This window comes from Gymnodinialimonas ulvae (genome assembly GCF_037543845.1).
GTDB lineage: Bacteria > Pseudomonadota > Alphaproteobacteria > Rhodobacterales > Rhodobacteraceae > Gymnodinialimonas > Gymnodinialimonas ulvae.
In genome coordinates, this window is sequence record NZ_JBBIFX010000001.1 from 284,128 (window position 1) to 338,766 (window position 54,639).

The 54,639-nt window shown below is 64.1% G+C and carries 57 protein-coding genes (2 of these 57 cut by a window edge); 24 read left to right on the forward strand and 33 right to left on the reverse strand.

The window, feature by feature from the left end; all coding sequences use genetic code 11:
- A protein-coding gene (locus V8J83_RS01335; RefSeq protein ID WP_339982656.1) for a CHASE2 domain-containing protein crosses the window boundary here: on the forward strand, positions 1–2,084 show its 3' portion. 112 nt of this gene lie to the left of the window's left edge; only the last 2,084 of its 2,196 coding nucleotides appear in the window; the start codon falls outside the window, past its left edge; its stop codon occupies positions 2,082–2,084.
- Here the strand turns inward: V8J83_RS01335 and V8J83_RS01340 are convergent.
- From V8J83_RS01340 to V8J83_RS01355, 4 genes are all read right to left on the reverse strand, one after another.
- Positions 2,081–2,368 carry a hypothetical protein gene (locus V8J83_RS01340; protein WP_339982658.1) on the reverse strand — a complete coding sequence of 96 codons (288 nt, stop codon included), beginning with the start codon at positions 2,366–2,368 and terminating at the stop codon, positions 2,081–2,083. The two genes, V8J83_RS01335 and V8J83_RS01340, sit on opposite strands and share 4 nt — an antisense overlap.
- Positions 2,369–2,404: 36 nt before the next feature.
- Positions 2,405–3,514 carry a FecR family protein gene (locus tag V8J83_RS01345; RefSeq protein WP_339982659.1) on the reverse strand — a complete coding sequence of 370 codons (1,110 nt, stop codon included), beginning with the start codon at positions 3,512–3,514 and terminating at the stop codon, positions 2,405–2,407.
- Positions 3,515–3,516: 2 nt separating this feature from the next.
- The gene (locus V8J83_RS01350; RefSeq protein WP_339982661.1) at positions 3,517–4,746 is read right to left on the reverse strand and encodes a tetratricopeptide repeat protein; all 1,230 of its coding nucleotides are present in this window, start codon (positions 4,744–4,746) and stop codon (positions 3,517–3,519) included.
- A gap of 203 nt (positions 4,747–4,949) precedes the next feature.
- Positions 4,950–5,768: a sulfotransferase family protein gene (locus V8J83_RS01355; RefSeq protein WP_339982662.1), complete on the reverse strand. Its 819-nt coding sequence runs from the start codon at positions 5,766–5,768 to the stop codon at positions 4,950–4,952.
- 139 nt (positions 5,769–5,907) lie between these two features.
- Between V8J83_RS01355 and V8J83_RS01360 the strand changes: the two genes are divergently transcribed.
- From V8J83_RS01360 to V8J83_RS01375, 4 genes are all read left to right on the forward strand, one after another.
- Positions 5,908–7,485, forward strand: a complete 1,578-nt coding sequence (locus V8J83_RS01360) for a DUF5928 domain-containing protein (RefSeq protein ID WP_339982664.1) — start codon at positions 5,908–5,910, stop codon at positions 7,483–7,485.
- An 11-nt stretch (positions 7,486–7,496) separates the two neighbouring features.
- On the forward strand, positions 7,497–7,880 hold the full coding sequence (locus V8J83_RS01365) for a histidine triad nucleotide-binding protein (protein ID WP_339982667.1): 384 nt from the start codon (positions 7,497–7,499) through the stop codon (positions 7,878–7,880).
- 206 nt (positions 7,881–8,086) lie between these two features.
- Positions 8,087–8,269 carry a zinc-finger domain-containing protein gene (locus tag V8J83_RS01370; RefSeq protein ID WP_339982669.1) on the forward strand — a complete coding sequence of 61 codons (183 nt, stop codon included), beginning with the start codon at positions 8,087–8,089 and terminating at the stop codon, positions 8,267–8,269.
- Positions 8,269–8,940: a DUF2459 domain-containing protein gene (locus V8J83_RS01375; protein ID WP_339982670.1), complete on the forward strand. Its 672-nt coding sequence runs from the start codon at positions 8,269–8,271 to the stop codon at positions 8,938–8,940. Before V8J83_RS01370 ends, V8J83_RS01375 begins: the two co-directional genes overlap by 1 nt.
- On the opposite strand, the gene V8J83_RS01380 is transcribed toward V8J83_RS01375, so the two are convergent.
- On the reverse strand, positions 8,933–9,388 hold the full coding sequence (locus V8J83_RS01380) for a hypothetical protein (protein WP_339982672.1): 456 nt from the start codon (positions 9,386–9,388) through the stop codon (positions 8,933–8,935). The genes V8J83_RS01375 and V8J83_RS01380 overlap by 8 nt on opposite strands.
- A gap of 151 nt (positions 9,389–9,539) precedes the next feature.
- On the opposite strand from V8J83_RS01380, the gene polA reads away from it, so the two are divergent.
- The 4 genes from polA (at position 9,540) to V8J83_RS01400 (ending at position 13,853) form a co-directional block, all read left to right on the forward strand.
- Positions 9,540–12,323: a DNA polymerase I gene (gene polA / locus V8J83_RS01385; RefSeq protein WP_339982674.1), complete on the forward strand. Its 2,784-nt coding sequence runs from the start codon at positions 9,540–9,542 to the stop codon at positions 12,321–12,323.
- A complete protein-coding gene (locus V8J83_RS01390) occupies positions 12,323–12,835 on the forward strand; it encodes a DUF6985 domain-containing protein (protein ID WP_339982676.1) in 513 nt (170 codons plus the stop codon). The genes polA and V8J83_RS01390 overlap by 1 nt, the downstream gene beginning before the upstream one ends.
- A complete protein-coding gene (locus V8J83_RS01395; protein ID WP_339982678.1) occupies positions 12,828–13,205 on the forward strand; it encodes an MmcQ/YjbR family DNA-binding protein in 378 nt (125 codons plus the stop codon). Before V8J83_RS01390 ends, V8J83_RS01395 begins: the two co-directional genes overlap by 8 nt.
- Before the next feature lie 66 nt (positions 13,206–13,271).
- Positions 13,272–13,853: a pseudouridine synthase gene (locus tag V8J83_RS01400; protein ID WP_339982680.1), complete on the forward strand. Its 582-nt coding sequence runs from the start codon at positions 13,272–13,274 to the stop codon at positions 13,851–13,853.
- A 14-nt stretch (positions 13,854–13,867) separates the two neighbouring features.
- On the opposite strand, the gene V8J83_RS01405 is transcribed toward V8J83_RS01400, so the two are convergent.
- From V8J83_RS01405 to V8J83_RS01455, 11 genes are all read right to left on the reverse strand, one after another.
- Positions 13,868–14,152, reverse strand: a complete 285-nt coding sequence (locus V8J83_RS01405) for a CBU_0592 family membrane protein (RefSeq protein ID WP_339982682.1) — start codon at positions 14,150–14,152, stop codon at positions 13,868–13,870.
- 198 nt (positions 14,153–14,350) lie between these two features.
- Entirely contained in the window at positions 14,351–15,661 is a 1,311-nt protein-coding gene (locus V8J83_RS01410; protein ID WP_339982684.1) for a pyruvate dehydrogenase complex dihydrolipoamide acetyltransferase, read from the reverse strand.
- A gap of 2 nt (positions 15,662–15,663) precedes the next feature.
- Complete coding sequence (locus V8J83_RS01415) at positions 15,664–15,987, reverse strand: hypothetical protein (RefSeq protein WP_339982686.1); 324 nt, start codon at positions 15,985–15,987, stop codon at positions 15,664–15,666.
- Positions 15,987–17,369 (reverse strand): pyruvate dehydrogenase complex E1 component subunit beta, encoded by a 1,383-nt coding sequence (locus V8J83_RS01420; RefSeq protein WP_339982688.1) that lies wholly within the window; start codon positions 17,367–17,369, stop codon positions 15,987–15,989. Before V8J83_RS01420 ends, V8J83_RS01415 begins: the two co-directional genes overlap by 1 nt.
- Positions 17,370–18,398 carry a pyruvate dehydrogenase (acetyl-transferring) E1 component subunit alpha gene (gene pdhA / locus V8J83_RS01425; protein ID WP_339982690.1) on the reverse strand — a complete coding sequence of 343 codons (1,029 nt, stop codon included), beginning with the start codon at positions 18,396–18,398 and terminating at the stop codon, positions 17,370–17,372. It abuts the gene before it with no gap.
- A 199-nt stretch (positions 18,399–18,597) separates the two neighbouring features.
- The gene (locus tag V8J83_RS01430; RefSeq protein ID WP_339982691.1) at positions 18,598–18,891 is read right to left on the reverse strand and encodes an FtsB family cell division protein; all 294 of its coding nucleotides are present in this window, start codon (positions 18,889–18,891) and stop codon (positions 18,598–18,600) included.
- 366 nt (positions 18,892–19,257) lie between these two features.
- Positions 19,258–20,148 (reverse strand): fructose bisphosphate aldolase, encoded by an 891-nt coding sequence (locus V8J83_RS01435; protein ID WP_339982693.1) that lies wholly within the window; start codon positions 20,146–20,148, stop codon positions 19,258–19,260.
- A 142-nt stretch (positions 20,149–20,290) separates the two neighbouring features.
- Positions 20,291–21,469, reverse strand: a complete 1,179-nt coding sequence (locus V8J83_RS01440; protein WP_339982695.1) for a phosphoglycerate kinase — start codon at positions 21,467–21,469, stop codon at positions 20,291–20,293.
- Between the two features lie 206 nt (positions 21,470–21,675).
- Positions 21,676–22,677, reverse strand: a complete 1,002-nt coding sequence (gene gap / locus V8J83_RS01445; protein WP_339982697.1) for a type I glyceraldehyde-3-phosphate dehydrogenase — start codon at positions 22,675–22,677, stop codon at positions 21,676–21,678.
- Between the two features lie 160 nt (positions 22,678–22,837).
- Positions 22,838–22,981 carry a hypothetical protein gene (locus tag V8J83_RS01450; protein ID WP_339982699.1) on the reverse strand — a complete coding sequence of 48 codons (144 nt, stop codon included), beginning with the start codon at positions 22,979–22,981 and terminating at the stop codon, positions 22,838–22,840.
- Between the two features lie 39 nt (positions 22,982–23,020).
- Complete coding sequence (locus V8J83_RS01455; RefSeq protein WP_339982701.1) at positions 23,021–23,506, reverse strand: cupin domain-containing protein; 486 nt, start codon at positions 23,504–23,506, stop codon at positions 23,021–23,023.
- A 187-nt stretch (positions 23,507–23,693) separates the two neighbouring features.
- Here V8J83_RS01455 and V8J83_RS01460 point away from each other — a divergent pair, with 187 nt between their 5' ends.
- The 3 genes from V8J83_RS01460 to V8J83_RS01470 all read left to right on the forward strand — a co-directional run bounded on the left by V8J83_RS01460 (position 23,694) and on the right by V8J83_RS01470 (position 25,501).
- A complete protein-coding gene (locus V8J83_RS01460) occupies positions 23,694–24,473 on the forward strand; it encodes a HalD/BesD family halogenase (RefSeq protein ID WP_339982703.1) in 780 nt (259 codons plus the stop codon).
- A 79-nt stretch (positions 24,474–24,552) separates the two neighbouring features.
- Entirely contained in the window at positions 24,553–24,966 is a 414-nt protein-coding gene (locus V8J83_RS01465; RefSeq protein ID WP_339982705.1) for a DUF6841 family protein, read from the forward strand.
- Between the two features lie 124 nt (positions 24,967–25,090).
- On the forward strand, positions 25,091–25,501 hold the full coding sequence (locus V8J83_RS01470) for a DUF6841 family protein (RefSeq protein ID WP_339982707.1): 411 nt from the start codon (positions 25,091–25,093) through the stop codon (positions 25,499–25,501).
- 5 nt (positions 25,502–25,506) lie between these two features.
- On the opposite strand, the gene gap (V8J83_RS01475) is transcribed toward V8J83_RS01470, so the two are convergent.
- Entirely contained in the window at positions 25,507–26,511 is a 1,005-nt protein-coding gene (gene gap, locus V8J83_RS01475) for a type I glyceraldehyde-3-phosphate dehydrogenase (protein ID WP_339982709.1), read from the reverse strand.
- Positions 26,512–26,926: 415 nt separating this feature from the next.
- On the opposite strand from gap (V8J83_RS01475), the gene V8J83_RS01480 reads away from it, so the two are divergent.
- Positions 26,927–27,901: a DUF808 domain-containing protein gene (locus V8J83_RS01480; protein ID WP_339982711.1), complete on the forward strand. Its 975-nt coding sequence runs from the start codon at positions 26,927–26,929 to the stop codon at positions 27,899–27,901.
- Between the two features lie 214 nt (positions 27,902–28,115).
- Here the strand turns inward: V8J83_RS01480 and tkt are convergent, their stop codons facing one another.
- Positions 28,116–30,134 (reverse strand): transketolase, encoded by a 2,019-nt coding sequence (tkt, locus tag V8J83_RS01485; protein WP_339982713.1) that lies wholly within the window; start codon positions 30,132–30,134, stop codon positions 28,116–28,118.
- A gap of 311 nt (positions 30,135–30,445) precedes the next feature.
- Here tkt and V8J83_RS01490 point away from each other — a divergent pair, with 311 nt between their 5' ends.
- Positions 30,446–31,339, forward strand: coding sequence for a coiled-coil domain-containing protein (locus V8J83_RS01490; protein ID WP_339982715.1), 894 nt, complete (start codon positions 30,446–30,448; stop codon positions 31,337–31,339).
- Positions 31,332–31,760: a cell division protein ZapA gene (locus V8J83_RS01495; RefSeq protein ID WP_339982717.1), complete on the forward strand. Its 429-nt coding sequence runs from the start codon at positions 31,332–31,334 to the stop codon at positions 31,758–31,760. The genes V8J83_RS01490 and V8J83_RS01495 overlap by 8 nt, the downstream gene beginning before the upstream one ends.
- A 1-nt stretch (position 31,761) precedes the next feature.
- Here V8J83_RS01495 and V8J83_RS01500 read toward each other — a convergent pair whose 3' ends face one another.
- Positions 31,762–32,427, reverse strand: coding sequence for an SDR family NAD(P)-dependent oxidoreductase (locus V8J83_RS01500; protein WP_339982719.1), 666 nt, complete (start codon positions 32,425–32,427; stop codon positions 31,762–31,764).
- Between the two features lie 142 nt (positions 32,428–32,569).
- Here V8J83_RS01500 and V8J83_RS01505 point away from each other — a divergent pair, with 142 nt between their 5' ends.
- A complete protein-coding gene (locus tag V8J83_RS01505) occupies positions 32,570–33,160 on the forward strand; it encodes a biotin transporter BioY (protein WP_339982721.1) in 591 nt (196 codons plus the stop codon).
- Between the two features lie 109 nt (positions 33,161–33,269).
- On the opposite strand, the gene V8J83_RS01510 is transcribed toward V8J83_RS01505, so the two are convergent.
- Together V8J83_RS01510 and purF are read right to left on the reverse strand one after the other, a co-directional pair.
- Complete coding sequence (locus V8J83_RS01510) at positions 33,270–33,887, reverse strand: DUF2199 domain-containing protein (protein ID WP_339982724.1); 618 nt, start codon at positions 33,885–33,887, stop codon at positions 33,270–33,272.
- Positions 33,884–35,362 (reverse strand): amidophosphoribosyltransferase, encoded by a 1,479-nt coding sequence (gene purF, locus V8J83_RS01515; RefSeq protein WP_339982726.1) that lies wholly within the window; start codon positions 35,360–35,362, stop codon positions 33,884–33,886. Before purF ends, V8J83_RS01510 begins: the two co-directional genes overlap by 4 nt.
- A gap of 170 nt (positions 35,363–35,532) precedes the next feature.
- Between purF and V8J83_RS01520 the strand changes: the two genes are divergently transcribed.
- On the forward strand, positions 35,533–35,988 hold the full coding sequence (locus V8J83_RS01520; RefSeq protein WP_339982728.1) for a hypothetical protein: 456 nt from the start codon (positions 35,533–35,535) through the stop codon (positions 35,986–35,988).
- A 23-nt stretch (positions 35,989–36,011) separates the two neighbouring features.
- On the opposite strand, the gene V8J83_RS01525 is transcribed toward V8J83_RS01520, so the two are convergent.
- A complete protein-coding gene (locus V8J83_RS01525; protein ID WP_339985935.1) occupies positions 36,012–36,575 on the reverse strand; it encodes a CvpA family protein in 564 nt (187 codons plus the stop codon).
- Between the two features lie 30 nt (positions 36,576–36,605).
- Positions 36,606–37,973, reverse strand: coding sequence for a DNA repair protein RadA (gene radA / locus V8J83_RS01530; RefSeq protein ID WP_339982730.1), 1,368 nt, complete (start codon positions 37,971–37,973; stop codon positions 36,606–36,608).
- 657 nt (positions 37,974–38,630) lie between these two features.
- On the opposite strand from radA, the gene V8J83_RS01535 reads away from it, so the two are divergent.
- The gene (locus tag V8J83_RS01535; RefSeq protein ID WP_339982732.1) at positions 38,631–39,533 is read left to right on the forward strand and encodes an autotransporter outer membrane beta-barrel domain-containing protein; all 903 of its coding nucleotides are present in this window, start codon (positions 38,631–38,633) and stop codon (positions 39,531–39,533) included.
- 114 nt (positions 39,534–39,647) lie between these two features.
- Here the strand turns inward: V8J83_RS01535 and V8J83_RS01540 are convergent, their stop codons facing one another.
- The 6 genes from V8J83_RS01540 to alr all read right to left on the reverse strand — a co-directional run bounded on the left by V8J83_RS01540 (position 39,648) and on the right by alr (position 43,737).
- Positions 39,648–40,106, reverse strand: a complete 459-nt coding sequence (locus V8J83_RS01540) for a paraquat-inducible protein A (protein WP_339982735.1) — start codon at positions 40,104–40,106, stop codon at positions 39,648–39,650.
- Positions 40,107–40,280: 174 nt separating this feature from the next.
- Positions 40,281–40,652 (reverse strand): hypothetical protein, encoded by a 372-nt coding sequence (locus V8J83_RS01545; RefSeq protein WP_339982737.1) that lies wholly within the window; start codon positions 40,650–40,652, stop codon positions 40,281–40,283.
- Positions 40,649–41,080 (reverse strand): hypothetical protein, encoded by a 432-nt coding sequence (locus V8J83_RS01550; protein ID WP_339982739.1) that lies wholly within the window; start codon positions 41,078–41,080, stop codon positions 40,649–40,651. The genes V8J83_RS01545 and V8J83_RS01550 overlap by 4 nt, the downstream gene beginning before the upstream one ends.
- Before the next feature lie 6 nt (positions 41,081–41,086).
- Positions 41,087–41,830: an ABC transporter ATP-binding protein gene (locus V8J83_RS01555; RefSeq protein ID WP_339982741.1), complete on the reverse strand. Its 744-nt coding sequence runs from the start codon at positions 41,828–41,830 to the stop codon at positions 41,087–41,089.
- Positions 41,831–41,929: 99 nt separating this feature from the next.
- Positions 41,930–42,712, reverse strand: coding sequence for an MlaE family ABC transporter permease (locus V8J83_RS01560; protein WP_339982743.1), 783 nt, complete (start codon positions 42,710–42,712; stop codon positions 41,930–41,932).
- Positions 42,709–43,737, reverse strand: coding sequence for an alanine racemase (alr, locus tag V8J83_RS01565; protein WP_339982745.1), 1,029 nt, complete (start codon positions 43,735–43,737; stop codon positions 42,709–42,711). The genes V8J83_RS01560 and alr overlap by 4 nt, the downstream gene beginning before the upstream one ends.
- Positions 43,738–44,001: 264 nt before the next feature.
- Between alr and V8J83_RS01570 the strand changes: the two genes are divergently transcribed.
- A complete protein-coding gene (locus tag V8J83_RS01570; protein WP_339982747.1) occupies positions 44,002–44,997 on the forward strand; it encodes a hypothetical protein in 996 nt (331 codons plus the stop codon).
- Positions 44,998–45,163: 166 nt separating this feature from the next.
- Here the strand turns inward: V8J83_RS01570 and V8J83_RS01575 are convergent, their stop codons facing one another.
- Positions 45,164–47,101: a phosphatase PAP2 family protein gene (locus V8J83_RS01575; RefSeq protein WP_339982749.1), complete on the reverse strand. Its 1,938-nt coding sequence runs from the start codon at positions 47,099–47,101 to the stop codon at positions 45,164–45,166.
- 377 nt (positions 47,102–47,478) lie between these two features.
- Between V8J83_RS01575 and V8J83_RS01580 the strand changes: the two genes are divergently transcribed.
- The 3 genes from V8J83_RS01580 (at position 47,479) to V8J83_RS01590 (ending at position 49,914) form a co-directional block, all read left to right on the forward strand.
- The gene (locus V8J83_RS01580) at positions 47,479–48,555 is read left to right on the forward strand and encodes a tartrate dehydrogenase (RefSeq protein ID WP_339982751.1); all 1,077 of its coding nucleotides are present in this window, start codon (positions 47,479–47,481) and stop codon (positions 48,553–48,555) included.
- Between the two features lie 3 nt (positions 48,556–48,558).
- Positions 48,559–49,446, forward strand: a complete 888-nt coding sequence (locus tag V8J83_RS01585; RefSeq protein WP_339982754.1) for an alpha/beta fold hydrolase — start codon at positions 48,559–48,561, stop codon at positions 49,444–49,446.
- 81 nt (positions 49,447–49,527) lie between these two features.
- Positions 49,528–49,914 (forward strand): hypothetical protein, encoded by a 387-nt coding sequence (locus V8J83_RS01590; RefSeq protein WP_339982757.1) that lies wholly within the window; start codon positions 49,528–49,530, stop codon positions 49,912–49,914.
- A gap of 19 nt (positions 49,915–49,933) precedes the next feature.
- On the opposite strand, the gene V8J83_RS01595 is transcribed toward V8J83_RS01590, so the two are convergent.
- The 3 genes from V8J83_RS01595 to pyrC all read right to left on the reverse strand — a co-directional run bounded on the left by V8J83_RS01595 (position 49,934) and on the right by pyrC (position 53,585).
- The gene (locus V8J83_RS01595) at positions 49,934–51,445 is read right to left on the reverse strand and encodes a replicative DNA helicase (RefSeq protein ID WP_339982759.1); all 1,512 of its coding nucleotides are present in this window, start codon (positions 51,443–51,445) and stop codon (positions 49,934–49,936) included.
- Between the two features lie 280 nt (positions 51,446–51,725).
- A complete protein-coding gene (locus V8J83_RS01600; protein WP_339982761.1) occupies positions 51,726–52,406 on the reverse strand; it encodes an orotate phosphoribosyltransferase in 681 nt (226 codons plus the stop codon).
- A 135-nt stretch (positions 52,407–52,541) separates the two neighbouring features.
- Positions 52,542–53,585, reverse strand: coding sequence for a dihydroorotase (gene pyrC, locus V8J83_RS01605; protein ID WP_339982763.1), 1,044 nt, complete (start codon positions 53,583–53,585; stop codon positions 52,542–52,544).
- Positions 53,586–53,667: 82 nt separating this feature from the next.
- Between pyrC and V8J83_RS01610 the strand changes: the two genes are divergently transcribed.
- Entirely contained in the window at positions 53,668–54,342 is a 675-nt protein-coding gene (locus V8J83_RS01610; RefSeq protein ID WP_339982764.1) for a hypothetical protein, read from the forward strand.
- A gap of 139 nt (positions 54,343–54,481) precedes the next feature.
- Positions 54,482–54,639: the 5' end (the start) of an urease accessory protein UreD gene (locus tag V8J83_RS01615; RefSeq protein WP_339982767.1), read on the forward strand. The gene runs 646 nt beyond the window's last position; only the first 158 of its 804 coding nucleotides appear in the window; it begins with the start codon at positions 54,482–54,484; its stop codon lies off the right edge, out of view.

Below are 54,639 nucleotides of genomic sequence, written 5' to 3' on the forward strand. Positions count from 1 at the left end.
ATCAACGCATCCAACCGCGCCCCTATGATGCCGACGCGCCGGTCCATATTGTCGATATCGACGAGGCCGCACTTGAGGCCTATGGGCAATGGCCCTGGCCGCGTTCCTATCTGGCTGAACTGACGGACAGGCTCTTTGAACATGGGGCGGCGGCGGTGGGGTATGACGTGTTGTTCCCCGAGCCCGATCGCACCTCCCCCGATCTGATCGTCAATTCCTGGGTGCGGTTCTCCGATCAGGTTCCGCCCGCCTTGCCCGATCTGGGGCTCGAGCCCCACGACGCGCGCTTTGCCGCCGCCATGCAGCGCGGCGCGGTTGTCCTGTCGCTTGCAGGCGGGCTTGAGGGCGACCCGGCCGAACCGCTTGTGGGCTTTGCCGTCACCGGCGAGGTGCCCACCACGCTGACCCGCTATCCCGCCGCCATCGGCAACCTGCCGGAACTCACCGCCGCCGCCACCGGTCTTGGCACGATCAGCCTGGGGCGCAATGCCGATGGCATCACCCGGTCGGTGCCGATGGTGTCGGATTTCGGCGGCGTTCTGGTGCCGTCGTTGTCGGCGGAATTGTTGCGCGTGGCGCAGGGCGCGGGCGGCCATGTCCTCAAGACCAGCCAGGGCTCGGGCGAGATATCCGGCGGCACCATTGCCGCGACCGCGATGCAGACCGGCGTGCTCAGCTTCCCGTTGGAGGCCGATGGGCGTTTCCGGATCTATTTCTCCGGCTACCAGCCCGAGCGCGTCACCCCCGTCGCGGCCCTGCTGGAGGCCGATGGCATCGACCCGGCGCTGCAGGCGCGGCTTTCGGGGCGCATCGTCCTGGTCGGCTCTTCGGCGCAGGGGCTGTTCGACATCCGCGCCACGCCGCTTGACGGGCAGATCGCGGGCGTCACGCTCCATGCCGAGATCATCGAGCAGGTCATTGCGCAGCAATTCCTCACCCGGCCCGACTGGATGCGCGGGCTGGAAATCCTTCTGGTGGCGCTTTCGGGGATGGCGCTGACCGTGTTCAACCGCCTCGAACGCCCGGTCCTCGGGCTTGCGGCGGCGTTTGGCTTTGGCGGCGGGTCGGTGGCGGGCGGGCTTCTGGCCTTCATGCAGGCGGGCGTGCTGTTCAACCCGCTGATGGTGGTGCTGACGAGCGTGCTTGTGTACCTGCCCGGCACGACCATCGGCTATCTTGCCAAGGAACGCGCGCGGCGCTCGATCCGCGAACGCTTCGCCCGCTTCCTGCCGCCGCCGCTCATCGCCGAGATCGAAAAGAACCCCAACGCCGCCCTGACTCCCGAGGGCGCGGAGCGCGATCTGACCGTGATGTTCGTCGACATGCGCGGCTTTTCCACTGTCTCCGAAGGCATGCCGCCCGACCGCGTTGTGACGCTGGTCAACACATTCCTGAGCGCCGTGGCCGAGGCCCTCGTCGATCATGGCGCGACCATCGACAAGTTCATGGGGGACGCCGTGATGGCCTTCTGGAACGCCCCGATTTCGCGCGACGATCACGCGGCGGCGGCACTGGGCGCGCTCAGCGCCGTGAACGACGCCGCCGAGCAGGCGAATTTCCACCTCACCGCTCAGAACCTGCCACGCATCAACCTCGGCGTCGGGCTCAACACCGGGCCCGCGTCGGTGGGGCTGATGGGCTCGCGCGACCGGCTCTCCTACACCTGCATCGGCGACAGCGTGACGCTGGCCGCGCGGCTCGAAGGTCTGACGCGCATCTATGGCACGCGCAATTGCGTGGGGCCTGCGACCGTCGCGGCCTGCCCCGATCACCTCATTGCGGTGGGGCTCGACCTGATCGCGGTGAAGGGCTTTGCCAATGCCGTGGAGGTCTCGACCGTGCTGCCGCGGATGAGTGACGGGGCGGAGGCCTTTGCCGGAGCGATGCAGACCGCCCGCGCGGCCTATGTCGCGCGCGATTGGGCAGGGGCGGAGGCCGGGTTTGCCCGTGTCGCCAAGCTCAACGCGCCGTTCTGCAACACCGCGCTTTTGGCGCAGCTGTTCCTGGACCGCATCGCGGAGCATCGCAAAACGCCCCCGCCAGCGGACTGGACGGGGGCGTTTTTCGCAACCTCGAAACGCTAGAGCGTTCTGCCTTTGACCTGAGCCATCAGCGATTGGCCGGGCGCGACGCGCATATGCCGCACGGCGCTCGGCCAGAAGCTGTTGGTCAGGATTTCTGCCGAATGCTTTGGGCTTTTTTTTGAGTATTTTTGAAACAAGGAAGGCCCGTGCGCGCGCCGGGCCTGACGCGAAAGCATTTCGAGGCAGCCCCCAGACATCGAGGTGTCTCGGAACGCGCGCACCATCGAACCGTCGCGAACCAGCCGTCGCGGGCGGAGCGGTTTGATATGCTGACGCAGATTCAAACCGAAACGCCTTAGGGGCGGCGGCTCATATCATCCTCAGAAACACCCGGGCGCCGGGTCGAGCGAATTGCACACCAGCGTCGTTATGCTGCCGTCCGAGAAGGTCGTGGTGGTGGTCGTGATCGTGGCGCCCCCGGTCGAAATCGACGTAACGTCAACCGACGTAACGGTGATACCGCCGCCGCCGCCGCCACCCGTGCCGCCGCCACCTGTGCCGCCGCCGCCCGTGCCGCCGCCGCCCGTGCCGCCGCCGCCCGTACCGCCGCCGCCCGTACCGCCGCCGCCCGTGCCGCCGCCACCCGTGCCGCCGCCGCCCGTGCCGCCACCGCCCGTGCCGCCACCGGGCGCGGTGCTCGTGGTGCCGTCGCCGTTCGGGTCGCGTCCGGGCAGGAACTCAATCAAATCCTCGGCGGTGAAATCATCCTGGAAAATCTGCGGGTCGAATTCCTCGCCCGTGGTCGACACCGGGCCACGGTCCGACGGGTTGGGCGCGTTCACGCCCGATCCAAGCCCCGCGCCGCCGCCGCCGCCGCCGCCGGTGCGCGGGACGCCGTCGATCAATTGCAATGTCGCGGCCATGAAATTCGGCGCAACCCGGCCGAGATAGCCCTCCTCGGTCAGAACCCCGCCCCGCCGGCTGGTGCAGACCTGCCGCCCCGCCCGGTTGGTCAGGCACAGCCGCTCACCGGCCAGAAAGATCGCGATGGTCTGCCCGGCTTCGTGAATGATAAGCGCCGAGGATCCCCGGATGCCGATGGTCGCGGTCGGCGTGGCCACCGTGGCCTCCTGATCGCGGCTCAATGTGCCACCGATGAAGCGCAGCGCGCCTTCGGTCATCTGCAACCCGATCTGGCCGGTGCCGCCGGGGTTGAACACAAATTCATCGAGCACAATCGTCGTGTTCGGCGCCAGCGACAGCGTCGTCTGATCCACGAACATCAACTGCCCGCGCCCCGAGGCGGAGGACACGATCCGCTCGTCCTGCACCACGCCGCTGCCAAGCGCGAGCGCGCGGGTCGCACCGCCCGGCGGGGTGCCGCGCAAGGTCGGCTCCTGGCTGGCGACGGTGCCGATGTTCTGTGCGGCGGCGGGCAGGGCAATGGCCAGGCTTGCGGCGGCACATAAAAGCAGGGATTTCAACGCCATGATCAGAACTCCCATCCCAATTGGACCGACAGGATGCTTTCCTCGGTTTCGGTGGTCAGCCCGCCCGTGACGCTGTCTTGCATGACCTGTGCGACGGCGGTTTCCACATAGATATCCTCGAACACGAACGCGCGCAGATAGGCCCCGAACGAGGTCTCGTCGGTTTCCGTCAGGCTTCCGGCGATGTCGCGGTCGATCTGCTGCAATCCGGCCCATCCGCCCGCGACCCAACTGTTGGGCAGGCTGCTGAAGGCGGGGTTGAACGCATGCTCCGCGCTCAGGCGCAGGCCGGTTGTGTTGGTCGTCGCGGGGCTCGTGATGTCGACCTCGCGCTGCTCCTCCAGCCACGTTGTGACCCGGAACCGCGTATCGCGCGAGGGGCGGTAGGTCAGGCCAAGGGCGGCTTCATGGAATTCGAAATCCACGCCTGTCGTCTCGGTTGCCGAGGCCCGCCCGACATGCGCATCGGCATAGGCGGTGAAGCGTTCGTTGATCGGGTTCTGGTACGACGCGCCCAACGCCACGGAGGTGTAGCCGATGGACAGCGTCGGGTCGCGGTCAAGCCATTCGACCTGCAGATACGGCTGCACGCGGGGGCCATAGGCATCGCCCGAGATGCGCAGTTCCGGCCCGGTGCGCAGGCGCGCGCTCTGGCGTGCGTTGCGGCTGTTATCGTCGGGCTGGTAATTGGTGTAGGCAAACTCCGTGGCCCACATCGTGACATTCGCATCGCCCAGATCGAAGCGGAAGTTCACCGCCGCATTCAGCAGCGCGCCGGTCTCCTCGCTGTCGCGCGCATAGGCAAGGCCCGCCTGCACCCGACCGCCAAGCTCCGTCCCATCGTTGCGCGACGCGCTTTCCTGCTGGTAGCGGGTCACGCGCGCGATCTGCTGCGGGGTCAGCGCGCCCGAGGAGAGCGCCACCGACAGGTGATAATCGGCCACCTCGTAGGACCCGAGGGCGAAATACGCAATCGCCAGCTCGACCCGTGCCGCGGTGTTTTCCGGCTCAAGATCAACCAGCCGCTCCAGCGTCGCCGCCGCAGCCTCGAAATCGCGCAATTGCACCGATAGCTGCGCATAGCGCTGCATCAGCAGTCGGTTGGAGGGATCTGCCAGCATCTCCTGGAAGGCCGCATCGCGCTCGGCGGCGACGTCTCCGTCCTGAGCGGTCAGCGGCGTGGTCAGAAGGGCAAACGCGGCCACGGAGGCCAGGATAGGGGCGCGAAACATGACGACGGCCTCAAAATAAGAAAGTCTTACGAACGTATTAACGGTACGTGGCACACCGCTTTCGTTCAACAAACCTTGGCCGATAGGGTTAATGCGGTAATTTTATTGCGTCTTTGCGGCAACGGTCGCCATTGCGCGCTTGCGACACCTGTTCCGCCGTCAACCGTCGGGCGCGTCCGTTAATTGCCGCGCATTTACGCGCATCAATCGCCCAGTTTTGCGTGCACCTCATCGAGGTCGATCTCGCCGATGGGCATCTTGTTGGACGGGTCGGCAAAATCGTATTTGAACAGCTCAAAATCGCGTTTGTAGATTTCATAGACCAAGTGCATCGACAGATCATCGAAATAATCCTCCACCGGATGCGCGCGTTTTGGTCCGTGACCTTCGCTTTCATTGAAGCGCGGCACGTCATCCAGCGCGATTGGGTTGGCATTTTCTGTCGCATTCAGAACGTCTTGCATGCCGTTGTTAAAGTCTTCGGTCCAGAAAATCCGGTCATACCGCCCGCCGTTCACGATGAAGGTGGAGACATGGCCCGACATCGCCGACCAGTGAATGTCGGGGTCCATTGGGCGCCGCCAGCGGATCGTGTCGCGCGCAAACAGAAGAAACCGCCGGAAACTGGCGATCTGGTCGAACTCGGCCTTGCCGTCCTCGCCGCCAACCTCGATGCCGTATTTCTGCATCACCAGCGGCACAAGGTTCCCGCGATAGCGCCGCCCATTGCGTTGAATGCCGCAGATCTTATCGAAAAACGACGACAGGATCCGGGTGTACGGGTTGCGCACACAGGTAAACGCATAGCTTTTCTGCGCCGTCACATTGTCGGTGATCAACGGTTGGCTATCCTCGAACGCCCATTTGTGCATGCCGCCCTTGGCATCATGGATGTCGCCGTCGAAAAACGCACCGTTGTCGGTGTAATACATGATCTGCCCGATGGTCGAACAGGCGCATTTGGGCACCACGCGGTACACCATGCTTTCGCTTGTCGTCATCCAGGTGCCTGGGAACCCCATCTGCGCCCCACCTTCCGCCTGCCGGTCCGCTTAACCAGACCTTATCCATCTTAAATTACAAAGAATTGGTGTCGCATCAACGCACATAATTTATTAAAGATAGGATAATAAGCCTCAGAAAAGGGCAAATGTTTCGAGCATGGCAAAAATCGCCTTCATCCTTCTGTGCCACAAAGATCCGGCCAGCGTCATTCAGCAGGCGGAACGGCTGACGGCGACGGGCGACTATGTGTCGATCCATTTCGACGCGCGCGCCAAGGCGGCGGATTTCACGGCCATCACCGACGCGCTCAAGGACAACGCGGGCGTGACCTTCGCGACCCGGCGGATCAAATGCGGCTGGGGGCAATGGTCGCTGGTGCAGGCCACGATCCACGCGCTCGAAGCCGCCGTCGACGCCTTTCCCAAGGCCAGCCATTTTTACATGCTCTCGGGCGATTGCGCCTCGGTCAAATCGGCCGCCTATGCGCATCGCTTTCTGGATGCGCGCGACGTCGACTACGTCGAAAGCTTCGATTTCTTCAACTCCGACTGGATCAAGACCGGCTTCAAGGGCGAGCGGCTGATCTACCGGCATTTCTTCAACGAACGCGTTCACAAGCGGCTGTTCTACAACGCGTTCAAACTGCAGCGAAAACTGGGGATGGAGCGCAAGGTACCCGACGACATTCAGGTGATGATCGGCTCGCAATGGTGGTGCCTACGCCGCACGACGATCGAGGCGATCCTGGCGTTTTGCAAGGCGCGGCCCGACCTGATCCGCTTCTTCCGCACCACCTGGATCCCCGACGAGACCTTCTTTCAAACCCTGGTGCGCCATCTGGTGCCCACGCGCGAGATCGAAAGCCGCACGCTGACCTTCAAATTGTTCAGCGATTACGGCATGCCGGTGACCTTCTATAACGACCAATATGACCTGCTGATCAGTCAGGATTACCTGTTCGCCCGCAAGATCAGCTCGGAGGCGACCCAGCTCAAGAAACGCCTCGGCGCGTTGTGGAGCTCGGAGCGCAAGGATTTCGCCACTTCGCAGGAGGGTCCGAAGCTGCACGCCTTCCTGACCGGGCGGGGCCGCGTCGGCAAACGCTTCGGGACGCGCTTTTGGGAACGCGAAAGCACGCTTGGGTCGGACCGCGACCTCTATATGGTGGTGTGCAAGAAATGGCACGTTGCCAAGCGCTTGCTGAAGGCGTCGGCCGACAAGTTGGACGTGACGGGGATCGAATACCTCTTTGATGAGGCCGGCTGCCGGGTGCCGCATCTGGGCGGGATCGAACGCACGCTCGACAAGCGCAACCGGCACCGCCGCGCGCTGGTGCGGATGCTGTTCGATTATTACGGCACCGAACGGCTGATGATTTGCCTCGATCCGGCCAATCTCGACCTGATGCGTGATTTCATGTCGGACCGGGCGAATGCACGGATTCTGGAAGTGCAATGCACCTTCGACGACCAATATCTCGTGGGCCATGCGCACCGTGTGGGCCTCGCGACCCAGGATACACCCGGCGAGGTGATCGAACGGCTTCTGCCCACCCTGCGGCACGAATTCCTCGATGAGCAGGTCGCGATCCGCGAAGAGGAATTTAAGCAGCACTGGCGCCTGAAAGAGGGGCGCGGCGCGCAGGACAACGGCGCGGTGCTTGCGGAATTCTTCGGGATCGATCACGACACGGGGCGAGAGCTGGCCGAAACCCAGCATTTGTTTGCCGATTGAAGGGGGCGGATATGGCCTACGATTACGACGATCAGAACATTTTCGCCAAGATCCTGCGCGGCGAGATCCCGAACCAGACGGTGGAGGAAACCGCGCATACGCTGGCATTCAACGACATCTATCCGCAGGCGCCGGTGCATGTTCTGGTGATCCCGAAGGGCGCTTACGTGTGTTTCGATCACTTCGCGGCCGAAGCGAGCGACGCGGAGATTGCCGATTTCCACCGCGTGGCTGCCAAGATCTGCGCCGATCTGGGCGTGGCCCCCGACGGCGGCGGGGCCGGGTATCGCACGATCTCCAACGCAGGCGAGGATGCGGTGCAGGAGGTGCCGCATTATCACATGCACATTCTTGGCGGGCGTCCGCTTGGGCGGATGCTGCAAAAGGCGGACTGACCGCGCGGCCCTTTCGGAAATTGCGCACTTGCAGTGCAATCCTTTTGTATGAGGGGGCGCTGCCCCCTGCGCGCCCTTTCCTGTGGGAAAGGACGCTGGCCCCCGAGGTTTTTCGGGCAAGATGAAAGGGGCGCGGCATCGGGCCTCTTGCCCGGATATCGGGGAGGTGCGATAGAGCGGGCGGATTTGTTGCAAGGACGCGCCAAATGAGCATGCAGGCCCCCGAGACCGAAGTAGTGGACCAATGGCGTGTGGCCTGTGACGGGGGCGAGGGCGCGTTGGGGCATCCGCGCGTCTGGCTGTCGCTCAGCCGGGTGACCGGTGAGGTCGAATGCGGTTATTGCGACAAGAAATACATCCATCGGGATTTTGCCGAACCGGCAACGTGATGCGCCGCGTTTTGCGCTTAACGGGCCGCCTTGTTGGGGCGGCTCTTGGCGTTTTGGCGGCCTATCTGGTGGCGGCGGCCTTGGGCGGGCTGGTGCCGGGGCCGGTAGGAGAGATGCCGGAGGCGCCCGAAGAGGTTGAGATCGGCCTGTTGTTCGGACCGATCCATGTCGATTTCCTGCTGCCGGCCAGCGCCGAGACGCGCGCGGCCCTCGCGCCCGTGGCGGCGGCGGGTGTGCCGCTCGACGATCCCGGTGTGGCGCATCTCATCGTCGGCTGGGGCGCGCAGGATTTCTACACCACCGCAGGGACTTACGCCGATATCACGCTCTCCGCGGCGGCGCGCGCGGTCGCGGGCGACGCCTCGGTTCTGCGTGTCGATGTGCTGGGGCCGATTGCGCCCGGTGCGGCGTACCCAAGGCTCCGGCTCAGCGCCGTGCAATATCAGGCCCTGCTGGCCGAGATCGCCGCAACCATCGACGGCCCGCCACTGCCCGGGGTCGGCTTCACCGCAACCGATGGATTTGTCGTGGCGGCGGGCCGGTTCCACGTCTTTCGCACCTGCAACACCTGGGTCGGGCGCAGCCTGCGCGCCGCCGGTGTCGACATCGGCGCCTGGACGCCCACACCCTACAGCCTGCGCCTGTCGCTCTGGCGGGCCGGTCTTAGCTGAGCGGGACCTCCGTGATGCCGCATTTCAGGGTCACCTCTCCGGTCTCGCGCATCACGTAATCGGCGATGTTGTTGCCGCTCCACGCTTCGATCGGGCGCCCCGCGAGCGTCTCTCCGGTGCCGAGCGCCGTGCCGGTTTCCGGATCCTGGCTCCAATAGATGACCTGACCGCTTTGTCCGTCATCACATTCAAATCGAACAGTATTTTCTGCACTGTTCCATGTGCCGCCGCAATGCGCCCCGGTCGACAAGGTGCCCGAGAGCGTACCGCTGTCCCAGCCCGTCGCACCGCCCACAAACAACGTGTCGCCGCCGATGCAGGCAATCGCATGGGTGCACGAGGTCTGCTGCCCGGTATCCAGGATGCAGCTTTGGTCCAGCATCATCTGCGCCTGTGCGGGAAGCGCAAGAAGCGCACCAAACGCCGCCACATTGCAAAGCCGTTTCATTCGTAACCCTCCATCAAATGCTCCGCTCATCCCGAAAACCTGGGGCCGCGCAGCCTCCGTTCAACCGCACTCCGGGGCGATGTGTGAAAATCCGCCTCGCAGCCGCGCGCCCGGCGCGATAGAACACTTCCAAAGCAGAGAGGGCGCGCAAATGGCATTTGGAAAAGGGCATCATCTTCACCTCGTCGATGGCTCGGCGTTCATCTTCCGCGCCTACCATGCCCTGCCGCCGCTCACGCGCAAATCCGATGGCCTGCCGATTGGCGCGGTCAGTGGATTTTGCAACCTGTTGTGGAAGATGATCAACGACACCCGCGACGCGCCGACCCATGTCGCGGTGGTGTTCGACAAGGGCAGCCACACCTTCCGCAACGACCTCTACGATCAATACAAGGCCAACCGCGAGGCCATGCCCGAAGACCTGCGCCCGCAGATCCCGCTGACCCGCGATGCGACGCGCGCCTTCAACCTGGCCTGCATCGAGTTGGAGGGGTTCGAGGCCGACGACATCATCGCCACGCTCAGTCGGCAGGCGCGCGAGGCGGGGGGCCGGTGCACCATCATCTCGTCAGACAAGGATCTGATGCAACTTGTCGGCGGGGGGGTCGACATGCTCGACCCGATGAAGAACGTCGTCATCGACACTGAAGGAGTTGAGGCGAAGTTCGGCGTCGGTCCCGACCGCGTCGTCGATGTGCAGGCGCTGGCCGGTGACAGTGTCGACAACGTGCCCGGTGCGCCGGGGATTGGCATCAAGACCGCCGCCCTTCTTATAAATGAATACGGTGATCTCGACACGCTTCTCGCCCGTGCCGACGAGATCAAGCAGCCCAAACGCCGTCAGACCCTGATTGACCACGCCGATCAGATCCGCCTCTCGCGCCAACTCGTCCTGCTGGACGATCAGGTGACGCTGGACGAGACGCTCGATGAACTCGACGTGCGCGCACCCGAAGCCGATAAGCTTCTGGAATTCCTCGCGGATATGGAATTCCGCACGCTTACCAAACGGGTCGCGGATCACCTCGGTACAGAGGCCCCCACCATCGCCGAACCCGCGCCCGAGGCCGCCCCCGACGCCCCCGAAATGCCAGACCTCAAGGACGCGAAATACGACACGATCCGCGACCTCGCCACGCTGCAAAGCTGGGTCGATCATGCCGTTGCGCGCGGCGAGGTGGCCTTCGACACGGAAACCACGTCGCTCAATGAAATGGCCGCCGAATTGGTCGGCGTCTCGCTCTGTGTCGCGCCCGGTCACGCCTGCTACATCCCGCTGCAACATCGCGGCGGCGGCGATGATCTCTTCGCCGATACCTCCCTCGCGGACGGCCAGATCCCCCTCGACGACGCGCTCAAGGCCCTCAAACCGCTCCTCGAAAACCCAAGCGTCATCAAGATCGCCCAGAACGCGAAATACGACGTCAAAGTCCTCGCCCGCTACGGCATCGACGTGGCCCCCATCGACGACACGATGCTTCTCTCCTACGCCCTCCATGGCGGCCTGCATGGCCACGGGATGGATGCGCTCTCCGACCGCTACCTGGGCCATTCTCCCATTCCAATCAAGGAGTTGATCGGGTCTGGCAAATCCGCCATCACCTTCGATCAGGTCGATATCGACAAGGCCGCGCCCTATGCCGCCGAAGACGCCGACATCACGCTCCGCTTCCACAAACTCTTCAAACCACGCCTCCACCGCGAACATGTCACCCGCGTTTACGAGCGGCTTGAACGCCCCATGGTCCCGGTCCTCGCGCGCATGGAACGCTCTGGCATCAAGGTGGATCGCGACGTGCTTTCCCGTATGTCCAACGCCTTCGCCCAGAAGATGGCGGGGCTTGAGGCCGAGATCCACGAACTGGCCGGGGAAAGCTTCAACGTCGGCTCACCCGCGCAGCTTGGCGAAATCCTGTTCGACAAGATGGGCCTTGAGGGCGGCAAAAAGGGCAAGACCGGCAAATATTCCACTGGCGCAGATGTTCTAGAAGATCTTGCCACCGAACATGACCTCCCCGCCCGCGTCCTCGATTGGCGGCAGCTTTCGAAACTCAAATCCACCTACACCGACGCGCTGCAGGAACATATCAACCCCGACACGGGCCGCGTCCACACCTCCTATTCCATCGCGGGCGCCAATACGGGCCGTCTCGCCTCCACTGACCCGAACCTGCAGAACATTCCCGTCCGCACCGAGGAAGGCCGCCGCATCCGAGAAGCCTTCGTTGCCGAACCCGGCAAGGTATTGGTCTCGCTCGACTATTCCCAGATCGAGCTGCGTATCCTCGCCCATATCGCGGGCATCGACGCCCTCAAGGAAGCCTTCCGCGACGGTCAGGATATCCACGCCGCCACCGCCTCCGAGATGTTCAATGTTCCCCTGGAAGACATGACGCCCGACGTCCGCAGGCAGGCCAAAGCAATCAATTTCGGCGTCATTTACGGCATCTCCGGCTTCGGCCTTGCGCGCAACTTGCGCATTCCACGGGCCGAGGCGCAGGGCTTCATCGACCGCTACTTCGAGCGCTTCCCCGGTATCCGAATCTACATGGATGACACCAAGAAATTCGCCAAGGATCACCTCTACGTCGAAACGCTTTTCGGTCGTAAAATCCACACCCCCGAGATCAACGCCAAAGGCCCCGGTGCCGGTTTCGCCGGTCGCGCCGCGATCAACGCGCCCATTCAGGGGACGGCCGCCGACATCATCCGCCGCGCCATGATCCGCATGGACGCCGCCATCGCCGATCTGCCCGCCACGATGCTTTTGCAGGTCCACGACGAACTCATCTTCGAGGTCGACGAAGACGCCACGGACTGCCTCATCGACACCGCCCGCGACGTGATGCAGGGCGCCTGCGATCCGGCGATCAAACTCGACGTGCCCCTTGTGGTGGATGCGGGGCAGGGGGCGAACTGGGCCGAGGCGCATTGATGAATCTTCCAGATGTCGAGACTGATCACATCGCAATGTTCGACGGGGCCGAGATCAAACGCTGGCCCGATCCCGAGCCACTTCCGGCAACAGGTCAGGCGCTTCTGTCGCGTTTCCTTGTTCTCCCGCCCGAAACCCTCGCCCCCGTGGCGCGCCACGTCTACGCGTATTACCGCGACACGATGGAATTGCTTGATGGCGACGGATGGCCCGACCATCCCTTGCCGCAGATCGAAAAAGCTGAGGCCATTTGGCCCCATGTCACTCCGCTCGCGATCAGCCTCCAAGAGGGAAGCCACACCGACGAGGCCTGGTATGTCAGCGTCGAGGCGAATGTCCCATGGGAGGCGGAACACGGCCTGCAAATGGTCTGGCGCGACGGCACCGAAATCGTGAAGGTTGGTCGCGTTGATGGCCATGTCACAAATGCGGACGCTTATGATGACGACAATCTGGCAAACGTCGTCCACAAGGCAATGATCGAGAAATGGACAACGCTAAGGGATGTCTGACCCCATCGCCACCTGGCCCGACTTGCGTGCCTTCGCCCTGTCCCTCGACCTTCCACGCGTCGAAGACGCCGTCTCCTGGGGCAACCCCACCCTCAAAGCCCATGGCAAACTCTGGTGCTGGTGGTCCCCATACGTGGACGCCGCCATCTTCAAAGGCTCCATCGAGGAACGCGAGATGCTCCGCGCCGCCGACCCCGACACCTTCCTCCATCACGACCACTACGCCAAACACGGCCTGATCCTCGTCGCCGCTGGCCGCATCGACCGCGATTGGGCCGAGGCACGGCTTCGGCGCACTTGGCGGGAAGCCGCGCCGCCGCGTTGGCTGGAGAAATTCGACGCCGGAAAGGCCCCCGATGCGTCCAGTTGAACGCATCGCGAAAGCGCCGGAAAACCGCGCTCACGTCAACGAAGGTTCCGGAAAGGACGCGTTCAGATGCGCGCAAACCCCTTCGCCGGAACGTATTTCGGGGGCTCCATGCTGATCGCTTTCAACAAGCCGATGAACGTGCTTTCGCAATTCACCTCCGAAGGCGGCTGGCCCGCGCTTGACGGCTTCAATCTGCCCAAGGGCGTCTATGCGGCGGGCCGTCTCGACCGCGACTCGGAAGGCCTGCTTCTGCTCACGGATGATGGCCGTTTGCAGGCCCGCATCTCATCGCCCAAGTTCAAGAAACCCAAAGTATACTACGCGTTGGTCGAAGGCGTGCCCGATGATGACATGTTGAAAAAATTGGAAAATGGCGTTCGGTTGAAAGACGGTCAAACCGCCCCCTGCAAAGCCGAAAACGTGCCAACGCCGGACTGGCTCTGGCCGCGCGAGCCGCCCGTGCGCATCCGCAAATCCATCACCGACACCTGGGTGAAACTGACCCTGTCGGAGGGCAAGAACCGCCAGGTCCGCCGCATGTGCGCCGCCGTGGGCTTCCCGGTGATCCGACTTGTCCGCCACTCCATCGGCCCCCATGACCTGACCGATCTGGCCCCCGGTCAATGGTGCGAAGTGACGGGTATCTAATGAATTTTTTGCGCTCAAGCCGCCTGCGTCAGGCGTTGACGGCGCATCACGATCCCGCCCGCCGACATCAGGATGTAGAACCCCTGGATCAGCGCCGCGGGCAGGTTGAAATCCGCCCAGAGCGAGATCATCACACACGTTGCCGCCACCAGAACCAGACCAAAATACAACGGCCGCGAACTGTCCAGTTTGCCAACGGATAAACAAAAGAAACCAGTGACATAGAGGAAAAATCCGATCAACCCGATCGCTCGGCAGACGGTCAGAAAATCAATCTCGGAAAAATAATAATGGTGCATAAGAGGCCCCGACCCAACGAAAGAATGCCATGCCCGAATGTGGCATGAATGTGGCGCGCGGGTCAGGTACGGGAAACCCGCCACCGCAGATGCAGCATGCCCCAAGGGAAGGGCGCCACCGTTGCCGGGGCGCCCTATCTTCCATTGGTCCGAAATACCTCGGGGAGCGCGAGGGGCTGGCCCCTCGCATGGCGCGCCTCACGCGAGCATAACCATCGGATTTTCAAGGTTGTCCTTGATCGCGGCCAGAAGCTCCGCCCCCAACGCGCCGTCGATGACGCGGTGATCGACCGACAAGGTGGTCGACATGACCGTTGCCACGGTCAATTCGCCATCCGCACCCACAACCGGCTTTTTCACACCGGCCCCGACCGCAAGGATGGCCCCGTGCGGCGGGTTGATGACGGCGTCGAAGTTCTCGATCCCCATCATCCCGAGGTTCGAGATCGCAAACGACCCGCCGACATATTCATGGGGTGCCAGCTTGCCATCGCGTGCGCGCGACGCGAGGTCCTTCATCTCCGCCGAGAGGGCCGAAAGGCTCTTGGTGTCGCTGTCCTGCAGAACCGGCGTGAACAATCCGCCATCGACGGCCACGGCCACCGCAACATCCGACGGCGTGAGCTTGATCATCCGGTCGCCCGCCCAAACGGCATTGGCATCGGGCACCTGTTGCAGGGCCAGCGCGCAGGCCTTGATCACGAAGTCATTCACGCTGAGCTTCACGCCCCGTGGCTCGAGCTGTTTGTTGAGCTGCGACCGGAATTTCAACAACGCATCCAGATGGATATCCCGGCGCAGGTAGAAATGCGGGATCGTCTGTTTTGCCTCGGTCAGGCGCGCGGCCACGGTCCGGCGCATCCCGTTCAACTTGACCTCTTCGAACGCGCGGCCCTCGTACATCTTGAGGACCTGTTCGGCGCTCGGCCCGGTCGGCATCGCACCGCTTACGGGGGCTGCGGCTTTCGGCGCGGCCTCGGCGGAAGGTGCCGCGGCGGGCTTTGCGCTGACCCCTTCGACATCCGCCTTCACGATGCGGCCATGTGGGCCCGAGCCTTTGATCTGGCTCAGGTCGAGGCCCTTGTCCTTGGCGATCCGTCGCGCCAGTGGAGAGGCGAAAATGCGTGTCCCATCCGCCGTGGCCGGAGCCGCGGGGGCGGGCGACGGGGCAGGGGCGCTTGCATTGGCGGCAGGTGCCGCGGCTTCAGCCGGTGCCGCCTCAGCCGTGGGGGCCGCCGCCGGTTCGGGCGCTGCCGAGAAATCCTCGCCCTCTTCCCCGATCAGCGCGATGGCCGTGTTGACCTTCACCCCTTCGGTGCCCTCGGCCACCAGGATCTTGCCGATGACGCCTTCGTCGACGGCCTCGAATTCCATCGTCGCCTTGTCGGTCTCGATCTCGGCCAAAAGGTCGCCGGAGCTCACGGTGTCGCCTTCTTTCACCAGCCATTTGGCCAGCGTGCCCTCTTCCATCGTGGGGGAGAGGGCGGGCATGAGGATTTCAGTGGGCATGACTACAGTTTTTCCTCTTCTTTAAGCCGTTCGTGAAGCGCCAGCATTTTTTGCTGCGCGACCTCGCTCAAGGTTTCCCCCAATTCGGCAAATTCTGATGAATGGGCGTAGCCCAAGAACCAGCCTTGTTCTTCGCATATTTGGTTAATTCGGTTGTTCAAACATACTTGGTCGATACCGACGAATTGCTCTCGATCACGGTCTTCGGGATCGAGCATGGCGCAAAAAATTACGACACGTTCAAACCAAAAGCTTTTGCCGTTGTAGTATGTCGCCCACCAATCCCCTCCCGGGACTGCGGCTTTGTAGTTCGTCGGGGTTTCCATCACCGGTAGGTCACCTGTTTGACGGCCCCGATCACCTCATCGGTGGTGATCAGCGCGTGGCGTTCCAGGTTGGCCGCATAGGGCATGGGCACGTCCTTGCCGGTGCAATTGATCACCGGCGCGTCGAGGTAATCGAACGCGTTCTGCATCAGGTACGCCGACAGGTGGTTGCCGATCGAGCAGACCGGGAAACCTTCTTCCACGGTCACGCAGCGGTTGGTCTTCATGACCGAGGCCAGCAGCGTGTCGTAATCAAGCGGACGCAGCGTGCGCAGGTCGATCACCTCGGCCGAAATCCCATCCTCGGCCAGCTTGTCAGCCGCCTCCAACGCGTAGGTCATGCCGATCCCGAAGGACACCAGCGTCACATCCGTGCCCTCGCGCCAGATCTTCGCCTTGCCGAACGGCACGGTGAAATCGTCCAGATCCGGCACCTCGAACGAGCGCCCGTAGAGGATCTCGTTTTCCAGGAAGATCACCGGGTTGGGGTCCCGGATCGCGGTCTTCAGCAGACCTTTCGCATCCGAGGCCGCATAGGGAATCACCACCTTCAGGCCGGGGATCTGGCTGTACCAGGCTGCGTAATCCTGAGAATGCTGCGCACCCACACGCGCCGCCGCCCCATTGGGGCCACGGAACACCATCGGCGCCCCCATCTGACCGCCCGACATATACAGCGTCTTGGCCGCCGAATTGATAATATGGTCAATGGCTTGCATGGCAAAGTTGAACGTCATGAATTCGACAATCGGCTTCAGGCCCCCGAACGCGGCCCCGACCCCGATCCCGGCAAATCCATGCTCGGTGATCGGCGTGTCGATCACGCGCCGCGCACCGAATTCATCAAGCAGTCCCTGGGTCACCTTGTAGGCGCCCTGATACTCGGCCACTTCCTCGCCCATGACGAAGACACCCTCGTCAGAGCGCATTTCCTCGGCCATCGCATCGCGCAGCGCCTCGCGCACGGTCTGGGTCTTCATCGCCGTGCCCTCGGGGTAATCGGGGCTCTGGTCCGGGGTCGGTGCCGCCGGGGCCGATGGCGTCGCGGCGGTGGCTGGGGCCGGATCGGCCTTCCCTTCGGAGGTCTCAAGCGCCGCCGGGGCAGGGGCGCTTTGCGCGCTGGCCGCGGACATGTCTTCGCCCTCTTCGCCGATCACGGCGATGGGGGTGTTCACCTTCACGCCTTCGGTGCCTTCCGCAACCAGGATCTTGCCGATCACGCCTTCATCGACGGCCTCGAATTCCATCGTGGCCTTGTCGGTCTCGATCTCGGCCAGGATGTCACCGGACGCGACCGTATCGCCTTCCTTGACCAGCCATTTCGACAGCGTGCCTTCTTCCATGGTGGGCGACAGGGCGGGCATCAGAATTTCAGTTGCCATTTACACAGCCTCCCCTTGCGGAAGTTCGTCGGCATAGATGTCGGTCCAAAGCTCCTCAAGCGCGGGCTCGGGGCTTTCCTTGGCGAACTCGGCGCTTGCGTTGACGATCTCCTTGATCTCCTTGTCGATCGCCTTGAGGTCGTCCTCCGACGCATGCCCGCCGGTCAGCAACATCTGCCGCACGTTCTCGATCGCGTCGCGCTTTTCGCGCATCTCCTGCACCTCTTCGCGGGTGCGGTACTTGGCGGGGTCCGACATCGAATGCCCGCGATAGCGATAGGTCTTGATCTCAAGAATATACGGGCCTTCGCCCGCCCGGCAGACCGCCACGGCCTTCTCTCCTGCGGCCTTCACGGCCAGCACGTCCATCCCGTCGACCTCTTCGCCCTTGATCCCGTAGGCCGCGCCGCGTTCCCAATAGGATGGCGAATGGGTCGAGCGCTGTGTCGAGGTGCCCATGGCGTATTGGTTGTTTTCAATGACAAAAATGCACGGCAGGTTCCACAACTCGGCCATGTTATAGGCCTCGTAGACCTGGCCCTGGTTGGCCGCGCCATCGCCGAAATAGGTAAAGGTCACGCGATCATTGCCGAGGTATTTGTCGGCAAAGGCAAGGCCCGCGCCAATCGGCACCTGGGCCGCGACGATGCCATGGCCGCCGTAGAAATGCTTCTCTTTCGAGAACATGTGCATCGAGCCGCCCTTGCCCTTCGAATAGCCGCCCTCGCGACCGGTCAACTCGGCCATCACGCCCTTGGGATCCATCCCGCAGGCCAGCATATGGCCGTGGTCGCGATACGATGTGATGCGCTTGTCGCCCTCTTCCGCAGCGGCCTCAAGGCCCACAACAACGGCTTCCTGCCCGATATAGAGGTGGCAGAACCCCCCGATCAGGCCCATGCCGTAAAGCTGTCCGGCCTTCTCCTCGAAGCGGCGGATCAGCAGCATTTCACGGTAATATTTCTTCAACTCGTCGGCTGAAACATTCGGCTTGGCTTTTGCCTTCGCCGTGGCTTTGCGTGCGGCCATTCTGCGCCTCTCCTCCCCCGAAACGGGAATAGTTTAACGTTGAACCATCTCCTAGCAGCATTGCAGCGCAGAGTCTTCCCGTCAACCTGACGCAGGGGAACAGACCCGCTATGCAGCGCGGGAAACGCTCCGGGCCGGGGATGAAATGGGGTGGATCACCGCGTGGCGTGCCGCAAGAGGGCCGCGAGGCTGCGCAAAATCACGGCAGGATCAACTCATCAGGCCGCGCGTATCCCAGCACATCGCGCACGCGCTCGTCGAGCAGATCCAGATCAAGGTACTCGTCCGACAGGCGCAACGTCAGGATTTCCATCCGATCCACCTGGCGCTCCAGCCGCGCCAGCTCGATCTCCAGCCGATCGCGCTCGGCCTCCACCTGAATGCGCTGAAACAGGCCGTTGTTGCCCTGCACCGCGGTGAAGGTGAAATAGATGCCGACAAGGAAAAGCGCGCCCGGCACAAGGGCCCGGCTCAGCGATAGGGTTCGCAACATGGTTCTGCCTCATTGGACCCGGCGTCGGGCCTCGCGTGTCGGCCTCTGACGGGCCTGTTTCAGACAGATTCGCATATTCCGACGCGCTTGGGAATCCCCCGCGTCACATGCCCCCATTCCCGGCCCTGCCAACCCGCGCCCGGCCCCTGCTTCCTTGTTTCAAAAATACTCCGGGGGAGGCGCCGAAGGCGCCGGGGGCAGGGCCCCCCAAACAAAGAATAACGGCAGCGCCCCGCAAACAAAGAACAATGGACAACGCCCTCAAGCCCCCTCAAACATCCCACACACCCAAAGCCCAAAAGCAGAAGGCCCCGGCGCATCGCCGGGACCCCAAGTCTGTGCATCCTCAACGCCCGAGGGCGCGGCTCAGGTCACAGAGGCTTTGTAAATATCGTCGATGGTCCGGCCGATCGCGCTGTTGAACGCGGCGTCATCCTGCTCGGCGCTCAACCCCTCGGTTAGGGCGCGGCTGAAGCTGGCGATGACGCCATGGTTCTGCGCCAATCGCCCGTTGGCCTCGTCGCGCGAATAGCCGCCCGACAGCGCGACCACCCGCATCACGCGCGGATGCGCCACCAGCGGCGCGTAATGGCCCGGCGTTTCCGGCAGCGTCAGCTTCAGCATGATCTGGCGGTCGCCCGGCACCTTGTCCAACTCGGCAAGGATCGCATCCAGCAGCATCTTTTCTGCCTCGGCCTTGTCCGGCGCGGTGATCGAGATTTCGGGCTCGATAATCGGCACCATGCCGTGGCTCAGAACCTGCGCGCCGACTTCGAATTGTTGCGCTGCATTGGCCGCAATGCCCTTGGCATCGGCTTCGGCAATGACGGAGCGCGCCTTGGTGCCGAAAATCCCCTTCTCCGAGGCGCGTTTCAGGGTCGCGTCCAGCTCCGGCATCGGTTTGAGCATCTGCACGCCATCGCCCGCCGCCTCCAGCCCCTTGTCGATCTTGAGGAACGGCACGACCTGCCGCTCGCCCCACAAGAACTCCGCCGAAGGCCGGCCCGCGATGTCGCGGTCCATGGTCTTCTCGAACAGGATCGCACCGATCACCTTGTTGCCGGTGAAATCCGGCGCGCAGGCGATCCGCGAGCGCATCTGGTGGATCAGGTCGAACATCTCGTCGTCCGAGCCATAGGCATCTTCCGCCACGCCGTAGAGCTTCAGGGCCTTCGGCGTGGAGCCGCCGGATTGGTCCAGCGCGGCGATGAAGCCCGCGCCCTGTTGCATCTGTCGTATTTGCTCTGCCGTCGCCATGGCCGGTCTCCATCCGTTAGGTTTGGGTGTTCGTGTAGGCCGTGGTGCCGTGTCCAGCAATCAGGGTAGCGCTACCAGATGCGGCCCCGTGCCGGAAACACTCTGTCTTGGCAGGCTTCGAGCCTGCAATTGGAGTGACGTCCTAGCCTTCGCCCATCAATGCCGCGACGCCGGGCAGGGTCTTGCCCTCCATCCATTCCAGAAACGCGCCGCCCGCGGTCGAGATATAGGTGAAATCGCCCGCCACCCCGGCATGATTGAGCGCCGCGACCGTATCGCCGCCGCCCGCCACCGAGATCAACGCGCCCGCCTGCGTGGCCTCTGCCGCCGCCCGCGCCGCCGCAACCGTGGCCGCGTCGAACGGTGCGATCTCGAAGGCGCCCAACGGTCCGTTCCACACCAGCGTCTTCACCCGCCCCAGCGTCTGCACGATATGGGCCACGCTTTCGGGCCCGGCATCGAGGATCATCGCATCGGCAGGCACGTTTTCGGTGGCGACCACCTCCGACGCCGCCCCCGCCTTGAACTCCCGGGCGATCACCACGTCGCGGGGCAACAGGATCTCGCAGCCCTGCGCGGCGGCCTTCGCGGCAATCTCGCGCGCCGTCTCCGCCAGGTCATGCTCACAAAGCGATTTGCCCACATCCACGCCCTGCGCGGCAAGAAACGTGTTGGCCATGCCGCCGCCGATCACCAGCACATCGACCTTGTCCACAAGGTTGCGCAAAAGGTCGAGCTTGGTCGACACCTTCGCGCCCCCGACCAGCGCCATCACGGGCCGCTCCGGTTGCCCGAGGGCCTTTTCCAACGCGCCCAATTCCTCGGCCATCAACCGGCCCGCGCAACTGGGCAGCAACTTCGCCACACCTTCGGTCGAGGCATGCGCGCGGTGCGCGGCGGAAAAAGCGTCGTTGCAATAGATGTCGCCAAGCGAGGCCAGGAAGGCCGCCATCTTCGGATCATTGCCCTCTTCCATCGCGGAAAACCGAGTGTTCTCGATCAGGACCGGGCCGGTCGCCGCATCAAGTGCCGCACGGTCCGGGCGCTCGATGAAGGTCACGCTCTGCCCAAGGGCCGCCTCCAACGCGGGCAGGGTGATCCGCAGGCTCATCTCGGGCACAACCTGCCCCTTGGGCCGCCCGAAATGGGCCAGCATCACCGGCGTTCCATCGGCCGCCAGAATATCCCGGATCGTCGGCGCGATGCGTTCGATACGTGTCGCGTCGGTCACCTTGCCGTCTTCCACGGGCACGTTGATATCAACGCGGGTCAGGACGATCTTGCCCGCAAGGTCCATGTCGTCGAGGGTCTTCCAGCTCATTTCGGGGGCTCCAATGTGAATTGCTGACGTGGTGCCACAGGCGATCCGCCCGCCAAAAGAGTTTTATGCCTCCGGCGGAGGTTTTTCTGGCAAGATGAAAGGACCGCCGTCCCGCTATGGGATGTGCCGCGCGCATAAGGGGCGTGCCGTGGGCGTGCCGTGGGCGGGCGCGATTTCGATCAAATGCGCCGCGCCATCCGTTCTGCTCAGATCAGCTTGCCCATCGCCACCGCCGTGTCCGACATCCGGTTGGAGAAGCCCCATTCGTTGTCATACCAGCTCAGGATGCGCACCATAGTGCCGTCCAGCACCTTGGTCTGGTCGAGGTGGAAGATCGACGAATGCGGATCGTGATTGAAATCCGTGCTGACGAGCGGCTCATCCGTGTAGCCAAGGATGCCTTTCAGCGGGCCATCGGCAGCGGCGATTATCGCGGCGTTGATCTCCTCCATCGAGGTGGCGCGCGTGGCCTCGAACGTCAGGTCCACAACCGACACGTTCGGCGTCGGCACGCGGATCGCTACGCCGTCAAGCTTGCCGTTCAACTCCGGCAGCACCAGGCCCACGGCCTTGGCCGCGCCCGTCGAGGTCGGGATCATGCTCATCGCGGCGGCGCGCGCGCGGTAGAGGTCCTTGTGCATCGTATCCAGCGTCGGCTGGTCGCCGGTGTAGCTGTGGATCGTCGTCATGAAGCCCTTGGTGATACCGACCGCGTCGTTGAGCACCTTCGCCACGGGCGACAGGCAATTCGTCGTGCACGATGCGTTCGAGACCACGATATCGTCCGCGGTCAGCGCGTTGTCGTTGACCCCGAAGACGATGGTCTTGTCCGCGTCCTTGCCGGGCGCCGAGATCAGGACCCGGCTCGATCCGTTTTCCAGATGCGCCTGACAGGCCTCTTTCGAGGTGAAGATGCCGGTGCATTCCAGAACGATATCGACATGGGCCCATGGCAGGTCGGCGGGGTTGCGGATCGCGGTCACCTCGATCGGGCCGCGGCCCACGTCGATCGTGGTCTCGGTCGTCGTGACCGTCGCGGGGAAGCGGCCATGCACGCTGTCATAGCGCAGCAGGTGCGCGTTGGTTTCCACCGGGCCCAGGTCGTTGATCGCGACCACTTCGATATCCGTGCGACCGGATTCGATGATCGCGCGCAGAACGTTGCGCCCGATCCGGCCAAATCCGTTGATGGCAACTTTGACGGCCATGTGTGAGCCTCCTGACGTCCAATGGCAGCGCGGGCGTGCGAGGGTCGCGGGAATGCCTGCGCATGTGTTAGCGTTAACATGTGCTGCATAGCCTGTGGATGTGGCGTTGGAAAGGGTGCAATCGTTGCGTGTTTCGCCACCGGGGGGCGGTGCGAGCGCCTTATCGCCAGAACGCCATCCAGCGCAGGACGGCCAGAAACTTCTGCGCCAGGAACATCGAATTGGACCAGTCGAACAGGACGGCGTCTACTGCCGCGCAGCCGGCCAGCACAATCACGATCCATATGGCAAGCGTATTTGTCATCGGCGCGGACCCTGCCATGGGTCGCGGGCGGGCGGAAGGCTATTTCTTCGCGCCAAACACCGGATGGCTGATCGCGTCGTGATCGACCAGCGCGTATTCAAGGCCCTTGTTGCGGAATATGCGCTTCTTTTGCCGCGCATAATCGGCGACGTCGTGATCCAGCCGCTGCCCCATCACGAGGATGCGCAGGGTCCGGGTGCCGGTGTTGGTGATCGTGTGGCCCAGACCGCCCGCGCGGTAGCCGATGAAATCGCCCGGACCGATGGCATGTGCGGCCTCGCCGATCATGGCGGTGCCGGTGCCCGACAGGATGAAGACCGCTTCATCTTCGTGGTAATGGACGTGGTATTCGGTGGTCTCATCGCCCGGCGCGACCTCGATCAGGTGGATGCCAAGCCCGCTCAGCCCGGTCGCATCGCCCAATGATTTGTTGATGCGTTTGGCGTTGGGGTTGCGGAAATGGACCTTGGCCAGCCCCTCCATCGCGGCAATCTCGCTGGCCGTGATCAGGTAGGTGTCGGACATCGTGCAGCCTCCTTGCGCCTGTTGTATCGCGGTGCAGGATGGCCGGGGCGGGCGTATTGGTAAAGATGGCCTTTGGGGCTGCGGGGCGGCGGTGCGGACGGGCCCGAAATCCGGCTTCCCTTTTTGCGCCGTGCTTGGCAAGGTCCGCCGTGCGCAAAGGGGCCGGACTTGGCCGGAAGGGATAAAGATGCAGTTGAACCAGATCGTTGACATGTCCCGTTACCCGTTGGGCACGCCCGCCTTCGATGCGGCCTGTGCCGAGACGCTTGACCACGACGGCGTATTGGTGCTGCCGGGATTCCTTCGGGCCGACGCGCTGGACGCGATCCAGGCCGAGGCGCGGGCAGGGGAGGCGCAGGCCTATTTCTGCGCGCAGTCGCATTCCGTCTATCTCACACCGCCCGACGATGCCCGGCCCGCAGACCATGCCGCCAACCGGCAGGTGACCTCGTCGAAAGGCTGCATTTGCGATGATGCCGTGGCCGCGACGTCACCGTTGCGCAGTCTTTACGACGCGCCGGAGTTTCGGGCCTTCGTGATGACGGCCACCGGCGAGGACGCGTTGCACCCCTATGCCGATCCTTTGTCGTCGATCAACATCCACTACGCCCGCACCGGGCAGGAGCTTGGCTGGCATTTCGACAATTCCTCCTTCGCGATCACGCTTCTGATCCAGAAACCCGACGACGGGGGGCGGTTCGAATACATCCGCGACCTGCGCGACGCCGATGCCGGTGAGATGAACTACGCCGCCGTCGCGGCCCTTCTCGACGGCAAGACCACGCCCGACGTTCTTGCGATGGACCCCGGCGCGCTGGTCCTGTTTCGGGGGCGCAATTCCATCCACCGCGTCAGCCCGACCGAGGGCGCGACCACGCGGATGCTCGCCGTTCTGGCCTATAATTCCGAACCGGGTATCGCGCTTTCGGAAAGGGCGCGGATGACCTTCTATGGGCGGTTGTCCTAAGCCGCGCGGCGACACAACGTTGACCGGTATTCCAGTTTCATGACATTATCCGGTTAACACCACCAACATGGGTTTTCCCGTGACTCTCGAAGAATTTTTCCGCGAAAATGCGCGGCTCTACTCCGTTGGGGACGTGGCCGCCTCTGCGCGCGATGTGCAAATTCCGCTGACCGCGCGGATCGGGCCCTCGACCTTCGCGGCGGCGGCGATGGATGACGTCGTGGCCGCGCTGAGCATCTACCGCGCCAACTTGCAGGTCGAAAGCTACGTGCGCACCGAGATCGTCGAATTCCACGCCACCGACCCGGTAGACGGCATCGCCCATGCCTTTGTGCGGTATCGCAATGTGAACGACGCCGGCGCCGAGATCGACAGTTTCGACGCCTCGTTCCAATGCCGCGCGCGCGACGACGGCGGCTGGATCATCTGTTCTGCGGAGAGCCTTCCGGCCGGTCAATACGACCGTTTCTTGCGCGGTATCCCACTGGCCTGAGCTGGGGCGCGCGCGTCCGAAAACATGATTTAACGATGCCCTTCCCTGTCGTATCTCGCGCCAAGCACTATATGCCGTCTGTCAAATCATTCCAAAATTTCCATCAAGTCATTCCGAGACTACCATGAATGTGCACGATTTCCTGAAGGCCAAGGCGCAGTTCTTCACTGCGGGCGACATGGCCAAATGCGCGGCCATGTTCGAGCTTCCGGCCACGATCAAGATGGGCGAGCGGGCGCTGCATGCGCCTGATGCCGCGGCGATCCAGACGGCGTTCGAGACCTATCGCGCCAATATGCTGATCGAGAGTTACGCCCTGACCGAGGCCGAGGTGCTGTTTGTGTCGGAGCCCGCCAACGGCTGCGTGAATGCCATCGTCACCTGGCGCAACACATCCAGCCTCGGCGCGCTGATCTCCGAGATGGAGGCGAATTACATCCTGCGCGACGACCCGGCATCGGGATGGCGGATCGTGCGTGTCGAGTACCTCGACGCCGGCACAGCCCGCCTGATGCAGGGGGTCGCCCTGACGTAACGCCGTCAGTGCAGCAACCGACCCATCGCGCCTGCCACATCTGCCATGCGCACCGAGAAGCCCCATTCGTTGTCGTACCACGCCAGCACCCGCACCGAGCGCCCGCCGACCACCTTGGTCTGATCCGGGGCGAAGATGCTGGAATGCGGGGTGTGGTTGAAATCAATCGACACTTTCGGCTCGGGATCATAGCTCAGCACCGCGCCCATGTGACCCGCCGCGGCCTCGGCCACCGCTTCGTTGACATCGGCCACGGTCACGTCGCGCGCGGCCTCGAACGTCAGATCCACGGCCGACACATTCGGCGTCGGCACCCGAAGTGCGGTGCCGTCCAACCGGCCTTCCATCTCGGGCAGAACCTGGCTCAACGCCTTGGCCGCACCGGTCGAGGTCGGGATCATCGCCATCGCGGCGGCGCGGGCCCGGTACAAATCCTTGTGGCGACGGTCCAGCGTCGGTTGATCGCCGGTGTAGGAATGGATCGTCGTCATGATCCCGCGCTCGATCCCGATGGCCTCGTTGAGCACTTTCACAAGCGGTGCCAGACAATTCGTCGTGCACGACCCATTCGATATCATCCGATCCTCGGCCCGCAGGTCGCGGTGGTTCACGCCGTAAACGATCGTCCGGTCGACATTGGTTGCGGGCGCCGAGATCAGCACCTTCTTCGCGCCGCGCTCCAGATGCACGGCACTTTTCAGGCCGTCGTTGAACTTGCCGGTGCACTCAAGGACCACATCGCAGCCCTCCCAATCCAGCTCTTCGGGCTCATAGGTCGAAAACACCTTCATCGGCCCACGGCCAAGGTCCATCGTGTCGCCCTCGACCCGAACCTCGCCGGGGAAGCGGCCATGCACGCTGTCGTAGCGCAGCAGATGCGCGTTGGTCTCGATCGGCCCGGTGGCGTTGATCTTCACGACCTGCACATCGTTGCGCGCGCTTTCCGCGATATGGGCGAGCGTTGCGCGGCCGATGCGGCCAAACCCGTTGATGCCGAGTGTGATGGTCATGTGATGGCCTCCTGATGCGTTCTCCCTTGGATAGGAGCAGACACCGAGTCGTTAAAGAAAAAAACGGTGGTTTTTCGGTGTGTTAGCGTAAACGGTTGCGCAAACATTGGGTGGGAGCGCTAACAGAACGCGACAGTCGCCGCCGCGCGCGCCCATTGTTCAGCGCCCCACGCCGGTCATCGCGATCCGCGGCTATCCGCGGCTGACCGCGCGCGCAGATCGCACGAACCGGCTGGGAACCTTCCCGCGCCCGGGCCGTTGTTTCCGGGGTGGTGGCCATGGTCACCGACCCGCCCCTTGCCACCCGGCACCCAGTTTTCCCCGTGGTTTTCCCCGTGGAGGCGTGCGGAAAGGCCGGTGACGCCCCGCCCGAGACGGTATATTGCGGGGGGCACAAGCATGTGGAGGCAATGAGATGAGCGGACTTCTGGCGCTTCTCGATGATGTGGCGGCCATCGCCAAGGTGGCGGCGGCGTCGGTCGATGATGTGATTGCGCAGGCCGGCAAGGCAGGCGCGAAGGCGGCGGGTGCGGTGATTGATGATGCTGCCGTGACGCCGAAATACGTCCACGGCTTCGAGGCCCGGCGCGAATTGCCCATCGTGTGGAAAATCGCGCGGGCGTCGATCTTCAACAAGCTTGTCATCCTGTTGCCTGCGGCGTTGATCCTGTCGGTTTTCGCGCCCTGGCTGATCCCGGTGTTCCTGATCTTCGGTGGCGCCTATCTGTGTTTCGAGGGGGCCGAAAAGGTTCACCATTGGCTCTCGCCCAAGCATCACGATGTCCAAGAGGCCGTCGCCAAGAAGATGTCCGCCGAGGACAGCGCGCGTCTGGAAGAGCAGAAAGTGAAGGGCGCGATCAAGACCGATTTTATCCTGTCGGCCGAGATCATGACCATCGCGCTGGCCGCGTTGGAAACGGATTCGCTCTGGTTCCGGGGCGCGGCCCTGGCCGTGGTCGCGGTTGGCATCACGGCGCTGGTCTATGGCGCGGTGGCGTTGATCGTGAAGGCCGATGACGTGGGCCTGCACATGGCGTCGAACGGACGTCTGGGCACAACGCAAAAGATCGGCGCGGCCATCGTGCGCGGCATGCCGACCTTCCTCAAGGTGCTGACCTTCGTGGGCACGCTTGCGATGCTCTGGGTCGGCGGCTCGATCATCGTGCATGCGGTGGCCGAGATGGGCTGGCACGGCCCCGAGGATTGGGTGAAGACCGTCGCCAAAAATCTCGCCGGCGAAGAGGGCTTCGGCAATTGGCTCGTGAAGGCCGTGATCGACGGCATCGGCGGGCTCGTCGTGGGCCTCGCGTTGATCCCGGTCGTCACCAAAGTCCTCATGCCCGCGCTGCGCGCTGTTGGCCTGGGCGGCAAGGCAAAAGAGGCGCATTAACGCGGCTCTCTGCGCACAAGGTCACTAACAAGACCTTAACGAAAACCGCATTATCCAGCCTTTCCAATGGCATGACCCCCGGTTGCAACCTTGCAACCGGGCGCGTCCCTGTCTTCCTTGTTTCAAAAATACTCCCGCCGGAGGCTGGCGCTCCACCGGCCGCGCGCGGGCGCTCGGGGCGGCGTGCGGCCCCCTCAACGCGCGCCCGGACCCATCACTTCAAAAGCGATTTCACCTTCGCCGCCACAGCCTCCGCCGTGATCCCGAAATGGGCGTACAATTCCCCTGCAGGCGCCGACGCCCCGAAATCATGCATGCCGACAAAGCCCGACTTCTCGCGCTTGCCACGCTCGCCGTAAAGCCATCGGTCCCAACCGAACCGGATCGCGGCCTCCACCGCCACGCGCACCGGCCCGCCCGGCAGCACCCGCTTGCGATACCGCTCGTCGGTTTCCTCGAACAATTCCCAACACGGCATCGACACGACCCGCGTCCCGATCCCCTCGGCCTGCAACAGATCCCGCGCTTCCATCGCAATCGCCACCTCGGATCCCGTCGCCATCAAGATCGCCTGACGTTTCCCGTCTGAATCGGCCAGCACATAGGCGCCTTGCTCGGTCAGGTTCTTCGTCTTGTGCTCGGTCCGGAGCGTCGGCAACCCCTGCCGCGACAGCGCCAGCGTCGACGGCGTCTCGCGCGACGTCAACGCAATCTCCCACGCCTCCGCCGTTTCCACCGCATCGGCAGGGCGGAACACGTTCATGTTCGGCGTCGCGCGCAACATCGCCAGATGCTCCACCGGCTGGTGCGTCGGGCCATCCTCGCCCACACCGATGCTGTCATGGGTCATCACATAGACCGGCGCGATCTTCATCAACGCCGACAACCGCATTGCAGGCCGCGCATAATCGGTGAAGGTAAAGAACGTGCCGCCATAGGGCTTCACGCCGCCATGCAACGCCATCCCGTTCATCGCCGCCGCCATCGCATGTTCGCGGATGCCGTAATGGATATGGCGGCCCTTGCGATCGTCGGGCGTGAACGTGCCCAGGTCCGGCGTATTGGTCAGGTTCGAACCGGTCAGGTCCGCCGATCCGCCAAGCGTCTCGGGCACCACGCCGTTGATCACTTCCAACGCCATCTGGCTCGCCTTGCGGGTCGCGACCTTGGGCTGCTCTTCGGAGACCTGCTTTTTCAACGCCTTGATCGCCGCCGACAGCTTCTTGGGCATTTCACCCGCAAAGGCCCGCTCGAACTCCGCCTTCTTGCCTGCGGAAAGGGCGTCAAAACCGGCCTGCCACTCGGCATGGGCCGAAGCCCCCCTGGCGCCAACCGCTTCCCACCAGGCCTTCAGATCGGCGGGGATCTCGAACGCGCCATGGCTCCAGCCGTAGGCCGCCTTGGTATCGGCGACCAGCTGCGGATCGGTCAGGGCACCGTGGCCCTTGGCGGTGTCCTGCGCGCTTGATCCGATGGCGATATGCGTCTTGCAGGCGATCATCGCGGGCCGCTTGGAGGCCTTGGCCTCGGTCAACGCCCGGTCGATGTCGTCCGCGTCATGGCCGTCGCAGTCGAACACATCCCAACCCGACGCCGCAAAGCGCGCCTTCTGATCGGTCACATCCGACATCGCCACGTTGCCGTCGATGGTGATGCCGTTGTCGTCCCACATCACGATCAGGCGGCTCAATTCCTGCCGACCGGCCAGCGCGATCGCCTCCTGGCTGATGCCCTCCATCAAGCAGCCATCGCCCACGATGCAATAGGTGTGGTGGTCGATGACGCGCTTGCCCCAGCGCGCGCGCAGGCTTTCCTCGGCCATAGCGAACCCCACCGCATTGGCAATGCCTTGCCCCAGCGGGCCGGTCGTCGTCTCGACGCCGGGCACATGGCCGTATTCCGGGTGGCCTGCGGTGATCGACCCCAATTGCCGGAAATTCTTCACCTGCTCCAGCGTCATCGCCTTATACCCCGTCAGGTACAAAAGCGCATAGATCAACATCGAGCCGTGCCCCGCCGACAGGATAAAGCGATCCCGGTTCGGCCAATCCGGCGCGCTCGCGTCAAAGCTGAGATGTTTGTCAAACAGAACCGTCGCCACATCGGCCATGCCCATCGGCATCCCGGAATGGCCCGAATTCGCCGCCGCCACGGCATCGAGCGTCAGCGTGCGGATGCAGGCGGCGCGCGCCCAATGGTCGGGATTGCGGGCGGCGAGGGCGGCGATATCCATGGTGCGGGCATTCCTTTTGGCAGCAACGGGCGCGGGGCCGTCCCCGCAAACTCGCCAGCGTGATAGCACCGCGCCGCGCGAGTGCAAGGTGATGCACCGTCGGATCGTGGCTGAATTCAGCGTATTTTGGCGGGTGGGGTGTGGAAAACCTTGCAAATCGGCGCGGTTTGACCCCCAAATGTAGATGTGCCACAGGCAGGGCACGCAATCGGTGCGTATCAGACCGGGATCGACCCGGCAGGCATCGTGGCAATCGAGGCAAGTGTGCGGCGCCCGTAAGGGTCTGCGACGACGAGGGGGCAAAGGCGGCGATGGGCGACAGTGCCGAGTTCGAAAAACTGACGGAATTGGAGGCGCGCCTTGCAACCGCGCTCGACCGGATCGCATCGGGTCAGGCGGCCCTTGTGCGGGCGGCGGACGCTGCGCCGGATGTTGGCGCAGTGCAATCGGCCCGCGAGGAGGCCGAAGCGCGCGCCAGTGAATTGTCCGAACGTGTCGGCATGCTGGAATCGCAATTGGCCGAGACGCAGGACGCATTGCGCGAGACGACCGCCGATCTTGCCAGCGCGCGCTCCGATCTGGAGACCGCAACCGCGCCCACGGAGGCCGCGCCGGATATGTCGGCTTTGGCCGACCTGGAAGCGCGGCTGGCCGAGGCGGAGGCCTCGCGCACCCTGGCGCAGGACCTGCTGACGCAGCGCGAAGCGGAATTGGCGGAGAAGGACGCGGCCTTGACGCAGGCGCGCGCCGAGGTGTCGGCCACTGCATCGCAGGAACCGGTCGCGACGGGCGCATCTTTCGATGACGAGGATGACCCGGATACCGAGGATATGGAAAAGGCGCTTGTGATCATGACCCGCCGCGTGGAGCGCGCCCGCGCCGAGCGTGACGAGGCGCGCATCGCCTGCGACCGTGCGGTCGATATCGCCGATGAATTGCGCGAAGCGATGGGCCAGACCCCCGACGAGCGCGTGTTGGAATTGCGCGCCCAGTTGCGGATGATGAAAACCCGCGCCGAAGACCTCGCCGCACAGCTCGCCATCGTCAACAGCGGCGCGGATGCCGCCGAGGTCGAACAGGGTCTGGTGTCGGAACTGGAAGCGTTGCGCCAATTGCGCGCGGCGGATGCCGCCGAGTTGGACCGGATCATTGCAGATGTGGAATCCGGCCCCCCTGCGGCCGGCGGAGGAAGCGCCCATGCCTGAGGTTGATATCGAAATCGGAGGCCGCGCGTTCAGCGTCGCCTGCCAGGAGGGCGAGGAACGCTACCTGCACGCGGCGGCCAAGATGCTGGACACCGAAGCGGCTGTGGTGCTGGGGCAGATCGGGCGGATGCCGCCGGAGCGGATGCTGTTGATGGCGGGGCTGATGCTGGCCGACAAGACGGCGGCGCTTGAGGATGATCTGCGCGGGCTGCAAGACCGGATCACGACGCAGGACAAGGCCCTGCGCTCGGCGGAGGAACGGCTGGCCGACCGCGCGCGCCGGATCTCTGAATTGCAGGAGGCCGGGCCACGCACGGAACTGCCCGATGCCCTGACCGATGGTCTGGCGGAATTGACGGCCCGCGCGGAGGCCATGGCCAATGCAATGGAAGCGGCGGCCTCGGACGAGAAACCGGCCTAGATCACAGCAGCGCAGGGGCCAGCAAACGCGCGGCCTCGGCCCGCGGATCGGCCAGTTTGCTGCGATCTTCCCCGGGATAGAACCGCGCCCGCGTGGCCGTGTGCATCGGCGCGGGCCGCAGCAGATGCACGTTCAGCGGCGCCTTCACGCTCTCGGCCTGCCAGCACTGCACCAGCGCACGTTGCGCGGCCTTCGACATCGCATAGGCCCCGGCGAATTTCTCGTCCCAATCGTCATCGAAGAACACCGCCTGCGGCGCATCCGAGGGCAGGATCAGCGGCTCGATATTCGTCAGCAGGCGCGAAAACGCCCGGATGTTCGCAGCGATCACCTTGTCGAGGTCCTTGGCCTGAATATGCGGCGCAGGCGTCAGCGCGGTGACATGGATCATCGCGTGCACCCAGATGTCGGCCCGGCCCCAGCGGTCATGGAGCGACCGGCACAGATGCGCGATCGCGTCATCATCGGTCAGGTCCATCTTCGCAAGCGTGGCTTGCCCGCCCGCCGCCTTGATCCGGTCATCAAGCTCCTCCAGCCCGCCAATGGTGCGGGCGACGGCGACGACATGGGCGCCCTGCGCGGCCAGCCATTCGGCGGACGCGGCCCCAAGCCCGCGGGAGGCTCCGGTGACAAGGGCGATACGGTTTTCAAGCGGCTTTTGGGTCATGGCGGGGGCATAGCCCGCGGGCCGCGCAAAGCGCAAGAGCGCGCGATCTGTTGACTTCGCCGCGCCGCAGAGGAATACCATCAGGCAACAGGCGTCCACACGCCACCCAAAGGGACAAGGAGCCACAGATATGGGCCGGGACATGACACTTCTTTCCGCAACGCTTGGGCAGGAGGGCTTGCTGCGCAAAGCGCTGCTGGTCATTGGTGGCTCGCTCTTCATCGCGCTGGCCGCAAAGATCTCGGTGCCGATGCTGCCCGTGCCGATGACGTTGCAGACCTTGGCGATCCTCATGGTCGGCTTCGCCTACGGCTCGCGCCTCGGTGCGGTGACGCTCCTGGCTTACCTCGCGCAGGGCGCGATGGGCCTGCCGGTGTTCACGCCCACCACGGCGCTTGGCGTCGCGGCCTTCGTTGGGCCGACCGCAGGTTTCCTCATCGGCTTTGTGTTCATGGCATGGGCCGCCGGTTGGGCCGCGGAACGGGGCCTCGCCAAGGGTTTCCTCGGCACCGCGATGAGCGCCGTCGTGATCTCGGCTCTGCTGTATGTCCCGGGCATCGCCTGGCCGATGGTCCTCGGTAGCGTCATCGGGATCGAAGGCGGCTGGCTCGCGCAAGGCGTTGGCTACTACTGGGCCTATTTCATCTCGCCGTTCCTCGCGGGTGACGCGGTGAAGGCCGTCGTCGCCGCGCTGATCGTGACGGGGGCCTGGGCCGCGCTGTCGCGCCGCTAAGCCACGCCACGCACGTTCCATCCACGCGCGCCGCCCCGGCAACCGGGCGGCGCGTTTTCGTTTGTCGGGGGAGGGGCCCAAAGCAGGGCAGGTGCGCATACCGCGCGGCTCACGCCTTGAGGTGCTTGACCATCTCTTCGCAGCCCATGACCTCGTAGAGATCAAGGATATCTCCGGCCCGCATCCCGTCGCGTTGGGCGGCAAAAAACGGGTGCTTCTCGTCAGTAATCCAGTACAGAGGCGTGCGCCCGTCGGAATAGGGCACCAGCGTCCCCTTGGTCAGGAGCGGCCCTGAAATCGGCGGCACCTGCGTATAGAGCCAGGACAATTGCTCGCCCAGGGTCTGCGCCTCGCCGCGCGCCTGAAGCGAGCGGAACCGGGCGTGGTGGCCAGACGACAAACTGGCCCAGACCCCCAGAAACACTTCGCTTTCAGTCCCGATCACCGGGATCGGCAGGAACGCCCGCACCAGGAAATTGCCGTCCCGCCGCGCGTAACTCTGGGTCAGCATTTCCATGTAGCCCAACTCGAACGTCTCATCGTCCTTGGCGTCTGGCGGGTTTTTCCACCCGAACGGCGCCTCGGGCCGAACGGCCCCATCGGCGGCGCGCAGAACCGTGCCGCAGCAGGTACATTGATAGGCGCGGTCGGTCAGACGGCGGGCCAGCTCCGCCTCCGGCAGTGCCGGGGCAGGGGGGCGGGTCCGACGGAACAGCTTGCCGATCATTCCGCGGCCTCCACCAGCTGGAACCCTTTCGCGAGCTGGTCGGTGGGGCGCACCGGATAGACGCCCGAGAAGCAGGCATCGCAATACGCGGGCTTGGCCGGATCGCGCCCCTCGGCAACGCCCACGGCGCGGTACAGCCCATCGAGTGAAATGAACCGCAGGCTGTCCACGCCCAGATGCATCCGCATCTCTTCCTCGGACATGGTCGCGGCCAGCAGCTTCTCGCGCTGTGGCGTGTCGACGCCGTAGAAACAGGGCCATGCGGTGGGCGGCGAGGCGATGCGGAAATGCACCTCCGCCGCGCCCGCATCTAGGATCATCTCCTTGATCTTGCGCGAGGTGGTGCCGCGTACGACGCTGTCATCGACGAGGATCACCCGCTTGCCTTTGATCAGCGCGCGGTTGACGTTCAGCTTCAGCCGCACACCCATGTTACGGATCTGCTCGGTCGGCTCGATGAAGGTGCGGCCCATGTATTGGTTACGGATGATGCCCATCGCATAGGGAATGCCCGATTGCTGGCTGTAGCCGATGGCGGCAGGCGTGCCGCTGTCGGGAACAGGGCAGACCAGATCGGCCTCAACGGGCGTTTCCTTGGCCAGTTCCACGCCGATCTGACGGCGGGTTTCATAGACGGACTGGCCGCCGATAATGCTGTCGGGGCGGCTGAAATACACGTGTTCAAAGATGCAGAACCGGGGCGCGCGCCGCTCGAACGGATGGAAACTCTCGATGCCCTTATCGGTGATCACCACCATCTCGCCGGGCTCGACCTCGCGCAGGTACTCCGCGCCGATGATGTCAAGGCCGCAGGTCTCGGAACTGAGCGCATAGCCATCGCCGATCTTGCCAATGACCAGCGGGCGCACCCCAAGCGCGTCGCGGCACCCGATCAATTTGGTGCGCGTCATGGCCACGACGGAAAACGCGCCTTCGACACGACGCAAGGCGTCTTTCATCCGCTCGGGGATGGTCTTTTGCAGACTGCGCGCCATCAGGTGGATGATGCATTCGCTGTCAGACGAGCTTTGGAAGATCGATCCGCGTTCGATTAACTCGCGGCGCAATTCGTCGGCGTTCACGATATTGCCGTTATGGGCAATCGCCGCGCCGCCCATGGAAAACTCGCCGAAAAACGGCTGAACGTCGCGGATCTGCGTGGCGCCTTTCGATCCGGCGGTGGAATAGCGGACATGCCCGATACCCAGCGATCCGGGCAGTGTTTCCATCACCTTCTGGCTGGTGAAGGTGTCGCGCACGAGGCCAAAGCGGTGGGCGGAATGAAAAGTCTTGGTGGGATCGCAGGTGACGATGCCGCCCGCCTCCTGCCCGCGATGTTGCAGGGCATGGAGGCCGAGAGCCACGAAATTGGCGGCGTCCGTGACGCCAATGACGCCGAACACACCGCATTCCTCGCGCAGTTTGTCATCGTCGAGCGGGTCAAACGGATGGCGGAGGTCGTTTGTCTCGTCCATCGGGCGAATCTCCGGTGCCGGGGTTGGCCCCTGCATAGTGGGATGGGGCGGCGGTGTCACGAAAGGATCACAATGCGAAACCCGCCGATGTTGTGGATAGATGGACCGAGCGCACAATCTGCGGTAGTCTGCCGCACAATCGAGCACAAAATCCAAATAGGAACAGGCCCATGCGATTGTTCATTCTTCTGGCTGCGGCGGCCATGGTGGGAAGCTATTTTGTCACCTGGCTGGAGCCGCCCTTTGCGGGCCCCGACCTGTCGCCCGACGCGATGATCGGTGATCAGTTGCAGCAGCTTGTCATGGACGGGCCGTGGCAGGTCTGGGTGTTTCTGGGGGGCTTTGCGGCGGCCGGTCTGGCCGGTCTGACGGCGCTGGCCGGGCAGGGGTCGGGGGTGATGTGCCTGCTGGCGGGGCTCTCGCCGGTGACGTTGGGGGTGTATTTCTACACCCGCGCCGAAGAGTTTCAGGCCGATCTCGGCCTGCCGTTCACCGTGGATTTCCAGGACCTCGAACAGGCCTATACCCTGCTCGAAGACTTCATCCGCGCGGGGCTGTACATGTATCTGGGCGGGGCGGCGATCCTGCTTCTGGCAGGGATCGCCATGACCCTGGGCAAACGCTAGGGCCAAGCGCGACGGGTGCGGCCTTACTCGACCGGCGCGCCTACGTTGCCCACCAAGGTCTCGTACCGGTCAAGGATCCAGTCCGGCATGTCCGTGGGGATCTGCGCCTCGATGTTGTCCTGCAATTCCGCGAAAACGGCGGCCGAGCGGCTGTCGGAAATCGCGGGGATCGGCTCGTCGCCCACGATCCGGTCATAGGCGATCAGGGCAACCACCACGAGCAAAACACCCCGCGCCACCCCGAACAGGAAGCCAAGCGCCCCGTCGACCCCGCCCAGGGGCGAGCGTTGCACCACCGACGAGAACAGCGGCGTGAAAAGCGACACCACCACCAGCGCCAGGATAAACACGATCCCGAAGGCGGCAAGGATGCCCAATTCGCGGCTTTCGCCGATGAAATCGCCAAGGACGGGGATTTCGGCGATCAACGGCAGCGCGTTCGGCGCGAAGATGAAGGCCACAAGCGCCGCGGCGACCCATCCGAGGATGGACATGACCTCACGGACAAACCCGCGCGCATAGGCCAGGATGGCCGATATCACAATAACGCCGCCCACGACGCCGTCGAAAATGGTGAAGCCATCCAGCACTGCTCGTCTCCGTCTTTTTCGGGGCCCTTATCCTGCCCCGAAGACGTCGCCCACGAAAGTGGGGAGGTCCGCCATGGACTGGACTGTCACGCCCGCATTATCTGCAATCCGGCAACCTGCCGGTGCAATTGCAGACGAAAAACCAAGTTTTTGGGCTTCTTTCAACCGATTTTCCGCCTGAGACACCGGACGGAGCGCACCCGAGAGCGATAGTTCCCCGAAAACCACGGTTTCGCGCGGCAGCGCGCTGTCTTCGCGGGCGCTGAGCAACGCCGCCGCCACGGCCAGATCGGCGGCCGGTTCCGATATCCGCATGCCGCCCGCGATGTTGAGATACACATCAAGGCCCTGAAACGTGATGCCCGCCCGCGCCTCCAGCACCGCCAATATCATGGACAGTCGCGATCCGTCCCAGCCCACCACTGCGCGCCGCGGCTGGCTGAGCGATGACGGCGCCACCAGCGCCTGAAACTCCACCAACACCGGGCGCGTGCCCTCGATGCCCGCAAACACCACCGATCCCGGCGCGGGCTGTTCACGGTCGCTCAGGAACAGCGCCGAGGGGTTCGACACCTCCGCCAATCCGCGCCCCGTCATCTCGAACACGCCGATCTCGTCGGCGGGGCCAAAGCGGTTCTTCACGGACCGCAAAATCCGAAACTGATGCCCGCGCTCGCCCTCGAAATAGAGCACCGTGTCGACCATATGCTCGACCACGCGGGGGCCTGCGATCTGGCCCTCCTTGGTGACGTGGCCCACCAACATCACCGACGTGCCGCGCCGCTTTGCAAATGTCGTCAGCTCATGGGCCGAGGCGCGCACCTGCGACACGCTGCCCGGCGCGCTGTCGACGGTGTCGAGCCACATCGTCTGGATCGAGTCGATGATCGCCAGATCCGGCGCCTCCGCCTCCAATGTCGTGAGGATGTCGCGCAGGTTGGTCTCGGACGCCAACATCACCGCGCTGTCGCTCAGGCCAAGGCGTTCGGCGCGCATGCGCACCTGTGCCGTCGCCTCCTCGCCCGAGACATACACCACCTTCAACCCCTGCCGCGCAAATGCCGCCGCCGCCTGCAACAAAAGCGTCGATTTCCCGATCCCCGGATCGCCGCCCACCAACGTGGCCGAGGCGGGCACCAACCCGCCGCCCAACACCCGGTCCAACTCCGCCACACCCGCCGATTGACGCGGCGGCGGGGTTTCCTTGGTGCGCAGGTCTTTCAGCGCCAGCTTGCGCCCCTTGGCCGAGCCCAACGCCGCCTTGCCCGGCCCCGCGCCCAACGGCGCCTCTTCGCGGATCGTGTTCCATTCCCCGCAATCGTCGCAACGGCCCGACCACTTCTTGTGGGTCGCGCCGCATTTGGAACAGGTGAAGGTGGTGACAGGTTTGGCCATGGCGGCGGTGTAACCGAGGGGCGGGGCAAGGGAAATAGACAAGCAACATGATGTCGTCCGCCTTTGGCCCGGTTTACGGCACATCTTGTGTCATCCGCGTCACACGAAGGGGCGGAAAAACGTCGTCTCGCCTGCTGCCAAGGACGCGGCAGCCTTTCGCCAGTCGCGGGCCGACACAACACCACGCGACGCCGGGGAAGCGTCCGAACGCGAAAAAAATCAACCGAAGAGCGTGGGCAGGGTTGCGGCATTCGCGGCGGGAAGGAAACCGGCAAGCGGTTTATTCGTTTGGGGGCAGACCACGGACCAGTACCCGGTTCTTGCCTCTTCGCCAGTTGGCACAGCCGGGGAGTCCGTTCGCAAACGATACTCACTTGGTCGGGCGCGCCCGCATCGGTGCGGGCGGCGCGTCTTCGCGCGGCGCTATTCTTGATCCCGACAGGTCGATTTTGCCGACTCACCGGTCGTCAGACACCGTTTTTTCCTGTCGACACGGATCCAAACGACCCTCCCGCCGTCGGCAATGGATCGACCTTTTCTCTTGGTCCCCGAGGCCACGACACGTTTTCCTCGGCAACAGCTTCTGTTCCTGCTGGTGAACTCTCCGTTGTGATCATCCCGTTAGATCAACCGTCATTCGGAACGCATAGCCTTACCGTGACCGGCGATGCCGACTTTTCAGTCGCGCCGTCCCGCCCCTCCGATCTTGACCCCCTCAACGCCACCACAGCCACCGCTGCGCGCAACACCCGTATCGAGATCGCCCGCGTCGCCGACGGGACCGCCGCGGGCGACGTGACCGTCTCGACCTCAGGCGTGCCCGGCATGATGGACAACCTCTATACCTGGGCCGAAGTGACCTGGTTCCGCAGCACGGAATTCGGCCCCGGCGATGGCACGCTTTCGGGCGGCGGCATCCAGATCGGCGCCGATATCGAGATCGGGGCGGATATGGTGGCCGGTCTTTCCCTCGGCCATTCCCGCATCGAGAGCGAGAATGCCGGGACAAGCGTCGCGGGCGATTACACCTACCTCCAGCCTTATTTCGCCTCTCGCTCCGGCGCGTGGAGCGGCACCGCCAGCCTGATCTACGGCGCGGGCAGCTTCGATGTGGATGACGGCGCGGGCGAGGCGGACGTGCGCCTTGCGGCGCTCACCTTCGAGGGAGGCTACGACTACGCGCTTGCGCCGGGCTTCACCCTCACGCCGACCCTCGGCCTGATTTATGGCCGGGAAGAGGTCGAAGGCACCGCAGGCACGCTGGCGGGCTGCGACAGCGAGGTCAGCTTCAGCCAGCTTTCCCTCGGCGGTCGCCTGACCCATCTCGGCCCGGACGGAGGCCTCTTTGCCGGTCTGCACGCCGATTACCTGACCAACGACACCGAAAGCCTGCTGACCCAGGATCTGCTGGCCGAAGACGGCTGGAGCGCGCGGGTCGAGGTCGGCGGCCAGACGGCGCTGGGGTCGGGCCTGAACCTCGACATCAGTGTCGAGCTTTCGGGCCTTGGCGGCGACATGCGGACCGTCTCGGGCGGGCTGCGGATCGCGCTGCGGTTCTAAGGCGGTTTGCGGCGGCCGTGATCGCGGGGCGCGGTTCCGCGCCGTGATCGCGAGTTGAAAAACGGTAAACGAAAATCCGTCTATCCATTCGGATCAAAGCTTTGACCCCGTTTCTCAACCTTGAGAATGTGCCGTGATCTGCCGTTTCGTCAGCATCGAAATGGTCAGCGAGGCCAGCACGCAGCCCGTGAACAGCCACAGCCCCCAGGCCGTCTCCACCCGCCCCACGGCAAGCCCCTTGGCCAGCGTGATATAGACCGCGATCAGGAACACGTCGGCCATCGCCAGCTTGCCCGTGATCTCCAACGCCGGCAGCAGCCGCGCAGGCGCTTTCGACAGCTGCACCAGCGTCAGGCAGATGGTTTTGACCATCGGCGCAATCAGTGCAAACAGCGCCACAATCGCCACCAGCGCCCATTCCCCATCCTCCGTCAACGCGCCGAGGCCGGACAGGATCGAGATCTCCGACAGCCCGAACAGCGGCAGGAGGCCCGCGCGCATCAGCGGCGCGACCCACGAGACCGGGAACAGCACCAGCAGGCAAAGATTGGCGGCGATGAGGGCTTTGGACATGGGCGGGCCTTTGATCGTGGTGTCGGTTTGATCTTGGGGTCGAGCCGCGGCGGTGCAAGGGGGCGGCTGCGGGAAAGGGTGCGCGCGCGGTATCAAAGCCGACGGGTCTTGTCGTGGTGGCTTTGCCTCATGGCGCCGCCCGCCCCGACGTCTGACGGACATCAGAAGTGACGTTCAGGTGATCTGACGTCGGTAGATGATCGCAGCCGCGAGGAGGAGCGTGAGGGCGAGGCGCGCGTGGGTGTGGCCGACGGGCGGCGGAGGGTCCGCCTCGCTCAGGGCCATGTGGGTGCCAAAGGCAAGGCCCGCCGGAAACAGCAGCGCAATGAGCGCCACCACGGAGGGCAGGCCGATCAACGCCCCCGCCAGCACGGTCAGCACCAGAAGGATCATCGCGGGGACGAGGTGGCCCAGAAGCTCGGCCAGGGCGGGGATGTGCTGGCGGCGGTCGAGGCGCGCGCTCAGCACCACCCAATGGGCGAAGGTGAGCACCGCGTAGACCCAGAGCGCGGTGGCAGCGGCCTCGATCAGCGCGATGGGTGTCATAGGGTCAGCGCATCGGGCAAAAGGGTCGCGGAAAAAGCGAAGATCACGGCGGTGGCGCAAGCGAGTGTGGCGATGTCGATCCAGCGCGGGTGCAGGCGGGTTTTCCAGGCCGATCGCGTCCAGGTGACCGCGGCCCAGGCGATGGCGAAGACCCAAAGGAACGACCACAGGCCGGTGACGCGATAGCTTCCGGGGACCAGGTCGAACGTATCGGCGAGGGCCAATGCGGCAATCAGGACCAGTTCGATCAGCAGCAGGATATGGAGCGCGCGCAGCTGGGGGAATGCGCGCAATTTCACCAACGCCCCGATCGCCATCAGGACCGGCAGGAGCCGCAGGGCGACCGCGCCGAGAAAGATCATCGCCCAGGTGAAGCGGCTGAACTGGAACAGCGCATCATTGGCAGGCAGATCGGCGAAGCTCTCCATCCTGGGCTATCTCAACGTTTCGATCGGACCGTCGGGGCGGCCTTCGATAAACTGACGCAGGTAGGGATCGCCGGCGCTGTCGAGATCGGCCACGGGCCCATGCCAGCGGATCTCGCCCGCGTGGAGCATGGCGACGCTTGTGGCGATGGCGCGCACGGAGGACATGTCATGGGTGATGGTGATGGTGGTTGCGCCCATCTCGGAGACGATTTCGCGGATCAGGTCGTTGATCACGCCGGACATGATCGGGTCGAGGCCGGTGGTGGGCTCGTCGAAGAAGATGATCTCGGGCTCTGCGGCGATGGCGCGGGCCAGGCCCGCGCGTTTCTGCATGCCCCCGGAGAGCTCGGACGGGTAGAGATCGGCGGTCTCGGGCGGCAGGCCGACGCGTTTGAGCTTTGCAATGGCAATCTCACGCGCCTCCGCCCGTCGCAGGCGAGAGGGGCCGCGCAGCAGGCGAAAGGCGACGTTCTGCCAGACCGACATGGAGTCGAAAAGTGCGGCCCCCTGGAAGAGCATGCCGAAGCGGTCGAGGGATTTGGCGGAGGCGGGTGCGCCGTCGATTTCGATCGTGCCCGCGTCGGGCGTCAGCAGGCCCAGGATGCATTTCAGCAGCACGGATTTGCCGGTGCCCGAGCCGCCGATCACCACAAGGCTTTCGCCTTGGGCCACGTCAAGCGAGATGCCCTTGAGGACGTGGTTTGCGCCGAAGCGCTTGCTGAGGTCATTGAGGGCGATTTTCGCGGGCATGGATTTGGCTTCTTGCGGTCTTCGGGGTGGGGATGTCTTGGGGGCCAGCCCCCAAACCCCCGGAGTATTTTGGAAACAAGGAAGGGGCGCGCGTGGCGGTCAGGCGGAGAAGAAGGCCTCCGTCAGCAGGTAGTTGGCGGCCAGGATCAGGATCGAGGCGGAGACGACGGCCTGTGTCGTGGCCCGGCCCACGCCGCGCGCGCCGCGGCCGGAATTCATGCCGTGGTAGCTGCCCATCAGCGCGACGATAAAGCCGAAGGCCGCGCCCTTGATGAGGCCGGAGGTCACGTCCCAGGTTTCGAGAAAGCCGGTGGTGTTGGCGAGATAGGCGGCCTCGTTGAAGCCCAGGCGCGAGGTCGAGACGAGGTACCCGCCGAAGATGCCGATGCTGTCACCGACCGCCACCAGGATTGGCAAGGACAACGTCGCGGCGATCAGGCGCGGGATGGTGAGGTATTTCATCGGATCGGTGGATAATGTGCGCAATGCGTCGATCTGTTCGGTGACTCTCATCGTGGCGATTTCAGCGGCGATGGCCGAGGCGACGCGGCCCGCGACCATCAGGCCACCCAGGACCGGGCCAAGCTCGCGGGTGATGCCGATGGCGACGATCTGCGGGACCACGGCTTCGGCATTGAAACGCGCGCCGCCGGCGAAGATCTGCAGCGCCAATGCGCCGCCGGTGAAGAGTGCGGTGAGGCCCACAACCGGAAGGCTCAGCCAGCCGATGGTCAGGAATTGCTGCACGACCTCGCGCAGGTAGAAGGGCGGGGTGGCGAGATGGCGGAGCGCCGAGAGCGCAAAAAGCGTGACTTGGCCAATGGCGGCCAAAAGGCTCAAGACCGTGCGACCCAGTGCGCCGAAAGGGGCAAACAGTGTCATGCAACCACCTTGCGGGCGTAGCGCGCCCCAAGCGCGGTCAGGATTTCGTAGCCGATGGTGCCTGCGGCCTCCGCGAGAATATCGACACTTTGATGCGGGCCGAGAATGTCGAGGGTCTCGGGCGGCGCGGCGCATTCGGTGACGTCGATGGTCAGCAGGTCCATCGACACGCGGCCTACCAGGGGGCAGGGCGTGTCGCCGTCCCAAAGCGTGGCGCGCGACGACATCGCACGTATCAGGCCATCGGCATAGCCGGCTGAGACGGTCGCGATCTTGCGGGGCGTGTCGGCCACGTAGGTTGCGGAATAGCCCACGGATGTGCCCGCCGCGATCTCGCGGATCTGGATCACCGGCAGGCTCAGGCGCACCACCGGCTGCGCGTCCGCATAAGGAAACCCGCCGTAAAGGCCGATGCCTGGGCGGATCATGTCGAAATGATACGCAGCCCCCATCAGGGTGCCACCGGTCGCGGCGAGGGATTTCGGCGCGGTGAGGCCTGCGGTCATCTCACCGAATGCGGCAAGCTGCGCGGCGTTTTGCGGATGGGCGGGATCGTCGGCGCAGGCGAGATGCGACATCACCAGCGTCGCCTCTTCGGCATGGCTGCGGGCGGAGGGCCAATCGGCGGGGGCCAGGCCAAGGCGGCTCATCCCGGTGTCGAGCTGCAGGCCATAGGGCGCGTCGGGCAGTGTGTCGTGGTGGCGGGCGATCTGCTCGGGGCTGTTGAGCATGGGGGTCAGGGCCGCCTCGCGGATCAAGGGCGTGTCGCCGTCCATGTGGCCGGAAAAGACGTTGATCGTGGGCGCGGGGCCGAGGGCGTTGCGGATCACGGCGCCTTCTTCGGCGGTGGCGACGAAGAACGTATCGGCCCCGGCGCGGGCTAGGGTCTGTGCGACAAGGGCGCTGCCCAGACCGTAGCCATCGGCCTTGACCACGGCGGCGGTGCGGCCCGCCGACCGGGCGGCCAGTGCGGTGTAATTCGCCCGCAGCGCGGAGAGGTCGATATGGAGCGTGCCAGAAGCCATGCAGCCGGAATGGGCGTTTCGGGCGGGCGGGTCAAGGGAGGGCCGGGTTGCAAGGTTGCAACCAGGGGTTAAGTGGTTGATTTAGTTATAAAATGCCCTTTTTTTTTACGAATTGTTAGGGATTTCTCCCCGGCGGTGCGGTCTCAAACACAGACCCCTTGGAGCGGTGACGCGACGGCGCAGGGTAAGGATTTCCTCATTTGGGGGGGCGCAGCGCTGTTTATCTGGACACAGGGGCCGCCGCTTGGAGCCGGGGAGATGTGAATGATCGAAAATCAGGCCTATTCGCCGGTTTGGCGCGGGCTGCGGATCGTTTTTGCCGTCACGGTCGCGGTTTTTGCGGCGACGATGCTCGGGTCGCTGTTTTGGAGCGGTGCGGACGGGCATCCCGCTTATCGGGCGGGTCGTGTCCTGTTCCTGTTGTTCTTTGTGGGCGCCGTGTTGGCACCGATCATGGCCTTCTCTGTGGTGTTCTTTTGTCTTGATGCGTTGGCCCGAAGCAATCCCGGGCTGCGACGCTTGGGCCATCCGTTTGTTGGGCTCACGCTGGCCGCGGGCATCGCTTTGGGACAGGTAGAGGGCCTGATCGGCACGCTGTTTCTGTTCTTGTTCTTCTACTGGGTGCTGGCCGGGCGCGTGATCGGGCGTGCCGGATATAGCTTTCGCGCGCCTTGGCGCGGCGGGGTGATGAAGCTTGGGTATATCGCTTTTGCGCTTTGGCTGCTGGTGCCGTGGGGGGTGTCGCTGGGGTCGTTGGTGATGGCCTCCGTCCGTACGGTGGATCCCGGCGCACCCGCCTACGCGGTGCAACATGAGCATCAGCAGAGCGTCTTCGTGCGCCGCGCGCTGATCCGGTTTCCCGATGCGCAATCGTGCCTGCGAGCGGGGGCGGATGCGACGGTACGGGGCGATTTGATCGAGATGGATTGGGACCGCATCCGGGCGGCCGCCGATGCGGAGGTCTGCATCTTTCGCCTGCTGCACGGGTGGGGTGGCGTTTCGGAGGCGCAGAGCTGGCTGGAGGCGCAGGGCCTCGGTGTATCGCCCGGGTTTTCGTCGGCCCGTCCATATCAATCATCGCAGGGGTTGCTGAAGGTCCATGGCGGCTGGAGCATTCGCGAAAATGGCCCTCTTTTCCCGACGCGCGGCCCAATCCGGCGGGCGTTTGCAGCCTCGGCCTATGGGATGAACGTGGTGACAACCTTCAGCGCGGATGGGGCCACGCTTTTGTACGTTCAGGTCGATTTTTCGACGCTGTAAGCGTGGCTTTGCGGGGGGGCGATCGCCGCAACGGGCGGCCGTCGGGGTCGCCGACCGGAAGCGCGCGCTGGCAGCGGGGAGGCGGCGGGCGCGGGGGCAGAGGGAAGGCCCCCGCCGCAGGGCGGTGCGAGGCCGCGTTGCGGGCGCCTCGCACCTTGGCCGGGACTTAGCGTTTGCCCACGCGCCGGGTCTGGCCATCAAAGGTCGGGATCGACATCACGAACGGGTCCGTCTGATAGCCGAGCGCCTGTTCTTCAAGGATACCGATGGCGATGTCCTCGCCCATGCGGACGCTGTCGAAATAGTCGGAGTAATAATGCACCCCGGCCATGTTGCGCCCGATGGAGATATTGGCGGCCAGTTTGTTCAACTCACCTTCGAGGGTGAGGGGGCACCGGCAGTCGTCGGGATAGACGGCGTGGCATTTCTCGGGCGCGTCGCCCTTGGCTTTGGTCACGATTTTCTCGAACGTACCGTAGCTGTCGAATTCCAATTTGCACGCGGTGACTTCGTGCTTCTCGTTCTTGGTCGCAACCGGGCGATAGGCCCCGGCCTCCACCTTGAAGTCACAGCAGACATCTTCGATGATTTTTGCTTTGCTGTAGAAACCCGCCCGAACCGTGCCGTCTTTTTCGGTCACGCGCACGAAGATGGCGGAGGTGTCGAAAAACGCCTTGAGCATGGTCACGCAGGCGCCCGCGACTGTGGCGTGGCCCGCGCCATAGGTCGGGTGCATCGGCGAGCCTTCGGCGAAGGCCATTGGCAGGAGGTAGTTTTCGGTCGTTAGAACCGGATCGTTCTTCCCATTCCGCTTTTTGATTTCCGTCAGTATTCCGCCCAGATCCGTGCACATCTTGGTCAGGCAGCCGCAGATCTGTGGATACCGCTTTTCGATCTCGGTGGCGCGCGCGAGCCGCCCGGCCAGCGCTTCGGGGCGCAGGCGGAGGTGGACGTTGAACTTCTGATACCGCACGGCCTTGAGGCCGCGCGTTGCTACCTCGGTCACAAGGCTCAGGATATGTGGCCCGCCGTAAAGGGCAAAGCCGCCTGCGTTGTAGTCGACCTTGTTGTTGGGGTTGGAGGCGTCGGTCATGATGCCGCCCCCGCCCGGCCCGGAGAGCAGGTCGAACGCCGGATCAAAGGGCGTGCCCTGCGCGAGAAGCAGCAGGCAGGCGTTCAGATAGGCCTGATAGAGCGCATCGAAATGCACGTAGGTGGCCAGATCGCGCGGGGTGCAGATGAACCGGGTGTTTTTGGTGAAAACCTGCCCCCGGCTGTTGGGTGTGCATTTGTTCCCGTCGTCGTTGGGGTTGAAGCCGTTCTGGACGTGAAGCCACGTGCCCCACGTCGTCATGTAATCGTCGCCGTGTTTCGTTTCGCTCACGCGCTGGTTGATGGTCTGGGCGCCGTAGCGGATCAAGCCGTCCTGCGGGCCGACCTCGGTGTCCCTGTCCATGGTCCCGATCAGCATGAATTGCGACAGGTAGGGGCCCTTGTCGGCCCCGGGGCCCGACCCGCGGAAGGCAGTTTGCGGGGTCAGCATCGGGCCACCGAGCCGTTCGCGTCCGACGGTCCCGTCGGGTTCGGCGAAGTTGTTCTGTGCATAATCAAGCGCGTTCAGCCGCCCGATCGAAGGGTCGAGGGTCGAACTGGCGCCTTCGAATTCCGTGAAAGGCGTGTCGCGCAGGATCGCAAGCTCATAGACCTCGGCCATCTCGTAGGTCAGCTCGTCCGAGCAGAGCTCCGGCGCGGGCGGCATCGTGACGGCCTGTGGGTCGGGGCCCTGCAATTCGAACACCAGACCGGCGGTCGGGGCCTCCCACATGCGGCGGGGCTTGCCGCCTGGCACCGGCACACGGGTGGTGAAGGGCTCGACAAAGCCGTTGTCGACGCAGGCGCGGAAGGCAAGGAAATCGGCGGGGTCCGCGACAAGGCCGGTGTCTTCGTCGTGCTCCAACCCCTTGGTGAAGCTCATCGGATAGCAGGCGCTGCCATAGCGGGCCTCGTCTGCGTTGGCCTGATGGGTGGGGTGGGGGCGGTTGTGGGCCACATCGGCGGCTTCGATACGGAAGCGATGGGCGCTTTCTGCACGGTCTTTGGGCATGTGAAATCTCCGAAGAAAAAAGTGGAGGTGGGCCTGGGAAAAAATCAGGCGGGGTCTTGAAAGGTCTTTGGGTCGAAACGGCCCGATGCGAGAAAAGCGCAAAGGGCGTGCTGCGATCATCCGCCCGCGATGGGCCTCGCGTCAAAGGATCTTGGGCCAATGGGCCGCCGCATGGCAGGCAAAGGCCCGGGTTTGGGCCTATATCGTTGCGGCTGCAACATAATTTCATGGGCGGGTTATTGCCGATGAAAATACCGCTTTCTGTCGCAATAACGGTAGCTTAACGGAAGGCGCGCCTGCTTTCACGCAACGCTCACGGGCATGGTGGCGCCCGGCCCACCCGCCCCCTACAGTCGGGCGAGGTCAGGAGGATTGAGATGGGCGGAAACCGGTGGAAGATTGACGTGATCCCGGGCGACGGGATCGGCAAGGAAGTGGTGCCCGAGGGCCTGCGCGTGCTGGAAGCGGCGGCGCGGCGCTTTGATCTGGGTCTGGACTTCACCGATCATGATTTCGCGTCGGCGGAGTATTATCAGGCCCATGGCGAGATGATGCCCGGCGATTGGAAAGAGCGGCTGATCGGGTCGGATGCGCTGTTTTTCGGGGCGGTGGGGTGGCCCGATGTGGTGCCCGACCATGTGTCGCTTTGGGGCTCGCTGATCCAGTTTCGGCGCGCCTTCGACCAATACGTCAGCCTGCGCCCCGCGCGCGCCATGCCCGGCGTGAGGTCGCCCCTGGCGGGGCGGGGTCCGGGCGACATCGACATGATGATCGTGCGCGAGAACACCGAAGGCGAATATTCGTCGATCGGAGGGCGGATGTTCCACGGCACCGACCGCGAAGTTGTTATACAAGAAACAGTCATGACACGCACGGGCGTAGACCGCATCCTGCGCTATGCCTTTGAACTGGCCGGAAAACGCGGCGGACACCTGACCTCGGCCACCAAATCCAACGGGATCTCGATCACCATGCCCTATTGGGATGAGCGGGTGGAGGCGATGGCGGCGGATTACCCCGACATCCGGCTCGACAAGTACCATATCGACATCCTGACGGCGCAATTCGTGCTGCATCCCGATTGGTTCGATGTGGTCGTGGCCTCGAACCTGTTCGGCGACATCCTGTCGGATCTCGGCCCCGCCTGCACGGGCACCATCGGGATCGCGCCGTCGGGCAATATCAACCCCGAGGGCCGGTTTCCGTCTCTGTTCGAGCCGGTCCACGGTTCAGCCCCCGACATTGCGGGCACGGGCGTGGCGAACCCGGTTGGCCAGATCTGGGCGGCGGCGATGATGTTGGAGCATTTGGGCGCGGTGGAGGCCGGGGCGGCGATTGTCACGGCCATCGAGCGGGTGCTGGCGGAGGACGCCCTGCGCACGCCCGATCTGGGCGGCCCTGCGGACACCGCGACCTGCGGCGCGGCCATTGCCGATGCGGTGGCCGAGGGCTGAGCCGTGAGGTCAGCGTTTCTGGACGGCTTCGAGCTGTGCCGTGTGGCCGTTGCGGGGGTCGAGTTGAATGTGGCCGTGGGCGGTGATGGGCCGCCGATCCTGCTGCTGCACGGGCATCCGCAGACTCATGTCGTCTGGCGCAAGATCGCGCCCGCGCTGGTGGCGCAGGGCCATTGCGTCGTCGCCCCCGATCTGCGCGGCTACGGCGACAGCGGCAAGCCCGCGAGTGACGCCGACCATCTGCCCTATTCGAAACGGGTGATGGCGGCGGACAATGTGGCCCTTATGAAAGGCTTTGGTTTTGAGCGGTTTTCCGTCATCGGCCATGATCGCGGCGGGCGGGTTGGGCACCGGATGGCGCTGGACCATCCGCACGCCGTAGAGCGGCTCATGGTGCTTGATATCGCGCCGACGCTCACGATGTATGACCGCACGGATCAGGCGTTTGCCACGGCCTATTTCTGGTGGTTCTTCCTGATCCAGCCCTTTGATTTGCCCGAGCGGATGATCGGGTCGGACCCGGAATATTTCCTACGCAAACACATCGCGGGGCAGGTGAAGGTGCCTGGATCGGTCGGCGAAGAGGTGATCGCCGAATACCTGCGCTGCTACCGCGACCCCGCGACGATCCACGCGATCTGCGAAGATTACCGCGCGGCGGCGGGCGTCGATCTGGACCATGATCGCGCCGATGCGACAGCCCGCGTGGCGTGCCCGCTTTGGGCCGTGTGGGGCGCGCGGGGCGTGGTCGGGCAAACCTATGACGTCGTAGCAACCTGGGCCGAGAAGGCGTCGGACGTCACGGGCGTGGCCCTTGAGTGCGGCCACGCCATCCCCGAAGAAGTGCCCGAGGACTTACTGGCCGAGATCGCGCGCTTCATGGCGCGCTGAACGGGAATGGCTTGTCATTGGGCAGACCTCAAGCCTAGCGTGGCCGGATCGTCGTCCATTCGCCTTCGGAGGCCCCCTATCATGAAACCGATCAAGATCGCGCTGCTGCTGGCGCTTGGCCTCGTGCCCGCCCCGGCGCTGGCGCAGGGGCTGATGTTTGAATATTTCACCATGATCACGCCCAACGATACCTACAATTCGCGCGGCCAGAGTGTCGGTGACTTCTGCCTCGCCGTGCAGCAGGACCGCGCCAATGTGCACCGGTTCGGCAACCCCGACGGCGATGTGGTCGATCCGTTTTTCACCACGCCAGAGCGGCGCGCGATGATTGCGGGGCGCTGCGACTATGCGCGCGGCCACCACTCGCTTGCCAATATTCGCAGCCGTTTCAATGGCTTCGTTCTGGTGCGCGTCTACGGCGCCGGCGGCGTGGTAAGCCGGGTGCAGATCCTCGAAGCGGCGGGGTAAGCGGCGCACGAAGCGCGGCTCAGAACCCCTGCGTGCCGTCGCCCTGCCACGGTTTGGCAAGGTTGCCGAAACGGGTGAAGCGGCCCTCGAACGACAATTCCGCCGTGCCGATGGGGCCGTGGCGTTGCTTGCCGATGATGACCTCGGCCTTGCCGTGCAGCGATTCCATGTCCTGCTGCCACTTGGTCATGGCTTCGAGGTTTTCTTCGCCCGGCTTCTCGCGTTCTTTGTAATATTCGCCACGGTAGACGAACATCACCACATCCGCGTCCTGCTCGATCGAGCCGGATTCGCGCAGATCGCTGAGTTGCGGGCGCTTGTCTTCACGGTTTTCCACCTGCCGCGATAGCTGCGACAGCGCGATGACCGGTATGTTGAGCTCCTTGGCGATGGCCTTGAGACCTTGGGTGATCTCGGAGATTTCGTTCACGCGGTTGTCGCGGTTGCTGGCCGAGCCGCGCAGAAGTTGCAGGTAGTCGATGATCAACAGATCCAGCCCCTTGGGCGAGCGTTTCAGGCGGCGCGCGCGGGCCGCGACCTGCGCGATGGGCAGGGCAGGCGTGTCGTCGATATAAAGCGGACAGCGTTCCAGATCGCCCGCCGCCTTGAGGTAGCGTTGAAATTCCTGTTCGTTCAGATCGCCTTTGCGGATCAGCTCCGACGGGATCTCCGCGGCCTCCGACAAGACCCGTTGTGCCAGCTGTGCCGAGGACATCTCAAGGCTGAAGAACCCCACGACGCCGCCCTCCACGGTCCCAGACGTGCCGTCTTCCTTCTGGCCTTCGCGCCAGGCCTTGGCGACGTTGAAGGCGATGTTGGTGGCGAGCGAGGTCTTCCCCATCGACGGACGGCCCGCGAGGATCAGGAGGTCACTGTCATGCAAGCCCCCAAGCATCCGGTCGAGGTCGGTCAATCCGGTGGAAATGCCCGCCAGCTGCCCCTTGCGGTTGTAGGCGGCGTTGGCCATCTGCACGGCGTCATGCAGCGCGCCCAGAAACGAGGTGAACCCTTTGTTGGTTGAGCCGGTGGAGGCCAGCGCGAAGAGTTCTGACTCCGCCTCCACGATCTGATCGTCGGGAGATGCGGCGTCGCGCATGGCGCGGGCCCGGTCCGAGACGCGGTTGCCCAGGTCGATCAACTCGCGCCGCACGGCAAGGTCATGGATCAATTGCGCATAGTCGCGCGCGGCGGAGGTCGCGATGGCGGCCAGTTGCAGCTTCACGAGGTAATTCGCACCGCCCAGTTCCGCGAGGCCGGGGATGTCGGTGGCGAAGGTCTTGAGCGTGGTGGCGTCGGTTTGCAGGCCCTTGGCGATGCGGGCGGCGGCCATCTCGAAGAGCGCGCCATGCACGGGGTCGTGGAAATGGTCCGGCTTGACGAGGTCATCGACCCGGTCGAGCACGTCGTTGGAGGACAGGACCGCACCCAGAAGCTGTTGTTCTGCCTCGATATTATGGGGCAGGACGGGGCTGGCATCTTCCGCCGAGGGATCCGACGGGAGATTGGAATTGAGTGTCGAGATTTCGTTCATCTGCTCCCCCAAGCTCTGGTTGTCCGCCTGTCATGTGCCACGCGAATGCGGGCGTGCGGGGTCTGGCAGGACCGCCGCGCAGGTGGTTTGGCGGGTATAACGCGACGGCCTGCGGGGCGGTCAATCTTGATAACCTGTGGGTAAGTCGCCGCGTTGGCGGAATGCTGCCAGATGCCTTTATGTTGGGGCATTGGACGTGACGGCGTCAAGATGTAGATGTCAGGCAGGCCTGACGTGATCGAAACAACACGGCGGGATTTATTTCCGCCGCCGCGCGGGATCACCCAAGGCCGCGGTCCGTGCGCCAGCCTTCGGGATCGTGGAGGAATCGCTCGACCTCGACGAGTGTGGCTTCGGTGAAGTCGCCGCCGCGCCGCGCCTCCGCGATGACATCAGCCCATGTGGTGAGCCAGTGCAGCTCGATCCCGTTGGCGCGCAGGGTCGGGATCGCATCGTCGAAAATACCGTAATAGAAGATCACCGCCGTGTGGTTGCAGGAGGCGCCCGCGCGGCGGATCGCGTCCACGAAGGTGAGTTTCGAGCCGCCATCGGTGGTCAGATCCTCAACCAGAAGCACGCGCTCGCCCTCGCGCATGTCACCTTCGATCTGGGCGGTGCGGCCATGGCCCTTGGGCTTCTTGCGCACATACGACATCGGCAGGCCCATGCGTTCGGCGACCAGCGCGGCAAAGGGAATGCCGGCCGTCTCGCCGCCCGCGATATTGTCGAACGCTTCCAACCCGGCCGCGCGCATCACCTTGCAGGTCAGGAAATCCATGCAGGTGGACCGCACGCGCGGGTATGCGATGGGTTTGCGGCAATCGATGTAGGTCGGGGCCTGTTTGCCGGAGGTGTGGGTGAAGAGTTCGTCGGTGTTGAAATGCACCGCCTTGATATCGAGCAGCATACGCGCCGTCATCGCGGCCATGGTTGCGTCATCGGGGTAGGTGGAGGGGATCATGGCATGGGTCCTGTCGGTGGCGCTTTGGGCGGGGTCGGGCCGGGGTCGGGCCGGGGTCGGAGGCCTCGCCTCACATGGCCTTGGACAATTTTCGAGCGAGGAAAGGAGGTATTTTTGAAGCAAAGAAGGGCGGGGTCACGCCACCACGTGCCAGTAGAGCGGGGTGGCGGGATCGAAGAGGGTCAAGGGGCCATCGGGCGTGTCGTATTTCGCCGGATGCTCGGCGGGGACATCGCGTTTTTCGAGGGTCAGGGTGGCGTCGTTCGGCCCAAGGCCATAGCGCGCGGGGCCGTTGAGCGAGGTGAAGGCTTCGAGGGTGTCGAGCGCGCCTTCTTCTTCGAACACCTGGGCGAGGCACGACATCGTGTTGGGCGCCGAAAACACCCCCGCGCAGCCGCATGCGGTTTCCTTGGCGCCGTCGAGGTGCGGCGCGCTGTCGGTGCCGAGAAAGAAGCGCGCGTTGCCGGAGGTGGCTGCGGCGCGCAGGGCTTGCTGATGCTCGGCGCGTTTGACGATGGGCAGGCAGTAGTAATGGGGCCGGATGCCGCCCACCAGCATGTGGTTGCGGTTGATCATCAGGTGGTGCGTGGTGATCGTGCCCGCGATGTCGCCGGGCGCGTCGCGCACGTAATCGATGCCGTGGGAGGTGGTGATGTGCTCTAGCGTGACCTTGAGCTCGGGCAGGTCGCGGCGCAGCGGGTCTAGGACGGTTTCCAGAAACACCTGTTCGCGGTCGAAGATGTCGACCTCGTGGGTGGTGACCTCGCCATGGATGCACAGCGGAAGGCCGATTTCGGCCATGCGTTCAAGCACTTGGGTCACGTTCTTGAAGTCGCGCACACCGGATTGGGAGTTTGTCGTGGCCCCCGCCGGATAGAGTTTGACCGCGTGGATCAGCCCATCGGCATGGGCGGCGGCGACATCGTCGGGGTCCGTCTGCTCGGTCAGGTAGAGCGTCATCAGCGGCGTGAAATCCATGCCCTCAGGCAGCGCGGCCATGATCCGGTCGCGGTAGGCGGCTGCATCAGTGGCGGTCACCACAGGCGGCACGAGGTTCGGCATGATGATCGCGCGGGCGAAATGGCGGGCGGTCTCTGGCAGGACCGTCTCCATCATCGCGCCGTCGCGCAGGTGGAGGTGCCAGTCGTCGGGGCGGCGGATCGTTATGCGTTGGCTCATGGGGAGGGGTGCTATAGCGTTTCGCCAGAGTCGGGAAGGGGCGATGATGGGACCCTGACCCCGGTAGCAATGGAGCAGAGCGTTGAACGAACACGATCCGACCGATGCGCCGACGTTCTGGCGTTCGCCAATCCTAACCGGATCAGAGCACCTGCAATTCATTAATGCGCGCAAGGCCGATGGATCCCATGTGACGGCGGATCTCTCGAACGCACGTAGACTATTCGAGCCTGTTCCAGCTGGGGAGGAACCGGCCTTCCTTTCCTTGGGAACTCAAGGCAAGCCGCCCGCAGCTGGCGTAGCTGACGCGATGAAGATCGGAGGTGGATTTATAATCGTATCCGTGAAACTCAGCGACATTCTGACCCGTTTCAACCTTGGTGCGACGCAACTGATTGAGCTGCCCATCTATCGGGATGAGCATCGCACGCCGACGGACCTGCCGCCTCACTTTATGCTGCACGTGTGTGAGACAAAGGACGGCTTCCGCCCGGAAGAGTCCAAAGGGGCCACACGTATGAATAATCCACTCACTGGTGAGCCGCTACCGAATGGGCCGTGGGTATTCCGTGGGCCTTCCGAGGGGGACGCAATCGCGATTTTGGCATCGGATGCAGGCGGTGTAGACCTATGGGGCTACAGAAACCTCGACGGACACATGTTTTTTAGCGACCGGCTGAAGCAAGCCATCGACGCGGCGCGGATAAAGTCAAAAGATCTCACCTTCAGCCGTTGCGTTACGCTGCCGCTCGTATGATCCTGCTGTTTGGCGGCGAGTCGTGCCCGCGTGCCCCGTTACGAAAACTGATTGAAAATTAGGCAGTTTTCAGCGGCTGCCTTGCGCCATTTACCCAAATCCTTGCCACGCCCCGCACCCCCCGCCTAACCTCGCACCAATGTTTGATGCTGCCGCACTCCCATCCCATCAGCGGGTGAAAGGCCGGGCCTTGGCCCGCCTCGAGGCTGGCCGTCTGCGTGATCTGCGGCAAGAAGGCTCGGCCAAGGTGATGCTGCCGCGTGTCTTCGGGCGCGCGCCGGAGGTGGTGTTTCTCAA

Excerpts from the sequence above, each read along its gene's own strand:
- V8J83_RS01345 (WP_339982659.1), bottom strand. The coding sequence starts at position 3,514 with ATGGCGTTGAAATCCCTGCTTTTATGTGCCGCCGCAAGCCTGGCCATT.
- V8J83_RS01350 (WP_339982661.1), bottom strand. The coding sequence starts at position 4,746 with ATGTTTCGCGCCCCTATCCTGGCCTCCGTGGCCGCGTTTGCCCTTCTG.
- V8J83_RS01355 (WP_339982662.1), bottom strand. The coding sequence starts at position 5,768 with ATGGGGTTCCCAGGCACCTGGATGACGACAAGCGAAAGCATGGTGTAC.
- V8J83_RS01360 (WP_339982664.1), top strand. The coding sequence starts at position 5,908 with ATGGCAAAAATCGCCTTCATCCTTCTGTGCCACAAAGATCCGGCCAGC.
- V8J83_RS01365 (WP_339982667.1), top strand. The coding sequence starts at position 7,497 with ATGGCCTACGATTACGACGATCAGAACATTTTCGCCAAGATCCTGCGC.
- V8J83_RS01370 (WP_339982669.1), top strand. The coding sequence starts at position 8,087 with ATGAGCATGCAGGCCCCCGAGACCGAAGTAGTGGACCAATGGCGTGTG.
- V8J83_RS01375 (WP_339982670.1), top strand. The coding sequence starts at position 8,269 with ATGCGCCGCGTTTTGCGCTTAACGGGCCGCCTTGTTGGGGCGGCTCTT.
- V8J83_RS01380 (WP_339982672.1), bottom strand. The coding sequence starts at position 9,388 with ATGAAACGGCTTTGCAATGTGGCGGCGTTTGGTGCGCTTCTTGCGCTT.
- polA (WP_339982674.1), top strand. The coding sequence starts at position 9,540 with ATGGCATTTGGAAAAGGGCATCATCTTCACCTCGTCGATGGCTCGGCG.
- V8J83_RS01390 (WP_339982676.1), top strand. The coding sequence starts at position 12,323 with ATGAATCTTCCAGATGTCGAGACTGATCACATCGCAATGTTCGACGGG.
- V8J83_RS01395 (WP_339982678.1), top strand. The coding sequence starts at position 12,828 with ATGTCTGACCCCATCGCCACCTGGCCCGACTTGCGTGCCTTCGCCCTG.
- V8J83_RS01400 (WP_339982680.1), top strand. The coding sequence starts at position 13,272 with ATGCGCGCAAACCCCTTCGCCGGAACGTATTTCGGGGGCTCCATGCTG.
- V8J83_RS01405 (WP_339982682.1), bottom strand. The coding sequence starts at position 14,152 with ATGCACCATTATTATTTTTCCGAGATTGATTTTCTGACCGTCTGCCGA.
- V8J83_RS01410 (WP_339982684.1), bottom strand. The coding sequence starts at position 15,661 with ATGCCCACTGAAATCCTCATGCCCGCCCTCTCCCCCACGATGGAAGAG.
- V8J83_RS01415 (WP_339982686.1), bottom strand. The coding sequence starts at position 15,987 with ATGGAAACCCCGACGAACTACAAAGCCGCAGTCCCGGGAGGGGATTGG.
- V8J83_RS01420 (WP_339982688.1), bottom strand. The coding sequence starts at position 17,369 with ATGGCAACTGAAATTCTGATGCCCGCCCTGTCGCCCACCATGGAAGAA.
- pdhA (WP_339982690.1), bottom strand. The coding sequence starts at position 18,398 with ATGGCCGCACGCAAAGCCACGGCGAAGGCAAAAGCCAAGCCGAATGTT.
- V8J83_RS01430 (WP_339982691.1), bottom strand. The coding sequence starts at position 18,891 with ATGTTGCGAACCCTATCGCTGAGCCGGGCCCTTGTGCCGGGCGCGCTT.
- V8J83_RS01435 (WP_339982693.1), bottom strand. The coding sequence starts at position 20,148 with ATGGCGACGGCAGAGCAAATACGACAGATGCAACAGGGCGCGGGCTTC.
- V8J83_RS01440 (WP_339982695.1), bottom strand. The coding sequence starts at position 21,469 with ATGAGCTGGAAGACCCTCGACGACATGGACCTTGCGGGCAAGATCGTC.
- gap (WP_339982697.1), bottom strand. The coding sequence starts at position 22,677 with ATGGCCGTCAAAGTTGCCATCAACGGATTTGGCCGGATCGGGCGCAAC.
- V8J83_RS01450 (WP_339982699.1), bottom strand. The coding sequence starts at position 22,981 with ATGACAAATACGCTTGCCATATGGATCGTGATTGTGCTGGCCGGCTGC.
- V8J83_RS01455 (WP_339982701.1), bottom strand. The coding sequence starts at position 23,506 with ATGTCCGACACCTACCTGATCACGGCCAGCGAGATTGCCGCGATGGAG.
- V8J83_RS01460 (WP_339982703.1), top strand. The coding sequence starts at position 23,694 with ATGCAGTTGAACCAGATCGTTGACATGTCCCGTTACCCGTTGGGCACG.
- V8J83_RS01470 (WP_339982707.1), top strand. The coding sequence starts at position 25,091 with ATGAATGTGCACGATTTCCTGAAGGCCAAGGCGCAGTTCTTCACTGCG.
- gap (WP_339982709.1), bottom strand. The coding sequence starts at position 26,511 with ATGACCATCACACTCGGCATCAACGGGTTTGGCCGCATCGGCCGCGCA.
- V8J83_RS01480 (WP_339982711.1), top strand. The coding sequence starts at position 26,927 with ATGAGCGGACTTCTGGCGCTTCTCGATGATGTGGCGGCCATCGCCAAG.
- tkt (WP_339982713.1), bottom strand. The coding sequence starts at position 30,134 with ATGGATATCGCCGCCCTCGCCGCCCGCAATCCCGACCATTGGGCGCGC.
- V8J83_RS01490 (WP_339982715.1), top strand. The coding sequence starts at position 30,446 with ATGGGCGACAGTGCCGAGTTCGAAAAACTGACGGAATTGGAGGCGCGC.
- V8J83_RS01495 (WP_339982717.1), top strand. The coding sequence starts at position 31,332 with ATGCCTGAGGTTGATATCGAAATCGGAGGCCGCGCGTTCAGCGTCGCC.
- V8J83_RS01500 (WP_339982719.1), bottom strand. The coding sequence starts at position 32,427 with ATGACCCAAAAGCCGCTTGAAAACCGTATCGCCCTTGTCACCGGAGCC.
- V8J83_RS01505 (WP_339982721.1), top strand. The coding sequence starts at position 32,570 with ATGACACTTCTTTCCGCAACGCTTGGGCAGGAGGGCTTGCTGCGCAAA.
- V8J83_RS01510 (WP_339982724.1), bottom strand. The coding sequence starts at position 33,887 with ATGATCGGCAAGCTGTTCCGTCGGACCCGCCCCCCTGCCCCGGCACTG.
- purF (WP_339982726.1), bottom strand. The coding sequence starts at position 35,362 with ATGGACGAGACAAACGACCTCCGCCATCCGTTTGACCCGCTCGACGAT.
- V8J83_RS01520 (WP_339982728.1), top strand. The coding sequence starts at position 35,533 with ATGCGATTGTTCATTCTTCTGGCTGCGGCGGCCATGGTGGGAAGCTAT.
- radA (WP_339982730.1), bottom strand. The coding sequence starts at position 37,973 with ATGGCCAAACCTGTCACCACCTTCACCTGTTCCAAATGCGGCGCGACC.
- V8J83_RS01540 (WP_339982735.1), bottom strand. The coding sequence starts at position 40,106 with ATGTCCAAAGCCCTCATCGCCGCCAATCTTTGCCTGCTGGTGCTGTTC.
- V8J83_RS01545 (WP_339982737.1), bottom strand. The coding sequence starts at position 40,652 with ATGACACCCATCGCGCTGATCGAGGCCGCTGCCACCGCGCTCTGGGTC.
- V8J83_RS01550 (WP_339982739.1), bottom strand. The coding sequence starts at position 41,080 with ATGGAGAGCTTCGCCGATCTGCCTGCCAATGATGCGCTGTTCCAGTTC.
- V8J83_RS01555 (WP_339982741.1), bottom strand. The coding sequence starts at position 41,830 with ATGCCCGCGAAAATCGCCCTCAATGACCTCAGCAAGCGCTTCGGCGCA.
- V8J83_RS01560 (WP_339982743.1), bottom strand. The coding sequence starts at position 42,712 with ATGACACTGTTTGCCCCTTTCGGCGCACTGGGTCGCACGGTCTTGAGC.
- alr (WP_339982745.1), bottom strand. The coding sequence starts at position 43,737 with ATGGCTTCTGGCACGCTCCATATCGACCTCTCCGCGCTGCGGGCGAAT.
- V8J83_RS01570 (WP_339982747.1), top strand. The coding sequence starts at position 44,002 with ATGATCGAAAATCAGGCCTATTCGCCGGTTTGGCGCGGGCTGCGGATC.
- V8J83_RS01575 (WP_339982749.1), bottom strand. The coding sequence starts at position 47,101 with ATGCCCAAAGACCGTGCAGAAAGCGCCCATCGCTTCCGTATCGAAGCC.
- V8J83_RS01580 (WP_339982751.1), top strand. The coding sequence starts at position 47,479 with ATGGGCGGAAACCGGTGGAAGATTGACGTGATCCCGGGCGACGGGATC.
- V8J83_RS01590 (WP_339982757.1), top strand. The coding sequence starts at position 49,528 with ATGAAACCGATCAAGATCGCGCTGCTGCTGGCGCTTGGCCTCGTGCCC.
- V8J83_RS01595 (WP_339982759.1), bottom strand. The coding sequence starts at position 51,445 with ATGAACGAAATCTCGACACTCAATTCCAATCTCCCGTCGGATCCCTCG.
- V8J83_RS01600 (WP_339982761.1), bottom strand. The coding sequence starts at position 52,406 with ATGATCCCCTCCACCTACCCCGATGACGCAACCATGGCCGCGATGACG.
- pyrC (WP_339982763.1), bottom strand. The coding sequence starts at position 53,585 with ATGAGCCAACGCATAACGATCCGCCGCCCCGACGACTGGCACCTCCAC.